This window comes from Kitasatospora sp. NPDC051702 (assembly GCF_040681575.1).
Classification (GTDB): Bacteria; Actinomycetota; Actinomycetes; order Streptomycetales; family Streptomycetaceae; genus Kitasatospora.
In genome coordinates this window covers 57,672-114,650 of the sequence record NZ_JBFAZB010000028.1, presented here as the reverse complement: position 1 = coordinate 114,650, position 56,979 = coordinate 57,672, and the positions used below count along the sequence as shown (strand labels likewise).

Below are 56,979 nucleotides of genomic sequence, written 5' to 3'. Positions count from 1 at the left end.
CGAGACGGGGTGTGACCCGGCCCAACCTGATTGAGGTCTAGTTCTTCATGCCCGCTTTCAAGCTCCGTATGCGTACGTCCGCCGCAATTCTTGCCACCGGCGGCTCAGGGCCTACCGGCGCCGCCGCCGGGGAGAGGAGCGCCACACGCCCACCGCGGCCGCCGCCGTGACCAGCAGCGCTGCCGCCGGCACCACGTCGCCGACCCGGTCGTACCAGGTCAGCGTCCCGGGCTCGGTGAGCGGCACCCGGACGGTCAGCGCACCGGTGCCGTCGGTGCCGAGCCGGGCGAGTTCCCGCCCCTGGGCGTCGAAGGCCGCCGACACGCCGGTCAGCGAGGCCTGCATGGCCGGCCGGCCGGTCTCGGCGGCCCGGATCGCCGCGAGGGAGACGTGCTGCTCGGGTGCCCAGGTGTCCTGGAAGGTCGAGGTCGAGGACTGGTAGACGAGCATCCGGGCGCCGTCCCGCGCGGCCGTGCGGGCCATGTCGGGGAAGGCGGACTCGAAGCAGATCAGCGCGCCGACCGGCAGTGGGGCGCCCGTCCGGTCGGTGGCGGGCAGCAGGTGGAAGGCGGTGCCGGGGGCCCGGTTCTCGCCGGCCGCGCGACTGACCCCGGCGATCCAGCCGAGCAGCGGCCGCAGCGGGATGTACTCGCCGAACGGCACCAGCCGGATCTTGCGGTAGCGGTCCACCACACCCGCCGGGGAGACCAGCACCGCGTCCTTGGAGATCCGCCCGTCCGCCTTGCGGGCGTCCTCCCCGGCGATGACCGGGGCGCCGGTGGCGGCGGCGAGGCCGCGCAGCCGGTCGAGGGCGGCCGGGTCGCGGTCGAGGTCGGCGGTGGTGCTGCTCTCGCCCCAGACGACGAGGTCCACCGGGTGGCCGCCGAGGGCCGCGGTGTCCCGGGCGCCGGCCTCGAAGCGGGCCTGCGGATCCTCCACGACGCCGGGCTGGATCAGTGCCACGGTGACGGCCCCGGTCCGGGCGGGGGCGTCGCGCAGCGCGAACAGCAGCGGTCCGGCGGCCAGCACCAGGACGGTGGCCAGCGCCGCCAGCGCGCGCGGGCGCCACTGCGCGGCGGTCAGCACGATCAGCACCCCGGTGTTGACGGCCGCCACCGCGGCGCTGACCAGCCAGATCCCGCCGGCCGAGGCCAGTCCGAGGATCGCCGGGTGCTGCCACTGGGTCGCGCCGAGCAGCGCCCACGGCCCGCCGAGGGCGTGCCAGGACCGCGCGTACTCGGTGGCCACCCACACCGCGGGGACGACGGCGAGGGCGAGCAGCGCCCGACGGGCGGTCAACGGTGGGTGCAGCAGCCGGTGCACGGCGTAGCCGACGGCGCCCTGCAGCGCCCCGACCAGCACGGCCAGCACCGGCAGTCCCGGCCCGATGGAGGGGATCAGCCAGTACATGGCCGTCAGGATGAACCCGGCCCCGAACCACCAGCCGCGCACCGCCGCCTCCCGTCCGTCGGGGGCCCGTTGCATCAGCAGCAGCCCGGGGACGAGCGCGATCCACGCCAGCCACGCCTGCCCGGGCGCGGGGAACGCCAGGACCGGCACCGCCCCGGCGGCCAGTGTGCCGAACCGGGCGCGGTAGCGGTGTGGTCTGCGAGGCCGCTCCGGGGCGTGCCGGTGGGCGCTGTGCCCGGGGTGCGGCGTGCGCGGGGCGGGGCTGGGGGGCGCGGGGCGGCGGGACATGCCCCGTATTGTCCGCTCGGACGGAGCGCGCCACCAGTATTCCTGTCACCCGAACGGGCTAATGGGACACCGGTGGCGCGGACTCCTGCCGTGCGAAGTCCGGTGGCGGGGAAGCCCGGTGGCGCGACGCCGGTCGGAAGTCCGCCAACCGTCCGCCAACCGTCCGCAGGCCGTCCGCAGGCCGGCCGGCCTGCGGACGGTCGCCGAAGGACGCCGGAGGTCCGCCGCCCGGTGGCCGCCCGCCCCGCCCCGGCCGACTCAGCCCTCGTCGCCCTCCAGGTCCCCCTCCGTCTCCAGGAACGCGGCCTGCAGCTGCTCGATCAGCTCCGGGTCCGGCTGCTCCCACAGCCCGCGGCTCGCCGCCTCCAGCAGCCGCTCGCTGATCCCGTGCAGCGCCCACGGGTTGGCGCCGGCCAGGAACTCCCGGTTGACCGGGTCGAGCACGTACTCCTGGGTGAGCTTCTCGTACATCCAGTCCGCGACCACGCCGGTGGTGGCGTCGTAGCCGAACAGGTAGTCCACGGTCGCGGCCATCTCGAACGCGCCCTTGTACCCGTGGCGGCGCATCGCCTCGATCCAGCGCGGGTTGACCACGCGGGCGCGGAAGACGCGGGCGGCCTCCTCGGTCAGCGTCCGGGTGCGGACCGTCTCCGGGCGGGTCGAGTCGCCGATGTAGGCGGTCGGCGCCTTGCCGGTGAGCGCCCGGACGGTGGCCACCATGCCGCCGTGGTACTGGAAGTAGTCGTCCGAGTCGGCGATGTCGTGCTCGCGGGTGTCGGTGTTCTTGGCGGCGACGGTGATCCGCTTGTAGGCGGTCTCCATCTCCTCGCGGGCGGGCCGGCCGTCCAGCCCGCGCCCGTACGCGTAGCCGCCCCAGACCGTGTACACCTCGGCGAGGTCGGCGTCGGTGCGCCAGTCCCGGCTGTCGATCAGCTGGAGCAGGCCGGCGCCGTAGGTGCCGGGGCGGGAGCCGAACACGCGGACGGTGGCCTTGCGCTCGTCGCCGTGCACGGCCACGTCCGCCTGGACGTGGGCGCGCACGAAGTTCTGCTCCGCGGGCTCCTCCTGGGCGGCGGCCAGGCGCACGGCGTCGTCCAGCAGGGCGACGACGTGCGGGAAGGCGTCGCGGAAGAAGCCGGAGATGCGCAGCGTCACGTCGATGCGCGGGCGGCCCAGCTCCTCCGGGGAGATCGGCTCCAGACCGGTGACCCGGCGCGAGGCGTCGTCCCAGACCGGCCGGACGCCGAGCAGGGCGAAGGCCTCGGCGATGTCGTCGCCGGCGGTGCGCATCGCGCTGGTGCCCCAGAGCGAGAGGCCGACGGAGGGCGGGTAGGCGCCGTCGTTGTCGGCGGTGTACCGCTCGACCAGCGAGGCGGCGAGCGCCTGCCCGGTCTCCCAGGCGAGCTTGCTGGGGACGGCCTTGGGGTCGACGGAGTAGAAGTTGCGGCCGGTCGGCAGCACGTTGACCAGGCCGCGCAGCGGGGAGCCGGACGGACCGGCGGGGACGAAGCCGCCCTGCAGCGCGTGCAGCACGGCGTCCAGTTCGTCGGTGGTGGCGGCCAGGCGCGGCACCACCTGGGTGGCGGCGAAGGTCAGCACCTCGCCGACGGCCTCCGGCAGCCCGGCGGCGACCTTCTCCACCGCCTCGACCGCCCAGTCCTGCTCCTCCATCGCCTCGACCAGCGCGCGGGCCTTGGCCTCGGCCGCGTCGGTGGCGCCGAGGGTCAGCGCGGCCTCGTCCAGGCCCAGCGCCTCGCGCAGACCGGGCAGCGCGCTGACACCGCCCCAGATCTGGCGGGCGCGGAGGATGGCGAGCACGATGTTGACCCGGTCGGTGCCGGCCGGCGCCTGACCGAGGACGTGCAGGCCGTCCCGGATCTGGGCGTCCTTGATCTCGCAGAGCCAGCCGTCGACGTGCAGCAGGAAGTCGTCGAAGCCGTCGTCCTCGGGGCGCTCGTCCAGGCCGAGGTCGTGGTCCAGCTTGGCGGCCTGGATGAGCGTCCAGATCTGGGCGCGGATCGCGGGCAGCTTGGCCGGGTCCATGGCGGCGATGTTGGAGTGCTCGTCGAGCAGCTGCTCCAGCCGGGCGATGTCGCCGTAGGAGTCGGCGCGGGCCATCGGCGGCACCAGGTGGTCGACGAGGGTGGCGTGGGCCCGGCGCTTGGCCTGGGTGCCCTCGCCCGGGTCGTTGACCAGGAACGGGTAGATCAGCGGCAGGTCGCCGAGGACGGAGTCCGGGCCGCACTCGGCGGACAGCGCGGCGGTCTTGCCGGGCAGCCACTCCAGGTTGCCGTGCTTGCCGAGGTGGATGACGGCGTGCGCGCCGAAGCCGCCGTCGGCCTGGGCGGCCTCGATCCAGCGGTAGGCGGCCAGGTAGTGGTGGCTCGGCGGCAGGTCCGGGTCGTGGTAGATGGCGACCGGGTTCTCGCCGAAGCCGCGCGGCGGCTGGATGAGCACCAGCAGGTTCCCGGAGCGGATCGCGGCCAGCACGATGTCGCCGTCCGGGTTCTGCGAGCGGTCGACGTACAGCTCGCCGGGGGCGGGGCCCCAGTGCTCCTCGACCTGCTCGCGCAGCGCCTGCGGCAGCGTGGCGTACCAGCGGCGGTAGTCGGCGGCCGGGATGCGCACCGGGTTGCGGGCCAGCTGGTCCTCGGTGAGCCAGTCCTGGTCGTAGCCGCCGGCCGCGATCAGGGCGTGGATGATCGCGTCGCCCTCGTGCCCCTCCTCGGCGCCGTCGTCCAGGCCGGGCAGCTCGTTCCCGAGGTCCATGCCCTCCTCGCGCAGCCGGTGCAGCAGTCGCACGGCGCTGGCCGGGGTGTCCAGGCCGACGGCGTTGCCGACCCGGGCGTGCTTGGTCGGGTACGCGGACAGCACCAGCGCCAGGCGGCGCTCGGCCGCCGGGACGTGCCGCAGCGCGGCGTGCCGGACGGCGGTGCCGGCCACCCGGGCGGCGCGCTCCGGGTCGGCGGCGTAGACGGTCAGGCCGTCCTCGTCCAGCTCCTTGAAGGAGAAGGGGACGCTGATCAGGCGGCCGTCGAACTCCGGCACCGCGATCTGGGTGGCGGTGTCCAGCGGGGAGAGGCCGTCGTCGCTGGCCTCCCACTGGGCGCGCGACCAGGTCAGGCAGAGCGCCTGCAGGATCGGGCGGTCCAGCGCGGCGAGCGCTCCGGCGTCCCAGGCCTCCTCGTCGCCGCCGGCCTGGGCGTCGGCCGGGCGGGTGCCGCCGGCGGCGAGCACGGTGGTGACGATCGCGTCGGCCTCGCCGAGCGCGGCCAGCAGCTCGGGCTCGGCGCCGCGCAGCGAGGCGCAGTAGTAGGCGCGCGCCCGGGCGCCGCGGTCCTCGATCGCCCGGCAGAGCGTCTCGACGAAGGCGGTGTTGCCGCTCATGTGGTGGGCCCGGTAGTAGAGCACGGCGACGGTCGGGCCGTCGCCGTCGCGGGCCTCGCGCTCCAGCGGGCCCCAGGCGGGCGCGGAGGCGGGCGGGGCGAAGCCGTGGCCGGTGAGCAGCACGGTGTCGGAGAGGAAGGCGCCGAGCTCGGCCAGGTTGCCGGCGCCGCCGTGGGCGAGGTAGGCGTGCGCCTCGGCGGCGATGCCGGCCGGGACGGTGGACAGCTCCATCAGCTGGGCGTCGGGCGCCTGTTCGCCGGTCAGCACGATGACCGGGCGGGGGCCGGCGAGCAGCGAGTCCAGGCCCTCCTGCCAGGCGCGGCGGCCGCCGAGCAGACGGACCACCACGAGGTCGGTGCCCTCCAGCAGGGCGGGCAGCTCCTCGGGGGTGAGCCGGGCCGGGTTGCCGAGCCGGAACGGAACGGGGCCCTCGCTGGCGCGGGCGCTGAGCAGGTCGGTGTCGGAGGTCGACAGCAGCAGGATCATGCGAAGGCCCTCCCGGCCTCGGAGCCGCCCCGAGCCGAAGGGCGCGCCGGCGTTGAAAGTGACGAGTGACAGGCGTGGCTGACGTGACGGGCGCGGCCGTCACGGAGGGTGCGGTGGGCCGGGCCGGCCCGGTGGGCGCGCCCGGGGTGACGGGCGGCGGGTGCCGTGGCGGGTACCGGAGTGCGGGGGCACCGCCCGGCGGGCGGGCCGGCGGCGGGCGTCGACCGCGGGTGCGGGTGCGGGTGCCCGGGGGCCGGCCGCGGGCCGGGTCGACGGAGGCCGCCCGGGGACGCGTGCGGGCGTGGACCGCCTGCCGACGCGTGCGCGGGCATGCGACAGCGCTGGTGCATTTCTGCCTTCCTCGGGGTCCGCGCCCCGGGCCGGTGGAGGACGGCAGGAGTTCCTGGCTCCCGCGGCGGCCCGGTGTCCCGGTGAACCGCGGTCACAGTGGCGGGACCGCACCGGGCTTGCACCGGTTTCCTCCCCTGCGCCGTCGCTGGCGTTCGGACGGCCCGCTGGGACCGCCCGCGAGCATCGTACGGGGTGCGGCTGACCTGGGGGAGGGGCGATCGGCGGCGGCCGTCCGGAGCGGCCGGGGTGTGATGCAACGGACGGAGGCAAGCGATCGGATCATCTGTATGCTCGCGGCCATGCCACCGACACCCGACGCCACCGCGCCGGGCGCCGCGGTGCCCGACCGGGGGCGCGCGGACGCCTGCCCAGGGGCCCTTCGTCTGCACCAGGCCGACGACGGCGCCCTGGCCCGGGTCCGTCTGCCCGGGGGCCTGCTGACGGATCGTCAGGTGCTGGCGCTGGCCGAGGCGGCCGAGGCGCTCGGCGACGGCGAACTGGAGACCACCTCCCGCGGCAACGTCCAACTCCGCGGCCTCGCTTCGCACTGCGGGGCGGAGCTCGCCGACCGGCTGCGCGCGGTCGGACTGCTGCCCTCGGACACCCACGAGCGGGTGCGCAACATCGTCGCCTCGCCGCTTGCCGGGCTCACCGGCCCCGCCGCGGACGGCACCGGCACCGGCGTCGGCACCGCCCCGGGCACCGCCCCCGGCGCCGACGTGCAGGCCTGGGTGCGGGAGCTGGACGCGCGGCTGTGCGCGAGCGACTGGGCGGCCGGGCTCTCCGGCAAGTTCCTCTTCGCGCTGGACGACGGGCGGGGGGACGTCGCCGCGCTCGACGCCGATGTGACATTGATCGCAGGCGGGCCCGGCACCGCCGGCGGCGCGGGCCCGGCCTCGGCTGCGCCGGCACTGCTGCGCCTCGGACGCGCCGACCACGGACACCCGGTACCGCGGGGGCAGGAGGTGGCGGCCGTGCTGGACGCGGCCCGCGCCTTCCTGGACGCGCTGCGGGCGAACGGGCGCCGGGCCTGGCACCTGCGCGAGGCGCCCGACCTGCTCCCGGCCGGCACGGTGCCGCTGCCCGCCCTCCCCGGGACTCCGCCCGCCGTGGGCGCGCTGCCCGGCGGGCTGTCCGTGGGGATGCGCTTCGGCCGGGCGGGCGCCGCCCAGTGGCGCGCGCTCGCCGCCGCCTGCGCCGGGGAGGTCCGGCTGACCCCCTGGCGCGGCGCGGTGCTGCCGGGTGCGTCCGCCGACCGGCTGTCCGCCCTGGCCTCGGTCGGGTTCAGGACCGCGCCCGGCTCGGCCTGGGAGCGGGCCACCGCCTGCACCGGGCTGCCGGGCTGCGCCAGGTCGCTCGCCGACGTCCGGGCCGAGGCGGCCCGGGCGCTGGACGCGGCCGACGGTGCCGACGGCGCCGAGGGTGCCGGCGCAGGACTTCCGGTGCTTCCGGTGCACTGGTCGGGGTGTGCACGGCGCTGCGGCCATCCGGCCGGGCGGTGGGTGGACGTGCTCGCCACGGGGCAGGGCTACCGGGTGACGGTGAACGGTCCGGCAGCCGCCGGGGCGGCCGTGGACGTGACGAACGAGGAGATGGCCGAGGCGGTCGCCGAGGCCAGGAGGACCACGAAGTGATCGAGTACGAGAAGGACGGCGCGTCCATCTACCGCCAGTCCTTTGCCACCATCCGCGCGGAGGCCGATCTGGCCGCCCTCCCGGCGGACGTCTCCCGGGTCGCGGTGCGGATGATCCACGCCTGCGGCATGGTCGACCTGGTCGAGGACCTGGTGTACTCGCCCGGCGTGGTCGCCTCCGCGCGCGCCGCGCTGAACGCCGGGGCGCCGATTCTGTGCGACGTCAACATGGTCGCCAGCGGCGTCACGCGCAAGCGCCTGCCCGCCGACAACGAGGTGGTCTGCACCCTCACCGACCCCTCGGTGCCCGAACTCGCCCGGAAGACGGGCAACACCCGCAGCGCCGCCGCCATGGAGCTGTGGCTGCCCCGGCTGGAGGGCGCGGTGGTGGCCGTCGGCAACGCGCCGACCTCGCTCTTCCGGCTGCTGGAGATGATCGAGGCGGGCGCCCCCCGCCCGGCCGCGGTGATCGGCGTCCCGGTCGGCTTCATCGGCGCCGCCGAGTCCAAGCAGGCCCTGGCCGAGCACCCGTCCGGACTGGAGCACCTGGTGGTGCGCGGCCGGCGCGGCGGCAGCGCGATGGCCGCCGCCGCCATCAACGCGATTGCGAGCGAAGAAGAGTGACGGATCGTCAGACCACCGGCAGCGGGCGGCTCTACGGCGTCGGGCTCGGCCCGGGGGACCCGTCGCTGGTCACCGTCCGCGCCGCCGAACTCATCGGCAAGGCCGACGTGGTGGCCTACCACAGCGCTCGGCACGGCCGCTCCATCGCCCGCTCCATCGCCGAGCGGTACCTGACGGGTGGTCAGATCGAGGAGAAGCTGGTCTACCCGATCACGGTCGAGACCACCGACCACCCCGGCGGCTACCGGGGCGCGCTGGACGACTTCTACGAGGAGGCCGCCGCGCGGCTGGCCGCCCACCTCGACGCCGGACGCGACGTCGTCGTCCTCGCCGAGGGCGACCCGCTGTTCTACGGCTCCTACCAGCACATGCACAAGCGCCTCGCGCACCGCTACCCGACCGAGGTGGTGCCCGGCGTCACCTCCGTCAGCGCCGCGGCCGCCCGCCTCGGGCAGCCCCTCACCGAGGCCGAGGAGACGCTCACCGTCATCCCCGGGACCCTGCCCGAGGAGGAGCTGACGGCCCGGATCGCCGCCGCCGACTCCGCAGTGATCATGAAGCTGGGCCGCACCTTCCCCGCCGTCCGCCGGGCGCTGGAGCGGGCCGGGCGACTGGCGGACGCCCAGTACGTCGAGCGCGCCTTCATGGAGGGGGAGCGCATCGCGCCGCTGGCCGAGGTCGAGGGCGAGACCGTCCCGTACTTCTCGGTGGCCGTGCTGCCCAGCAAGGTCGCGCCGCTCGGGACGTCCGCGACGCCCGAGCCGCTCGAGCCGGAGGCCCGGCGGGCGGACGGCCCGGGCGCGGTGACCGTCATCGGCACCGGGCCGGCCGGACCGCTCTGGCTCACCCCCGAGGCGCGCGGCGCCCTCGCCGAGGCCACCGACCTGGTCGGCTACACCACCTACCTGGACCGGGTGCCCGAGCGCCCGGGGCAGCGGCGGCACGGCTCGGACAACAAGGTGGAGTCCGAGCGCGCCGAGTACGCCCTCGAACTGGCCCGGCGCGGGCACCGGGTCGCGGTGGTCTCCTCGGGTGACCCGGGGGTGTTCGCGATGGCCACCGCCGTGCTCGAGGTCGCCTGCGAGGAGGCCTACCGGGACGTCCCGGTGCGCATCGTCCCCGGTATGACCGCGGCCCACGCGGCGGCCTCCCGGGCGGGCGCCCCGCTCGGGCACGACTACGCGGTCGTCTCGCTGTCGGACCGGCTCAAGCCCTGGGGGGTGGTGGCCGACCGGCTGCGCGCCGCCGCGGCGGCGGACCTGGTGCTCGCGCTCTACAACCCGGGCTCGAAGTCGCGGACCACGCAGGTCGGCCTCGCCCGGGACCTGCTGCTGGAGTACCGCGAGCCGGGGACGCCGGTGGTGATGGCGCGCGACGTCGGCGGCCCGACGGAGCGGGTCCGGATCGTCCGGCTCGGCGAGCTGGACCCGGCCCTGGTCGACATGCGGACCATCCTGCTGATCGGCTCCTCGCAGACCCGGGCGGTCGAGCGGGGCGGCGGTGTGGAGGTCGTCTGGACGCCCCGGCGCTATCCGGAGGCCTCGGAGGGCGCGGACGCCGACGACGCCGCGGAGGGGTGACGGCGAACGAATGACAGATGACAGCTGACAGATGATGAAATCTGTCAGCTGTCATCTGTTCGCCGTCTTCCGTCGCCGGTCGCCGGTCACACGTCGGCAGTCGGCGGGCGGCCTCGGCTGTTCGGCCGGCCGCCCGCCGACGGTCGTCACCGGGTCGGCTTGGTGATCAGCAGCTCGGTGTTGTGGTCCTCGCCCGAGCCCAGCAGCGAGGTGACCCGCCCGTTCGGGTCGTTGTAGGACAGCTCGCGGTACAGGGCGGCGAGGTTGCCGTCCGAGGTGCTGCCGAAGTCCGTCCCGTACGGTGCGGACGACTCGATCAGCGTCGTGAACAGCGAGAGCGTGCCGTCCCCGTTGTCTGCGATCTCGATGATGCGGCCGTGCTGCGGGTAGTCGATGTGCGAGGCGGTGTTGATCTCCCAGAACGCCCGCTCCGGCACGGCGTGGCCGTGCGGAGTGATCTTGTTCATGTGGGTGTGCCCGTTCACCCACGCGACCACGTTCGGGTAGCGCTGGATCAGCGCCACCAGCTCGTTGCCGTCGTGCCGCCGCTCGAAGATGTTGCGCGGGTCGGGCAGCAGGTTGCCCATGGTGGTGCTGGTGTGGTGGCTGAAGAGCAGGATCACGTCGTCCGTGCTGCCGCCCGCCACCCGGCGGCCGTCGGCGTCGTACCAGTGACCGCTGTGCGCCTTCAACTGCTGCTCCAGCCAGCGCAGTTGCGCAGTGCCGAGGGAGCCGTCGGCGAACCCGGCCTGGTTGGTGGTGTCCAGGCTGATGCCGACCACCTTCTCGGAGATCCGGAAGGTGTAGTAGAGCTTGCCGCTGCCCACCATGTCCGAGGTGAAGCCGTGGCCGTACGGGCCGGCGCCGGTGCGCGCCGGGTCCAGGTGGGCCTTGGCGAACTCCTTGAGCGTGAACGGCCGCCGGCGCTCGTCCGGGGTGATCCGGCGCACGGCGTCGCCGCTCGCGATCAGCTTGGCGAGCAGCAGCGCGGCACCCGCCGGGTCGCGCCGCAGCGAGTCCATCAGCTGGGCGGCGTCGGCGTCGTTGCAGCCCTCCAGCTTGTACTGGCCGGTGTAGACGTCGTTCAGCAGTCCGAGGTCGGGCAGCGTGCCCTCGAGGCTGTCGTCGTGGTTGCCCACCGTCGTGTACCAGGGCGTCCGCAGGCCCGGCGCGTCGAAGGGGCGTCCGGCGGCGTCGAGGAAGCCGGGTATCTGCGGGAACCCCTTCGCCTTGTAGCCGTCGCTGTAGGCGAGTTCGGGGTTCCAGTAGGCCGCGTTGCCGGAGTTCTGCACGCCCTCGTAGCGGTTGGGGTCACCGGTGCTCTGGGCCATCCGGCCGCCGCCCATGACGGTGAGGTACCAGTCGAGTTCGGCGTGCTCGTGGTTGTCGGTGTTGTCGCCGGTGGCCATCACCATGCTGAACGGCATCCCGGTGTAGGGGCCGCCGTCGAGCGCGTTGACCCGCTCGACGAGCGCGGAGACGCCGCGGGCGTTGAGGGTCTCCTGGGGCCGGTACGCGCTGCCGTTCCAGCGGGCCAGGTACTCGAAGCGGAACGGGGACTCGGTGTCCACCAGGTGCAGGTCGCTGAACTGGACGAAGCTGGCCAGGCCGGTCCGGCGGTCGTCGCGCCCGCCGCCCGGCGCCGCCAGGTCGCCGCGCACCATCAGGGGCCAGCCCGGGCCCGCCGTCAGTCTCTTGTACGCGCCGGTGCCGCTCGGCGTGGCCACCTGGTCGAGCGTGGTCCCGGTGACCTTGACGGCCCGCGCGGCGGTGGTCGCCAGTGCGCGCTCCCGCTCAGCCGCCGAGGCGAACTGTGCGCCGCCCAGCGACAAGGCCGTCCAGGCGGCGGCCACCGACGTACCGGTGAGGAACGTACGCCGATTCATCCCTGCCACAAAAACCCCCACATTCTGATGGCCCGGCCGGACTTCCGGCCGTCGGCCCCCGTGTCATGAACCCGCCTCTGGCGGACCGCCAGATTACTCACTGGTAGGGGCGGGGGGCGAGGGCCGTGCGGCGAACTCTTCGGGAACGCGCGGCGGTGCTCCTCCCCGGCGCCCCCGCAACCCGCCCGGACCCGCCCCGGCCCTCCCGTCGCCGGGCGCCCGCGACCCACCGTCCGGCGCCCCGCGACCCGCCTGCCGCCTCCCGGTGCCCGCCCGCCCCGCGGGCCGGGCGGAGGCGCCGCGAACACCGCCCCCGGCCCCGGTCGGGGCGTGACCAGGCGAATGGGGGAAAATCGGCACCGACGGCCGGTGCGGCCGCACGTCGACCCAGCCGGAAGCGAGACGCAGGTGGCCACAACGGGAGCCGGTACCGGGTCCGGACCGGGAAACGGAGCCGGATCGGGGGCCGGATCCGGCGCCGGGGCGGGCGGACGGGCCGGCCAGCTGAAGAGCAGCGGCCTGCGCCACGGCTGGACGACGGGGGCCTGCGCCACCGCCGCGACCAAGGCCGCCTACACCGCGCTGCTCACCGGCGAGTTCCCCGACCCGGTCGTCATCACCCTCCCCAAGGGCCAGCAGCCCGCCTTCGCCCTGGCGGCCGAGTCGCTGCTGACCGAGCCGGCGACGGGCTCCCGGGCGGTCGGCGCGCCGCCCCGGCCCCCGGCGGCGGCTCGCTCGACCGTCGGCGCCATGGCCGGGGTGGTCAAGGACGCCGGGGACGATCCCGACGTCACCCACGGCGCGCTGATCCGTTCGACGGTCCGCCCCGGCGAGCCCGGTGCCGGAGTGGTGTTCCGGGCTGGCCCCGGCGTCGGCACCGTCACCAAGGCCGGTCTGCCGCTGCCCGTCGGCGAGCCCGCGATCAACCCGGTGCCCCGGCAGATGATCCGCGACGCCGTGGCGGAGGTGGCCGCCGAGCACGGCGGCAGCGGGGACGTCGTGGTGGAGATCTCGGTGGACCACGGCGAGGAGATCGCCCGCTCCACCTGGAACCCCCGGCTCGGCATCCTCGGCGGCCTGTCCATCCTCGGCACCACCGGCATCGTCGTCCCCTACTCCTGCTCCGCGTGGATCGACTCGATCCGCCGCGGCGTGGACGTCGCCCGGGCGGCGGGGCGCACCCACGTGGCCGGGTGCACCGGCTCGACCTCCGAGAAGGTCGCGGTCGCCGTGCACGGGCTGCCGGAGGACGCCCTGCTCGACATGGGCGACTTCGCCGGCGCCGTCCTCAAGTACCTCAAGCGCCACCCGGTGCCCAGGCTGACCATCGCGGGGGGCTTCGCCAAGCTGTCCAAGCTGGCGGCGGGCCACCTCGACCTGCACTCGGCGCGCTCCCAGGTCGACAAGGGCTACCTGGCCGACCTGGCCCGGCGCGGTGGGGCGGACGAGGAGCTGGCCGGGGCGGTGGCGGCGGCCAACACGGGCCTGGAGGCGGTGCAGTTGTGCCGGGCGGCGGGCGTGCCGCTCGGCGACCTCGTCGCCGAGGCGGCGCGGGCGACGGCGCTCGGCGTGCTGGTCGGCTCGCCGGTGGCGGTGGACGTCATCTGCATCGACCGGGCCGGCACCATCGTCGGCCGGGCGGAGCCGCTCGGCCCGTGACACTGTCACAGAGATGCGACAACATCACCTGGTGATGTGAAGATCTGACGTCCATGCGAGGAAAGAAATGGACAAAAGGAGCGTCGCGCCCCGCCCTGGCGCTGGTGCCATCTCAACCATGAGATATGGTCTGGCGAGTGACAGGCGACTACCTCACCCGCATCGGCACCCTCATCCGCACCGCGCGTCAGCACCGCGGCTGGTCCCAGGCGCAGCTCGGCGAAGCCCTCGGCACCAGCCAGAGCGCCGTCAACCGCATCGAGCAGGGCAAGCAGAACGTCAGCCTTGAGATGATCGCCCGCATCGGCGAAGCCCTCGACAGCGAGATCGTCTCCCTCGGCTACTCCGGCCCGATGCACCTGCGGGTCGCCGGCGGCACCCGCCTCTCCGGCGCCATCGACGTCCGCAGCAGCAAGAACGCCTGCGTCGCGATCCTGTGCGCCTCGCTGCTGACGACCGGCCGCACCACCCTGCGCAGCGTCGCCCGGATCGAAGAGGTCTACCGCATCCTCGAGGTGCTCACCAGCATCGGCGTCAAGAGCCGCTGGATCAACGAGGGCCGCGACCTCGAGCTCACCCCGCCCGCCGAGCTCGACCTCGCCGCGATGGACGTCGAGGCGGCCCGCCGCACCCGCAGCGTGCTGATGTTCCTCGGCCCGCTGATGCACCGCGCCAGCCGCTTCGCCATCCCCTACGCGGGCGGCTGCGACCTCGGCACCCGCACCGTCGAGCCGCACCTGACCGCGCTGCGCCGCTTCGGCCTGGAGGTCGCCACCACCGGCGGCGCCTACCACGCCTCGGTCGAGCCCGGCGTCCCGCTGGACCGCCCGATCGTGCTGACCGAGCGCGGGGACACCGTCACCGAGAACGCCCTGCTGGCCGCCGCCCGGCACGACGGCGTCAGCGTCATCCGCAACGCCTCGCCCAACTACATGGTCCAGGACCTCTGCTTCTTCCTGGAGAAGCTGGGCGTGCGGATCGAGGGCGTCGGCACCACCACGCTCACCGTCCACGGCGTCCCGGAGATCACCTGCGACGTCGACTACACCCCGGCCGAGGACCCGGTGGAGGCGATGAGCCTGCTCGCCGCCGCCGTCGTCACCTCCTCCGAGCTGACGATCCGCCGGGTGCCGATCGAGTTCCTGGAGATCGAACTCGCGGTGCTGGAGGGCATGGGCCTCGACTACGACCGCACCGCCGAGTACCGGGCCCACAACGGTCACACCCGTCTGGTCGACCTCACCGTGCGCCCGTCCAAGCTGACCGCGCCGATCGACACCATCCACCCGATGCCGTTCCCCGGCATCAACATCGACAACGTGCCGTTCTTCGCCGCCATCGCCGCGGCCGCCCACGGCACCACGATGATCCACGACTGGGTGTACGACAACCGCGCGATCTACCTGACCGAGCTGACCCGCCTCGGCGCGGACGTCAAGCTCCTCGACCCGCACCGGGTCCTGGTCCAGGGCCCCACCCGCTGGCGCGCCGCCGAGATGATGTGCCCGCCGGCCCTGCGCCCGGCCGTGGTCATCCTCCTCGCCATGCTCGCCGCCCAGGGCACCTCCGTCCTGCGCAACGTGTACGTCATCAACCGCGGCTACGAGGACCTCGCCGAGCGCCTCAACTCCATCGGCGCCCAGATCGAGACCTTCCGCGACATCTGACGGATCGTCACATCACCGCTGCCGGTCGGCCTCACCCCTCGAGGCCGGCCAGCAGCATCGCCACGTCCAGCCCGGTGCCCAGGTACTCGACGAACACCGCGTTGTTCAGCGCCCACCCCGACCGCCGCCCCCGCACCACCCGAACCGCCCCACGGCGCCCGGCGTCCGCGGTGGGTGCCGGGTGCGGTGGGGCCAGCCTAGGGGAGCTGCTGCAGCCAGTGCGTCGCGGTCGGGACGTCCGGGGCGACGGGGACGCCGGCGGGCAGCGGTGGGCGTTCCACCACGACCACCGGCAGGCCGAGTTCGCGGGCCGCGGTGAGCTTGGGGGCGGTGGCGGCGCCACCGCTGTCCTTGGTGACCAGGACGTCGATCCGGTGCCCGCGCAGCAGCGCCCGTTCGCCGTCGAGGGTGAACGGGCCCCGGTCCAGGAGGACTTCGAGCGCGGTCGGCAGCGGCGGCTCGGGCGGGTCGACCGAGCGGGCCAGGAAGTGCAGGCCGTCGAGGTGGGCGAAGGTGCCGATGCCCTGCCGCCCGGTGGTGAGGAAGACCCGCCGCCCGAGCGCCGGCAGCAGCTCGGCCGCCGCGGCCAGCGACGGGACGGGGTGCCAGCGGTCCCCGTCGACGGCGGCCCAGCCGGGCCGCCGCAGGACCAGCAGCGGTACGCCGGTGGCGGCGGCCGCGAGGGCCGCGTTGCGGGACATCCCGGCGGCGAAGGGGTGGGTGGCGTCGACGACCGCGGCGACCCGCTCGGTGCGCAGCCAGGCGGCCAGGCCGTCCGGACCGCCGAACCCGCCGATCCTCACCTCCCCGGCGGGCAGCCGGGGTTCGGCGACGCGGCCGGCCAGCGAACTGGTCACCCGCAGGGACGGCAGCTCGGCCAGCGCGGCCGCCAGGGCCCGGCCCTCCGTGGTGCCGCCGAGGACCAGGACGTGTCGCATCAGGCCCCGCAGGGCTCGTGCGGGCGCTCGCGGTCCGCCGAGTAGAGGTGGCTGTCGCGGAACTGCTCGGCGGCCAGGGTCCGTCCGACGATGATCACCGCGGTGCGGACCACGCCCGCGACCTTGACCTGCTCCGCGATGTCGGCGAGGGTGCCGCGCAGCACCAGCTCGTCCGGCCGGCTGGCCATCGCGACGACGGCGGTCGGGCAGTCGGCGCCGTAGTGCGGGAGCAACTGCTCGACGACGTCGTCCACGTAGCCGGCTGCCAGGTGCAGCACCAGCAGGGCGCCGCTGCGGCCGAGGGTGGCCAGGTCCTCGCCCTCGGGCATCGGGGTGGCCCGCTTGGAGATCCGGGTGAGGATGACGGTCTGGCCGACGGTGGGCACGGTGAGTTCCCGCTTCAGCGCGGCGGCCGCGGCGGCGAAGGCGGGCACCCCGGGGACCACCTCGTACGGCACGCCCTCCGCGTCGAGGCGCCGCATCTGTTCGGCGACGGCGGAGAAGACGGACGGGTCGCCGGAGTGGAGGCGGGCCACGTCCTGTCCGGCCCGGTGCGCGCGGACCAGCTCGGCGACGATCTGGTCCAGGTTGAGCTGTGCGGTGTCGATCAGGCGGGCGCCCGGCGGGCACTCGTCGAGCAGCTCGCGCGGGACCAGGCTGCCGGCGTAGAGGCAGACCTCGGCGCGGGCCAGCAGGCGCTGCCCGCGCAGGGTGATCAGGTCGGCGGCGCCCGGGCCGGCTCCGATGAAGTAGACGGTCACGAGGCTTCCTCCTGGGGGGTGTTGGGCTTGACGGCGGACCACTGGGTGACCGGCATGGCCTGCCGCCACCCGGTGAAGCCACCCACCGGGACGGCGTGCGCGACGGCGAGCCGCAGCAGTTCGCCGCCGTGGCGCCGGTACCGGTCGGTGAGCAGCGCCTCGGACTCCAGGGTCACGGTGTTGGCGACCAGTCGGCCGCCCGGGCGCAGCGCCGCCCAGCAACTGTCCAGCAGGCCGGGGGCGGTGAGCCCGCCGCCGATGAACACGGCGTCGGGGGTGGGGAGTCCGGCGAGGGCGGCCGGGGCCGGGCCGGTCACCACGCGCAGTCGGGGGACGCCCAGCGTGCCGGCGTTGCGGCTGATCCGCTCAGCCCGCACCGGGTCGCGCTCGATGCTGATCGCCTGGCAGTCGCGGTGGGCGCGCAGCCACTCGACGGCGATCGAGCCGGAGCCGCCGCCGACGTCCCACAGCAGTTCACCGGGGGTGGGGGCGAGCGTGGCGAGGGTGGCCGCGCGGACGTGCCGCTTGGTGAGCTGGCCGTCGCTCTCGTACACCGCGTCGGGCAGTCCGGGGACGAGCGAGCCGCGGGGTCCGTCGCCGAGCTCGACCGCGATGACGTTCAGCGGATCGCCGGGCGGGTGCGGCCAGCCGTCCGCGGGGCCGTCGAGGCGGCGCTCGGCTGCGCCGCCCAGCTGTTCGAGGACGTGCAGCCGGGCGCTGCCGTGGCCGCGGGCGGTGAGCAGGGCGGCGACGGCGGCCGGGGTCGCGGCGTCGGCGCTGAGCACCAGCAGGCGGCGTCCCGGGTGCAGGGCGAGGGAGAGGGTTTCCAGGGGGCGCCCGACCAGGCTGACCACCTCGGTGGACTCCAGCGGCCAGCCGAGCCGGGCGCAGGCGTAGGAGACGGAGGAGGGGTGCGGCAGGATGCGCAGCCGGTCGGCGCCGACCGTCTCGGCGAGGGTGCGGCCGATGCCGTAGAACATCGGGTCGCCGCTGGCCAGGACGGCCACCCGGCGGTCGGCGTGGTCCGCGAGCAGGCCGGGTACGGCGGGGCGCAGCGGGGACGGCCAGGGGACGCGCCGGGCGGTGACCTCGTCCGGGGGGAGGAGGTCGAGCTGGCGGGGGCCGCCGACGACCACCTCGGCCGCCGCGAGTGCGGCCCGGGAGGCGGTGGCGAGGCCGGGCCAGCCGTCGGCCCCGATCCCGACGACGGTGATCGGGGGTGGCAGCTCGGGCACCGGGGGCTCCTCGTCGTTCGGCGGGGGCGGACGTCTGGTCGTGTGCGCGCCGACGGGCCGGAAAGCACGCGGCCGGGGCAGCCTACCTGGCGGTATCCGGCCGTCCGACGGCCGGAGGACCGCTGCGGGCCACGGTTGGCGGCCGGCAGCCGTGGCCCGCGGGCAGGTGACAGTCGACCGCCGACAGAGAACAGATGACAGAGGACAGATAACAGACTCTGAAATCTGAAATCTGAAAGTTGTCAGCTGTCACCCGTCAGTCGCCCGCCCCGTCCCCCCGCTCCGTCCAGTCGCCCGAGTCGATCAGCGCCGGCCGTGTCCGCAGCCTGGCCGCGACGGCCGGTCCGGCGAGGTACACCCAGGCCTCCCGCAGCTCACCCGGGCCCGCCCCCACCCTGCCGACTGCGCCCGCCCCGCCGACTTCTCCCACCGCGCCGGCCGTCGCCGCCCCTGCCCCGGCCTCCGTCCGCACCGTGAGCCGTCGCCGCACGTAGAGGCCCGTCCCGTCCGCCCGGCACCCCTCCAGCAGGTCGAGGGCGGTGAGCGCACCGGCGTACGCGCCCGGGCGGATCGTGACCAGCTCACCCACGATGCGGCGGCCGGGCGTCGCGTCCGGCACCGCGTACGGGTAGCCGGGTCCGTCGTGCAGCGCGGCTCCGTCCAGGACCGCCGGCCGGATGTCGGCGCAGCGGCCCGCGAGGTGGGCGGCGTGGTTGCAGCCGCCGCTGCGCAGGGTGCCGTAGACGAAGAACGGCAGGGCCTCGTCGGACGCGGACACGGGTTCGACCTCCTGGCTGCGGGGAGCGCCCACCGTACGTCCTCGCGCCCACTTCGTGATACCCACTGGCGGACTGGCCGCTGATGCGCTCTCATGGCAAGGTTCGGCCAGTACCGTCCTAGGGGGAGACACATGACAGCACCCACCGAGCCCAGGCCGGCCGAGGCCTCCGGGATCGAGGCTTCCGGGGTCGAGGCCTCCGGGTCCGGGACCTCGCTCACCAAGAGCCCGGCGGGCGGCGCGGTCGCCCCCGTCGAGGACGCCCGTCCGGCCTCCCGGCCGAGCGGCGGTGCGGTCTGGCTGGCGCTCGCCGTGGTGTACGTCGTGTGGGGTTCGACCTACCTGGCGATCCGGATCACCGTCGAGACGATGCCCTCCTTCCTCTCCGCGTCCGCACGCTTCCTCACCGCGGGTCTCCTGCTGGCGGGCTACCTGCTGGTGCGCCAGGGCCCGGCCGCGCTGCGGGTGAGCCCGCGCGAGTTCGGCTCCGCCGCCTTGGTGGGCGTGCTGCTGCTGACCGGGGGCAACGGACTGGTGGTGCTGGGGGAGACCTCCGTCCCGTCCGGCCTGGCCGCGCTGCTGGTGGCGGCGGTCCCGCTGTGGATGGTCCTCCTGACGGCGGCCGGCGGCGAGCGCCCCCGGCGCGCCGAGCTCGCCGGGGTGCTGCTCGGCCTGGTCGGCCTGGGGGTGCTCTCCGCCCCCGCGATCGGCGGGGACATCGCGCCCGCCGGCGTGGTCCTGATCGTCTGCGCCACGCTGTGCTGGGCGTCCGGCTCGTTCGCCAGCAAGCGGATCACCATGCCGCGCAACGTGCTCGCGGCGAGCGCCTACCAGATGCTCGCGGGCGGGCTCGCCGACCTGCTGATCGGGCTGGTGCGCGGGGAGCACCAGGGGCTGGACCTCGGGGCCGTCTCGGGCCGGTCCTGGCTGTCCCTCGCCTACCTGGTGCTGTTCGGTTCGCTGCTCGCCTTCACCGCGTACGCGTGGCTGTTGCGCTCCGCACCGCTGACCCTGGTCGCCACCTACGCGTACGTGAACCCGGTGGTGGCGGTGCTGCTGGGCTGGATGATCCTGGCCGAGCCGCTGACCGGGTCGACGCTCGCGGGTGGGGCGATCGTGGTGGCGGGGGTCTGCCTGGTGGTGAGCGTCAGTCGGAGCCCGGGGCGGTCCGGGCGTAGGTGAGGATGACGTTGCCGCGTTCGAAGACGCGGCAGTCGGCGAGCGTGAAGGCGTGCGGGGCGAAGTCCGCGCCGAACAGCGGGACGCCGGATCCGGCCACCACCGGGTACTGCTTGACGATCAGCTCGTCGATCTCGGGTAGCAGCCGGCCGGCCAGTTCGCCGCCGCCGCAGAGCCAGATGCCGAGACCGTCCTCCTGCTTGAGGCGGCGGACGAGGGTCAGCGGGTCCTCCGCGGTGACCTCGACGGCCGGGTCCGGGCTGGTGTCGAGGGTGCGGGAGAAGACGATCTGCCGCAGGTGGGCGTAGGGGTCGGTGAGGCCGATGTCCGCCCCCAGGCCGTAGGTGCTGCGGCCCATGAGCACGGTGTCGAAGCGCTTGTTGGGCGCGTCGGCGATGCCGTTCCCGGCGCGGCCGGGGGTGGGGATGGTCTCCGGGTACTCGGAGAAGAGCGTCGGTGCGAAGTCCTCGGTGACGTGCGCCATGAGGAAGTCGAAGCCGCCGTCCGGGTCGGCGATGAAGCCGTCGATGCTGGCGCCGACGAAGTAGCTGAGCTTGCGCATTCAGGTCCTCGGGGTAGGGGGATCGGCGGGTCGGGTGGCCCGTCCGGGTTAACCACTGCGGATATAGTACTCCGGCCGTAGTGGTTGGCAAGGGGTATGGTGCCGCCCCTCCCCGGCGCCCGGGCCTGCTCGCCTGTTTGCCGGCCTCGTCGCCCGCCCGCCGACCAGCCGACCCGCCCGCCCGCACCCGCCCGGCGCCGCGCAGCGCCCGAGGGGCACAATCGCCGCATGGTCCAGAATCCCGCCCGCCGTACCGCCCTCGCCGACGCCGCCATCGAGGTCCTCGCCCGGGAGGGCGCCCGCGGCCTCACCTTCCGTGCGGTCGACGTGCAGGCCGGCGTCCCGAACGGCACGGCCTCCAACTACTTCGCCAACCGCGACCACCTGCTCCACCAGACCGCCCGGCACATCCACCACCGGCTCACCCCCGACCCGGAGGTCGTCGCCGACCTGCTGCGCGCCCCGCGTGACCGCGCTTTGGTGACGGCCCTGATGCACGACCTGATCCGCCGCATCTCCGCCGACCGCGCGGGCTACCTCGCCATGCTCGAACTGCGCCTGGAGGCCACCCGCCGGCCCGAGTTGCGCGCCCAGCTCACCGGCACCGTCCGGGAGGAGCTGGAGGCCAACATCGCCTACCATCTCGACGGCGGGTTCCCCGGGGACCGCGAGACGGTGCTGGTCCTCTACCTGGCGATGACCGGGCTGATCGTCGAACACCTCACCCTTCCGGGGGTGTTGAGCGCCAAGGTGGCGGACTCGGAGACGGCGGACTCGGAGACGACGGACTTGGGAACGGCGGGCGCCGACGCGCTCGCCGCGCTGATCGACACCATCGTCGAGCGCATCGTCCCGGCGGGGTGACCGGGCCGACCGGGGCTGGCCGGGCCGCCGCCGCACGACCGACCCCTGGCGGGACGGGTCGTGCCGGGCGGCGGCCGCCCTCGCGGTTCCGGCGCGTGAGGGGTGCGGCCGCCCGGGCCGGGCCGGTGCCTCAGAAGGCGTGCGGCGGCTTGCCCGTCCACCAGTTGCCCGGGGCGTCCGGGTCGCGGCTGGTCCAGAACTCGATGATCGCGCTGGTGAACTCGGCCGCGGACAGCGTGCCGTCGCCGTCCCGGTCGAGGTGGCGGAAGGCCTCGTCGGAGTCGTCGCGGGAGAGGCCGACGAAGTGGCCGCGCTGGAAGACGAAGAACTCGCCGGCGTCGACGGTCCCGCTGCGGTCGGCGTCGGCGACGGCGAGGAAGGCCTCGGCGAGCGCGCCGATACTGGCCCGCGCGGCCTCCGGGTCGTCGGCGAGCGAGCCGGTGGAGGCGACGAACTGGGCCCGGGTGATCGCCTCGGTGCCGGTGGGCAGCCTGGCGAGGTGCAGGTCGTGCCAGATCGTCAGATAGGCGCGGACGATGACGGCCTCCGCCTCCGAGCCCTCCTGGTGTCCGAGCGACCGCGCCACCGAGTGGCCCATGAGGACGTGGTCCCGCTCGGTGAGGAGGCCGTCGCCGTCGGCGTCGAGGTGGTCGAATCCGTGGTTGATCTTTGCGATGAGCAGGTCGTCCGACAATGTGCCCCCTTGATTGGCGAGGTCGGTGGCCGGCGATCCCCACCACGCGACGCCAGCACGCTAACCCCTTGAGTCGCGCTCGCGCAGCCGAACGACCGGCGAACGGCCGGACGCCGGCCGCAGGTCGACCGCACGCCCCGTCCTCCCTGGTCGCACCCGCTAGCACCGGTACCCGGGCGGCCCCTGGTGCACCGCGGCCAGCAGCTCCCTGGTGTAGTCCGTGTGCGGGGCGTCGAACAGCCGGTCGCGGTCGGTGGACTCGACCAGCCGGCCGCGGTGCATCACGGCCACCCGGTCGCAGAAGTGCCGCACGACCGCGAGGTCGTGGGAGACGAACAGGAAGGCCACGCCCAGGCGTTCGCGCAGCTCCATGAGCAGGTTGAGCACCTGGGCCTGCACCGAGACGTCGAGTGCCGACACCGGCTCGTCGGCGATGATCAGGCGCGGCCGCGGGGCGAGGGCCCGGGCGATGCCGATCCGCTGGCGCTGGCCGCCGGAGAACTCGTGCGGGTAGCGGTCCAGGTGCGCGGCGGACAGTCCGACCTGCTCCAACAGTTCGGCCGAGCGCTCCCGCCGCTGCGCCGCGTCGAGCTCGGTGTGCAGGCGCAGCGGGGTGTCCAGGGTCCGGGCGACGGTGCGGCGCGGGTTGAGCGAGGCGTACGGGTCCTGGAAGACGAGCTGGACCTCCCGGCTGAGCCTGCGCCGCAGCTCCCGGTCCGGGCGGGTGGCGTCCTGGCCGTCGTAGCGGACCCGGCCCCCGGTGGGCCGCTGGAGGCCGGCCAGGACCCGTGCGGTCGTGGACTTGCCGGATCCGGACTCGCCCACCAGTCCGAGCGTCTCACCGGGGGCGATGCGCAGACCGACGCCCTCGACGGCCCGGACGGGCTCGGCGCGCAGCGAGCCGAGGCGGCGCCGGCCGGGGAAGCGGACGGCGAGGTCCGTCACCTCGATCAGCGGGTGCGCGGTTTGTGCGGGGTGCTCGACCGTGCGGGGGGCGAAGCGCCGCCCGACCGGTGACGGATCGCCAACTGTCGGGAGCAGGGCGCCCGGTACGGAGTCCAGGGTCAGCGCGGCGCCCACCAGGGCGCGGGTGTACGGTTCGCGCGGCGCGGCCAGCAGTGCGGCGGTCGGCGCGGACTCGACCTCGGCGCCGCCGCGCATCACCAGGGTGCGGTCCGTGGTGCCCGCGACGACACCGAGGTCGTGGCTGACCAGCAGCACCGCCGTCCCGTGCTCGCGCTGCAACTCGCCGAGCAGGTCGAGGACCTGCCGCTGGACGCGGGCGTCGAGGGCGGTGGTCGGCTCGTCGGCGATCAGCACCTGCGGATCGTTCATCAGGGCCATGGCGATCATCACGCGCTGGCGCATCCCGCCGGAGAACTGGTGAGGGTAGTCGCGCACCCGGGCGGCCGGGATGCCGACCCGGTCGAGCATCTTGGCGGCCCGGCGGCGGGCCCCGGCGCGGCCCGCGCCCGGGTGGTGCAGCCGGTACATCTCGGCGAGTTGGGCGCCCACGCCGTGGAAGGGGCTGAGCGAGGTGAGCGCGTCCTGGAAGACCAGCGAGGCCCGGCCGCCCCGGACGCCGCGCAGCACGGACTCCGGCGCGCCCACCAGTTCCGCTCCGCCCAGCCGGATCGAGCCGGTGACGGTGGTGGTGCGCGGGTCGTGCAGGCCGAGCACGGCCAGTCCGGTGGCGGACTTGCCGGAGCCCGACTCCCCGACCAGGCCGAGGACTTCACCGGGGGCGAGGTCGAAGGACAGCCCCCGAACGGCGGCCACCGGGGCACCGCCGCGCGGATCGGCGAAGGTGACGGTCAGGTCGCGGACGCTCAGCACCGGCTCCACCGCGGGCGGCGTACCGGGCCCGGCGGACCCACGGGACGGGACGGCCCCGGGCGGCCGGCCAGCCTCACGGGGCCGTACGGCCTCAAGGGAGCGGACGGCCTCAAGGGGCTGAACAGGCCCAAGGGGTTCAACAGGCCCAAGGGGTTCAAGGGGTTCAAGGGCGGACGTCATCGGAATCGACTCCAGTCAGCTCAGGCGGATACGCGGGTCGAGCCAGGCGACCACCAGGTCGGCCAGGGCGACGAACAGCACCACGAAGCAGGCGGCCAGCAGCACCGCCCCGACCACGGCGGGCAGGTCCTGGCCCGAGACCGCCTCGGCGGCGAACCGCCCGACGCCGTTCAGTCCGAAGACCGTCTCGGTGATCACCGCCCCGCCGAGCAGCACTCCGGCCTCCAGGCCGATCAGCTGCACCAGCGGTCCGGCGGCGCCGCGCGCGGTGTACTTGAGGTGGGCGCGCAGCCGGCCGAGGCCCTTGCCGCGGGCCGTGCGGACGTACTCCTCGTTCATCGTCTCCAGCAGCTGGGAGCGCGAGAGCCGGGCGAGCACCGCGGAGTTGACGAAGCCGAGGACGAGCCAGGGCAGCAGCATGCCGCCCGCCCAGGCGGCCGGGTCCTCGGCCGGCGGGGTGTAGGAGGGCAACGGCAGCAGCCCGGTGGAGTAGACCAGCGCCCACTGTGCGACGTACCCGAGGAAGTAGATCTGCACGCTGGCGCCGACGAGGGTGAACCCTGAGAGCAGCCGGTCCGTGCGGCCGCCGTGGCGCAGCGCGGAGACGAACCCGGTGCCCAGGCCGAGCGCCAGCAGGACGGCGAGCGCGCCCGCGGTGAGCGAGAAGGTGACCGGCAGGTGGTCGAGCAGCGCCTCGGTGACGGGCTGGTGCAGCCGGTAGGAGTAGCCGAGGCAGGGCGCGGTGCAGTGGATGACCGAGCCGTCCACGTCGCTGATGTCCCGCCCGGCGACGATCCCGGACAGGTAGTCGCCGTACTGGGTGAGCAGGGGCTGGTCGAGGCCCATGCTCTGGCGGACCGCCGTGACCTGGCCGCTGTCGCAGCGCGGTCCGCAGGCCGCGCGGGCCGGGTCGGCGGGGGCGGCGTAGAAGAGGGCGAAGGCGGCGGCGGAGACCGCGACCAGGACGGCGAGCGCCTGGAGGGCCCGTCGCAGGGCGAAGGAGAGCATGACCGGTCCGGGGTCGTCGGGAAGAGCGGGCGTCGGGAACAGCGGGTGTCGGAGAGAGCGGCCGTCGGAAACGGGGCCGTCGGGAACGGCGGGGGACCGCCGGGGAGAGGCGCCCGCCGGCCCGCCGGCCAGTCCCCGCCACCTCTCGCGACGGCAGCGGGGACGGGCCGGCGGTCGGCTCAGGACTTCAGGTACAGCCAGGCCAGGCTGACCGTGCCGTAGATCGGGTGGATGAACGCCCCGCCGACGTTGGAGCCGTGCAGCTGGTTGACCGTCGGGTAGGCGAACGGCAGCACCGGCACGTCCTTCATGACGGTCCGCTCCAGCGCGTACAGCTCCTTGGCCTTGGCGCGAGGCTCGCCGATCTGGTTGATCCGGTCGATCTCCTGGTCGACGGCCGGGTTGCGGTAGCGCGCGGAGTTGAGGTCGCTGCCGGCGCGCCCGTCGAAGGAGAACGGGATCAGCGTGGACGGGGTCGGCCAGTCGACGGAGCTGGTCTCCTCGAACAGGTCGTAGGGGGAGTCGGCGCGGTGCACCTCGTCCAGCAGCGCCTTGGGGTCGATCGGCTTGGGCACGACGGTGATGCCGGCCTTGGCGAAGCCGTCCACCAGCACCTGGGCGACGCGCTGCCCGACGGGCGTGTTGGCGTAGCCGTAGGTGAGCGGCGCGGGCGGCTGCTTGGCCGCGGCGAGGGCGGACTTGGCGGCCTCCGGGTCGCCCTCGGGCTTCACGGGGTCGAGGTCGTACTTCTCCCAGTCGAGGAGGGCGGGCGAGCTCAGGGTGGTGGCGAGCTCGCCGACCCGGGAGCCGCCCTGGACCTGCCGCGCCTGCTGGCGCGGGTAGGCGAGGTGCAGGGCCCTGCGGACGGCGACGTCCGGCACCCGCTCGTTGTTGATCACCAGCTGGGTGACGAAGGCGCCCTGGCGGCCGGAGACGACCAGCTCCCTGGCCTTCGGGTCGGTGTCGGCGGTCTGGTACAGCTCGGGGGAGAGGGCGGTGGAGACGGTGGTGGCGTCGGCGCCGCCGTCCCGGCCGGAGAGGATCTCCTGGTTGATGTTGAGCGCCTCCTTGCCGAAGGTGAAGACGAACTTCTCCGGGTACTGGCTGCGGATCGGGTCGGTCTCGGCCTTCCAGTACGGGTTGCGCTCCAGCACCAGCCGGGTGTTCTGGACGTGCTCGACGATCCGGTACGGGCCGCTGGCGAAGGGCTGGCGGTCGTAGTCGGTCCCCGTGTCCTTGTCCTTGCGGACCGGGGAGGAGGAGGACTGCGCGGCCATGTAGGGCACGTCGGCCTGCGGCTGCGGGAAGTGGAGGACGAGGGTGCGGTCGTCGGGGGTCTCGACGGCGGCGAGGTCGCCGTCCTGCGGCCCGGCGTACTTCTTGCGGGCGTCCTCGTAGCTGGCCTCGCCGGTGAGCCACTGCGGCCAGTAGGGCGGGCCGACCTCGTAGCCCTTGCCGAAGCTGCGCTCGATGCCGTACTTGACCTGCTGGGAGGTGATCGGCTGACCGTCCTCCCAGGCCACGCCCGGCTTGAGCCGGTACGTCCAGGTGCGGCCTCCGTCGGTGGAGATGCCGGTGTCGGTGGCCAGGTCGCCGACCAGCTTGGCCTTTCCGTCGACGACCTGGTACTGCGTCAGCTGCCGGCCCCAGAGCAGCGAGGCGTTGTAGGCGGCGCCCGCGTAGACCTTCTGCGGGTCGAGGTGGCGGAAGTCGGTGGCGTTGTAGACGTTGACGGTGCCGCCGGCCCGGGCGCCGGAGACGGCGGGGGCCGGGCCCGCGCTGTCCTTCTCGCTGCCGAGGGCGGCGGTCAGCGGGGCGGTCTCCTTGGCGGCCGCGCCGGCGGGGGCCGGGCCGGTGCCCGCACCGGCCGAGCAGGCGCTCGCCAGCAGGGCGGTGGCGACGACGGCGAGGGACGGTTTGGTCCAGCGCATGGCGAATCTCTCCTTGCCCCCTGACCGGGGGTGGACGCGGGGTGGACGTCGGACACGGGTGTCCGACGGGGGATGACGGGATGGCGGGAAGGCGGGCTGAGGGGAAGGCGGGCTGAGGGGCTGAGGGAATGACGGCAGGACGGTGGCCTGGTGATGTGTTGACCTGCCCGGCCTGGCAGACCTGCCCGGTCAGGCGGACCCGGCGGACCCGGCGGCCTCGTGGCCTCGCGGCCCCGCCGTGGGCCGTCCGGACTCAGCGCCCGGAGCGCGGGTCCAGCGCGTCGCGGACGGCGTCGCCGAGCAGGTTGAAGGCGAGCACGAAGACCAGCAGCGCCACACCGGGGAAGACCATGTAGGTCGGGTCGGCCTGGAAGACCTCGGAGCCGCGCGAGATCATCCGCCCCCAGTCGGGGACGGGTTCGGTGATGCCGACGCCGAGGAAGGACAGCACCGCCTCGGAGGCGACGAAGGCCGGCACCGCCATGGTGGCGTGCACCAGGAGTTGCGAGCGGACGTTCGGCAGCAGTTCGTGGACGACGACGTGGAAGCGGCTCGCGCCCTGGGCCCGTGCGGACTGCACGAAATCCCTTTCCCGGAGCGAACGGACGGTGGCCCGGAGGGAAAGTGCCAGCGGAATCCAGCCGAACGCGGAGAATACCAGGATCAGGACCAGGAACTGCATCCACTCCGGTTCCGCGGCGCCCGGGTCGACCAGTCGGGACTGAATGACCGGGCTGAGCGCGAGCAGCAGGAGCAGGGTCGGGAAAGCGAGCAGCACATTGGCCAGGAAACCGAACATCCGGTCGGCGGCCCCGCCCAGGTAGCCGATCGCGACCCCGGCCAGGACGCCGAGCGCGGTGGTCACGGCGGCGGAGGCGAAGGCGATCAGGAGCGAGGTGCGGATGCCGTAGAGCAGCTGGGTCAGCACGTCCCGGCCCAGGCCGGGCTCCAGACCGAACCAGAAGTCGCCGGAGATGCCGCCGTTCGGCAGTACCGGCAGGCCGCCGTCGCTGAGCAGGCCGGGAGTGTTCTGGCCGTAGTGCTCGACCGGGTTCCTCCCGTAGAGGGCGGCGATCAGCGGGGCGGCGAGCGCGAGCAGCAGGAACAGCAGGACGACGGCGAGCGCGGCGGCGCCGACCCGGTCCCGGCGGAGGCGGCCGAGCAGCCCCGGCGCGGCGGGTGCGGGGCGGGGCCCCGCGGGTGTTTCGACCACGGCCATGAGAGGCGTACTCCCCGAATTCTCCGCCGCCCTGTGGGTGAGGGTGCGCTGGTGTGCATTTCCTAAGGGGCCTCCGGGGGTTTCCCGTCGGCCTTCGAAAAGACATCAGATCGGATGCCGCGGGCGCTCCGCAAATCACCCGGACGGAAATTCCTGGGCACTGTTACGGGAAATGTGGCGGCTTCATTTCGCCGCAACACGGGCGTTGCACGAGAAAGGACATAGCCCGCCAAAACGGGCGGCTCGTTCCGCATTCTGAGACCTCCGCCACAGTCCGTCCGATGTTGATACGATCCCGGTGGGCTGCGACTGGCGCGTAGGGATGGAATCAACCATCGGGAAGCGGCTCCGTGGAGTGTCACGTCAAGTTGCCGAGCGCCTGGGCCGTCCGCATCCCCTTGAGGAGACAGCCTTGGCCACTCCGCACGCAGCCCGCCCCCACACCACCGCCGACGCCGCGGCCGACACCGCCTTCCGCAGCGCCCTCGACGTCGTCGCCGGCGTCGAGCCCCGGATCGCCGCCGCGATCGGGCAGGAGCTCGAGGACCAGCGCGCCTCGCTCAAGCTGATCGCCAGCGAGAACTACGCCTCCCCGGCCGTCCTGCTCGCCATGGGCAACTGGCTCAGCGACAAGTACGCCGAGGGCACCGCCGGCCGCCGCTTCTACGCGGGCTGCCGCAACGTCGACACCGTCGAGACCATCGCCGCCGAGCACGCGCGCGCCCTGTTCGGCGCCGACCACGCCTACGTCCAGCCGCACTCCGGCATCGACGCCAACCTCACCGCCTTCTGGGCGGTCCTCTCCCAGCGCGTCGAGAGCCCGGCGCTGGAACGGGCGAAGGTCCGCAACGTCAACGACCTCACCGAGCAGGACTGGGCCGAACTGCGCCAGGCGCTCGGCAACCAGCGGATGCTCGGCATGTCCCTGGACACCGGCGGCCACCTCACCCACGGCTTCCGCCCCAACATCTCGGGCAAGATGTTCGACCAGCGCAGCTACGGCACCGACCCGGTGACCGGCCTGATCGACTACGACGCGCTGCGCGAGACCGCCCGCGAGTTCCGCCCGCTGATCCTGGTGGCCGGCTACTCCGCGTACCCGCGGCTGGTCGACTTCCGCCGGATGCGCGAGATCGCGGACGAGGTCGGCGCGACCCTCATGGTCGACATGGCGCACTTCGCCGGCCTGGTCGCGGGCAAGGTGCTGACCGGCGACCACGACCCCGTCCGGCACGCCCACATCGTCACCACCACCACCCACAAGTCGCTGCGCGGCCCGCGCGGTGGCATGGTGCTCTCCACCGCCGAGCTGGCCGAGCACGTCGACCGCGGCTGCCCGCTGGTGCTCGGCGGCCCGCTCTCGCACGTCATGGCCGCCAAGGCCGTCGCCTTCGCCGAGGCCCGCCGCCCGGAGTTCCAGGCCTACGCCCGGGCCGTCGTCGACAACGCCAGGGCGCTCGCCGAGGGCCTGCTGCGCCGCGGCGGCAAGCTGGTCACCGGCGGCACCGACAACCACCTCGTGCTCGCCGACGTGACGGGCTACGGCCTGACCGGCCGCCAGGCCGAGGCGGCGCTGCTGGACTCGGGCGTCGTCACCAACCGCAACTCCGTCCCGCAGGACCCGAACGGTGCCTGGTACACCTCCGGCGTGCGCCTGGGCACCCCGGCGCTGACCACCCGCGGCCTCGGCACCGCCGAGATGGACGAGATCGCCGCGCTGATCGACACCGTCCTGCGTGCCACCACCCCGGCCACCGGCGCCGGCGGCGCCGCCTCCAAGGCCCAGTACCGGCTCGACGACGCGGTGCGCGACGGGATCGCCAAGCGCGCCGCGGACCTCCTCGCCCCCTTCCCCCTCTACCCGGGCGTCGACCTGGTCTGACCGGGCCGCGAGCGGGCCCGGGACCAGGCCCGGACCCAGGCCTGATCCCGGGCCCGCCAGTCCGTCCGTGCAGCTGCAGCCGCTCCCGGGCCCGCCCGCGCAACCGCGTGCGGGCCCGGGAGGATCCCCGCGGGGGCCTGTTCGGCCTAGAACTGAAGCGACTTGTACTGCAGGAACTCCTCCAGGCCGTGGCGGCCGAGCTCGCGGCCGAGCCCCGAGCTCTTGTAACCGCCGAACGGGGCGAGCGGGTTGAACCGGCCGCCGTTGAGGTCGACCTGGCCGGTGTCGAGGCGGCGGGCGAACGCGGCGGCGGTAGCGGTGTCCGCTGCCCAGACACCCCCGGCCAGGCCGTACTCGGTACCGTTGGCGAGTTCGACCGCGTGGTCCTCGTCCCGGTAGGGCAGGATCGCCAGGACGGGCCCGAAGACCTCCTCCTGAGCGATCGTCATGTCCGGTGTGACGTCCGCGAGTACGGTCGGCAGGACGTAGAAGCCGGTGGGAAGTCCGGGGACGGGCTCCGCGCCGCCGACGACCAGCCGGGCGCCCTCGGCGAGCGCCCCCTCGACGTGGCGGCGCACCCGGGCGAGCTGGGCGGCGCTGACCAGCGGGCCGATCCGGGTCCGCGGGTCGGCCGGATCGCCCGGGAGGTACTTGGCGGCGGCCTTGGCGGCCGTCGCGACCGCCTCCTCGTAGTGGTCCCGGTGCACCAGCAGACGGGTCCACGCGCTGCACGTCTGGCCGGAGTTGGCGAAGACGTTGGCGATGTTCACGTTGACCGCCCGGGCGAGGTCCGCCCCGGGCAGCACCACGTTGGCGGACTTGCCGCCGAGCTCCAGGGCGACCCTCTTGAGCCCCCGGCCGGCCGTCTCGGCGACCTGCCGGCCGACGGCGGTGGAACCGGTGAACGAGACCACGTCCACTCCGGGGTGGGCGGCGAGCGCCGCGCCGGCCACCGCTCCGGTACCGGTCACCAGGTTGAACACGCCTGCGGGCAGGCCCGCTTCGTGCACCAGGCGGGCGAACAGTCGGGCCACCAGCGGGGTGTCCTCGGCCGGCTTGAGGACGACCGGACAGCCGGCCGCGAGCGCCGGGACGACCTTGGCGACGATCTGGTGCAGCGGGTAGTTCCACGGCGTGATCGCGGCGACCACTCCGGCGGGTTCGGCGAGCACCAGCGAGTTGCCGATCCGCTCCTCGAAGGGGTGCTCGGCGAGCAGTGCCAGGTACGAGGTCGCGACGGTCAGGGGCAGCCCGGCGTGCACGGCGGCGGCGAAGCCGACCGGGGCGCCGAGCTCGGCGACCACCGTCGCGGTGATCTCCTCCTGGGCGGCGGCGATCCCGTCCCGCAGCGCGGTGAGCAGGGCGAGCCGGTCCTCGCGGGTGGTCGCCGCCCAGGCGGGGGCGGCCCGGCGGGCCGCGGTGACCGCGGCGTCGACGTCGGCGGTGCCGCCGGCCGGGACGGTGGCGAGCACCTGCTCGGTCGCCGGGTTCAGCACCGTGATCGTCCCGGCGTCGTCCCCGCAGGGCCGCCAGGCGCCGTCGATGTACTGGTCGCGGTACTCCGCGTACTGCTGCACCGAGTGTCCTCTCATCCGATCAGCCGATTAACTAACAGTGCTAGTAGGTAGGCCAGTCAAGGCGGCCGGAGCGGCCGCGCGCAAGAGTCAATCCGGTCCGGTGGACCAGCCGGTTACCTCGGTGCGAACCCCGTGCTGCACTCCCCGGACGGCTCGCCCCGCGCCCGGGCGCGCCATCGCGGGACCACCCCGGTCACCTGCGGCCAGACCCTCCGCCGCCGGGCCCACCGCCCCTCGCCCGGAACGGAGTTGACGGACGGGCTGCTGCACCGCCGGCCGATCGGACCGGGGCCCGGCGCCCGCGCCGACCGGCCGGGACCGCGCCGCGCGGACGAGGCCGGAGGGGCCGCCGCGGCGCGGTGGCCGAAGCCTCCCGAAGGCTCCGTGCTCACCCTCCGGAAGCGAACCGACCGATCACGAAACTCATCGCGCGAAAAGCTCCTCACGGTGGCGGGCGTCACTGTAGATTGCAGCGAACTCAGCCACGGGGCACTACTGTTGCCAGTGGTTCGTAGTGGTGTGCATGGCCGGGACACGCGTGTCCGGAGGAGCCGCCGGGATGCTGCCACCGGGCTGAGGTCTGGCTCAAATCCGCAGGTCATCCGTACCGCATAAGGAGCATCCCGTGACCGATGCCGCGTTGAAGGACGAGTCTCAGCGGCCTGTCGAGCCGGCTGTTCTGGACGACGTCCCGGGCTGGTTCTGGGACCACGACCGGCACTCGTTCGACTGGTTCATGGCGCGGCAGGAGAAGGCCGGGGTCACCGGCGACCTGCTGGAGATGGGTGCGTACCTGGGCCGCAGTGCGATCGTGATCGGCGAGCACCTCCAGCCCGGTGAGACGTTCACCGTCTGTGACCTCTTCGACTCGGACGCGCCGGACGACGAGAACGCCGCCGAGATGGACATCTCCTACCGCAAGTCGCTGACCCGCTCCGCCTTCGAGTCCAACTACCTCTCCTTCCACGAGCGGCTCCCGGAGATCATCCAGGCCCCGACCTCGGTCCTGGCCGGCGGGCGGATCCCCGCGGGCGCGTTCCGGTTCATCCACATCGACGCCTCGCACCTGTACGAGCACGTCGTCGGCGACCTCCAGGTCGCGCGCGTCGCGCTGCAGGACCAGGGCGTCGTGGTGCTGGACGACTACCGATCGCAGCACACCCCGGGCGTGGCCGCGGCCACCTGGGGAGCGGTCTTCAACCACGGGCTGAAGCCGATCATGCTCACCGAGTGCAAGTTCTACGGCACCTGGGGGGACCCGGAGCCGTTCCAGCGGGACCTGCTCGACCGGGTGGACCTGGCCGCGGGCTGCTACCTGAGCACCGAGACCCTGAACGGGCAGCAGGTGCTCCGGATGACCGGCAGCTCGGAGGGCATCGAGTCCTTCCGTCCGTCGCGGCACCAGCACCGGCTGGCCGCGGAGGCCGCCCGCCGCGAGGCCGAGGAGTCCCGCCGCGCTGTCCAGGAGGCGCAGGAGGAGGCGGCCCGCGACCTCGCCGCCCGCCGCGCCCGTGCCGCCGACCAGCGCCGCCCCGCCAACGTCGCCAAGCGCGCCGCCCGGGACCTGCTGCCCCCGGTCCTCACCTCGGCCATCCGCCGCGCCCGCCGGGGCTGACCGCGTCGGTCAGGACGAGCGGAGCAGCCGGAACGCCCGGAGCGCCGATGGCGACCGATGGTGGACGGCCGACAGCCGGCAGCTGACAGAATTCAACTGACAGATGTCAGCGAACAGAATATGAAATCTGTCATCTGAAATCTGTTCGCTGAAACCTGTCATCTGTTACTCGCCGCCTCCCCGCCTCCCTACCCCCACCCCCCAAGGCCCGCCCCGAGCCCGGGCCCCGCCAACGCCGAAGGGCCGGTCGGACAATCCGACCGGCCCCTCGACTCCTACAGGGATCAGGGATCAGACCTTCGACGGCTCCCGGCCGCTTCCGGCGCCCTCCACGGCGCCGGCGCCGGCCGCGCCCTCCGCGGTGGCCGCGGTCGCGGCCTCGGCGTCCAGCTCCCGCCGGACGGCGGCCAGCGACGGGTTGGCCCAGGCGCTGGCGACGCCCCAGTAGTAGAAGGCGAGGCCGATGGCGGCGACGACCAGGAGGTCCCAGCCCTCGGGCAGGTAGCCCTGGCCGCCGAAGTCGGTGCTGCCGGCCCAGGAGATACCCGCCATCACGAACAGGTAGGCGACCATCCAGGCGCCCGCCTTCAGGTTCGGCCGCAGCTCGGCCCACGGCTTGCGCAGCTCGTACCAGGCCCAGATCGGCAGGCCGGCGGCCATCAGCAGGATGACCTTGCCGGTGAGCGGCCAGCGGGCCCAGTAGAGGACCAGCGAGCCGAAGACCATCGCGACCGGGGCGATGACGGGCATGGCCCGCAGCCGGACCGGCCGGGGCAGGTCGGGGGCGAGGCGGCGCAGCGCCATCACGGCGACCGGGCCGGTGATGTAGGAGATCACGGTGGCCACCGAGACGATCTCGGCCAGCGAGCCCCAGCCGCGGAAGACGGCGAGGAAGAGGAACGCGACCACCAGGTTGAGGACCAGCGCGGGGCGCGGGATGCCGGTGCGCGCGTCGACCTTGCCGAAGACCTTCGGCAGGTGGCCGTTCTCCTGCACGCCGTGGATCATGCGCGAGGTGGTGGCGGCGTAGATCATGCCGGTGCCGCTGGGGGAGATGAACGCGTCCGCGTACAGCAGCAGGGCGAGCCAGTTGAGGCCCCAGGCGATCGAGAGGTCGGCCAGCGGCGAGGTGTAGCCGAGGCCGCTCCAGCCGTTCGAGAGGTCGGCGGCCGGGATGGCGCCGAGGAAGGCGACCTGCAGCGCGACGTAGATCACCAGCGCGATCAGGATCGAGCCGATGACGGCCTTCGGCAGCGACTTGCCGGGGTCGCGGGCCTCGCCGGCGAGGTTGAGCGGCGACTGGAAGCCGTTGAAGGCCCAGACGATGCCGGACACCGCGACGGCGGTGAACACCGCGCTCCAGCCGTTCGGCGCGAACCCGCCGTGGTCGGTGAAGTGGGCGGTGTCGAAGTGGGCGAACAGCAGGGCGCCGGCGGTCAGCGTCGGCACGACGACCTTGAAGACGGTGATCGCGGTGTTGGTCTTGGCGAACAGCGTGATCGCGAACCAGTTCAGGACGAAGTAGCCCACCAGCAGCACGCTGGCCAGCGCCACCCCGCTGAGGGTGAGCTCCTTGCCGTCGTACAGCCCCTTCGCCCAGTCGAAGTGCCAGGAGCTCATGTACTGGACGGAGGCGGTGGCCTCGCCGGGGATGACCGAGACGATGGCGATCCAGTTGGCCCAGGCGGCGAGGTACCCGGCGAGCGAGCCGTGCGAGTACTGGCCGTACCGGACCATGCCACCGGCCTTGGGGAACATCGAGCCCAGCTCGCTGTAGGTCAGGGCGATGGTCAGCGCGACCGCGGCCCCGATCACCCAGGCCAGGATCGACGCCGGGCCCGCCAGCCGGGCGGCGCGCTCGGCGCCGAACAGCCAGCCGGATCCGATGATCGACCCGAGCCCGACGGCGGTCAGGCTGATGGTGCCGAGCGATCGGCGGTAGTTGTGGTGTGATGCCGTCGGCGACTCTGGCTCACTCAACGTATCGGTCCTCTCGCTCGGGGTTCATCGGGTGGTGTCGGCGTATGTGCGGCTTTGCCTCGGTATTCCGGACAAACGGAAAGCAGCCTATGGGCCGAAATCGGGCGAATACCTCAGGGGAAGCTCAAACCGTCCGATCGTTGCCATCTCGTGTCCGGTTTTCGGTTGTGCCGGACACCTCGGAGGCTCTGCGAACCGGCCCGCCCAGCCCCCACCGGCCGACGCGGCCCGAACGGCCCGCCCAGGCCTCACCGGCCCCACGCAGCCCGAACAGCCCTGAAGATCCCCGGGGAAAACAAAAATTCCCTGTGGGTTCCTTTCGGATCCCACAGGGAATTCGGCTGTGTCCGAGGGGGGACTTGAACCCCCACGCCCGATAAAGGGCACTAGCACCTCAAGCTAGCGCGTCTGCCATTCCGCCACCCGGACAGGGTGTGTGCTTCGGGGTTTTTCTCGCCCCCTCGGCGACAGAGAGAACATTACCAGGGTTCTGGAGTGCTTCTCACCTGCGTTTCCCCGGTGCCGGTCGCGCGCCCGGGGCGCCCGGGCCGGTCGGGAGGTCCGACTGGCTGGGACGGGTCGCCAGGGCGCGCGAACCGCGGCCGAAGCGGTGCCGAGCGCGAAGGAAACGGTCTGCCCCGGTGGCGGGCGCGGTCGGATCCGGCCGGAAGCGGTCCGACACGGGCAAGTTGTCGACGGTGCCGTGGTGCCGCCGACGCCTCTCCTAGCCTCTGTGGACCGAGGGCGCCATGAGCGGAACGCCTGATTCCCGGGTCGCGGACATCCCCGGGTAGCGGACGAAGGGCGGCTGGACGTGGAGCAGATGAGCGGGGCGGCGAAGGCAGGTCCGAGACGCGGCGCCCCGGGCCGCGCTCCGGTGGCCCCCGTGGAGGGCGTGTGGCGCTTCCCGGTGCCGGCGGCCGAGTCCTCGGTGCCGCTCACCCGGCACGCGGTGCGCGACCGCCTGCTGGCGCAGGGGATGGCCGGGGTGCGCTACCAGGAGCTGGTGGACGACCTGCTGCTGATCGTCTCGGAGCTGGTGGGCAACGCGGTGACGCACGCCGCCGAGCTGTCCCCGGAGGTGACCACGGAGCTCTCGGTCCGCCGGGGCTGGGTGCGGGTGTCGGTCGAGGACGGCGACCCGTACCGGCCGAAGGCCCTGGAGAGCGACACCGGCCGCACCGGGGGCCGGGGTCTGCTGTTGGTGAAGAGCGTGACGCTGCAGGCCGGCGGGGTGTGCGACGTGGAACGGACCGGGGAGGGCGGCAAGGTCATCTGGGCCTCGCTGCCCATCCCCCCGGAGCTCGACGAGGACTGAGGCGGCGGCCCGCCCCCGGACCCGCCCCGCAACCGACCGGACCCGCGCCACAACGGACCGGGGCCCCGCCCCACAGCGGACCGGGGCCCCGACGAGCGGGTCCCGGCCGGCCACCAGTCCCCGGCCGGCTACCAGTCCCGACCGGCGATCTCCCGGATCCCCGGCAGCGCCCCCTCGAGGACGGTGTCGAACCAGACCGAGAAGGGCCGCTCGGCCCGCAGCTCCCGCAGCTCCTGCGCGGTCACGAAGGCGAAGTCCTCGACCTCGTCCGGGTTGGGCGTGACCGGAGCGGTGACGAGCCCCACGAACAGGTGGTTCCACTCCCGCTCGATCAGCCCGGAGGTCTCGTCCGGGAGGTCGTAGCGGACGGTCCCGGCCTCGCAGAGCAGCGCCGGTGCGACGCCGAGCTCCTCCGCGGTGCGGCGGGCGGCGGCGACGAACGGCGGTTCGTCGGGGTAGGGGTGGCCGCAGCAGGTGTTCGACCAGACACCGGGGGAGTGGTACTTGCCGAGTGCCCGCCGCTGGAGCAGCAGCCGCCCCTGGCGGTCGAAGAGGAAGACGGAGAAGGCGCGGTGCAGCCGGCCCGGCTGCTGGTGCGCCCAGTGCTTCTCGGCGGTGCCGATGGTGTTGCCCTCGTCGTCCACGAGCTCCAGCAGGATCTCGGTGCCGGTGGCGTCGCCGGTCCCGGCCGAGATCCCCCGGGCGACCGCCACGTCGGTCTCGACGTCCAGACCGGTGTCGATCTCGGAGTCGAAGTGGGTCGGGTTGGTCGGGTCGGTCGGCAGACTCTGGGGCATGAGGCCTCTTTCGGGAGCGGGAGCAACGGGGGCATCGGGTGCGTCCGGTACACCGGTTGCATCGGACGCAGCGGGGGCACCGGCGCCGGCGTCGGGCTCCAGTCTGCCGTATGGGTGGCGGTCGGTAGGGGTCCCACGCACAACCGGGCGGATCATGACCGCAGGGAGGCCGAATCCGGGCGGAGACGGGCACGGGCCGGCCCCGGAAGGGGCCCTGGAATAGCAGGACTGTTCGGTAGGCGTTCGAATTGCGTTCGATCGACGCTCCGCCATCCTCCCGTCACCTCCCGGCCCCCCGGCCGCGTTCGGGCTGGTCGCCCCGGTCGCCTACCATCACTTACGACACGGTGCCCGCATCTGCGACGGCACCGGCGCGCCGACTCGCGGCCCGGCCGGACGGGGGAGACCCGGACGGGGACGGGCCCGGGAGCCGGACGGGACCGGCGCGCCGGGCCCGGCCGGAGGGCCCCGGACGCAAGCCGGTGCCCCGGCACGCCCGCGCACCGCACGACGGATCAGGAGACCCCGCATGATCGGCCTCGTTCTGGCAGCCGGCGCCGGCCGGCGGCTGCGCCCGTACACCGACACCCTCCCCAAGGCGCTGGTGCCGGTCGACGGGGAGCGGACCGTGCTGGACCTCACCCTCGCGAACTTCGCCGAGGTCGGGCTGCGTGACGCGGCGATCGTCGTCGGCTACCGCAAGGAGGCGGTGTACGACCGCAAGGACGCCCTGGAGTCCCGTTACGGCGTCAAGCTCCACCTGGTCGAGAACGACAAGGCCGAGGAGTGGAACAACGCCTACTCGCTCTGGTGCGCCCGCGAGCTCTTCACCGAGGGCCTGCTGCTGGCCAACGGCGACACCGTGCACCCGGCCTCGGTCCAGCGCACGATGCTGGAGGGCAACGCCCGCCTCGTCGAGGCCGGCCGGGAGCCCGGCATCCTGCTCGCCCTCGACACGGTGAAGAAGCTCGCCGACGAGGAGATGAAGGTGGTCGTCGACCCGGCCGCCGGGATGCGCCGCATCACCAAGCTGATGGACCCGGCCGAGGCCACCGGCGAGTACATCGGCGTGACCGTGATCAACCCGGCCGCCGCCGCCGACCTCACCGACGCGCTGCGCGCCACCTACGAGCGCGACCCGCAGCTGTACTACGAGGACGGCTACCAGGAGATGGTCGACCGGGGCCTGCGGATCGACGTGCAGCCGATCGGCGAGGTGTCCTGGGTCGAGGTCGACAACCACGAGGACCTGGCGAAGGCGCGGGAGATCGCGTGCCAGTACTGACCCGGCTGGTCCCGTCGCCGCTGTTCGTCGAGGTCCGCCCGGGCGCGCTGGACGCGCTCGGCGGCATCCTCGCCGACCAGCGGCTGTCGGCCTCGGGCCGGATCGCCGTGGCGATCAGCAACGGCTCGGGCGCGGCGATGCGCCGCCGCCTGGAGCCGGCCCTGCCCGGCGCCGACTGGTACAACGTGGACGACGGCAGCCTGGACAGCGCGGTGCGGCTGGCCGAGGCGATGCGCGGCGGGCACTACGACGCGATGGTCGGGCTCGGCGGCGGCAAGATCATCGACGCCGCCAAGTACGCGGCCGCCCGGGTCGGGCTGCCGCTGGTCGCGGTCGCCACCAACCTGGCCCACGACGGCATCTGCTCGCCGGTGTCCACGCTCGACAACGACGCCGGGCGCGGCTCCTACGGGGTGCCCAGCCCGATCGGCATCGTCGTCGACCTGGACGTGATCCGGCAGGCGCCGCCGCGCTTCGTGGCGGCCGGGATCGGCGACGTGGTCTCCAACATCTCGGCCTGCGCGGACTGGGAGCTGTCCCACGCGGTCACCGGCGAGCCGGTGGACGGACTGGCGGTGGCGATGGCCCGTTCGGCGGGCGAGAACCTGCTGCGGCACCCAGGAAACATTCAGGATCAGGACCTGCTGACAGCCCTCGCGGAAGCCCTGGTACTGTCCGGCATCGCGATGAACATCGCTGGCAGCACCCGGCCCTCCTCGGGCGCCTGCCACGAGATCTCGCATGCCCTGGACGTGCTGTACCCCAAGCGTTCCGCCCAGCACGGCGAACAGGTCGGCCTCGGCGCCGCGTTCGCCAGCTTCCTGCGGGGCGAGCGCGAGCTGACCGGTCTGATCGTGGAGCGCCTGGCGCGGCACGGACTGCCGGTGACCGCGGCTCAGATCGGCTTCACCGAGGCGGAGTTCACCGATGCGGTGCACTACGCTCCGAACACCCGCCCGGGGCGCTTCACCATCCTTGAGCACCTCGACCTCTCCCCTTCCGCAATCAGGGACGCGTACGCCGACTATGTCCAAGCCCTCAACAGCTGACCCCTCCACCGCGGGCGCCGAGCGGCCCCCGGTGGACCTGAGCCGCCGGCCCTCGATCGAGGAGCTGCGCGCGGTGATCCACCCGGAGGGCATGCTCCAGCGCCGCAGCGCCGAGCACTGGGCCGGGCGCCTGTACATGCGGAAGATCTCGCTGCGGATCACCCGCGTGCTGTCCACGGTGACGGCGATCACGCCCAACGGCCTGACCTACCTGATGATGTTCACCGGCATCCTGGCCGGTGCCGCGCTGGTGGTCCCGGGCATCGTGGGCGCCGTCCTGGGCGCCCTGCTGATCCAGGTCTACCTGCTGCTGGACTGCGTGGACGGCGAGGTGGCCCGCTGGCGCCGGCAGACCTCGCTCACCGGCGTCTACCTGGACCGGGTCGGCCACTACATGTCCGAGGCGGCCCTGCTGACCGGTCTGGGCCTGCGCGCCACCGACCTGCTGCACCGCGAGGGCGGCGGCTCGCACTGGGAGTGGGCGTTCCTCGGCACGCTGGCCGCGCTCGGCGCGATCCTGATCAAGTCCGAGACGGACCTGGTGGACGTGGCCCGGGCCCGCAGCGGTCTGACGGCGGTCGAGGACAGCGCCTCGGTGCCGCGCTCGTCCTCGGTGGCCAGGGCCCGCCGGGCGGCCTCCTTCCTGAAGTTCCACCGCCTGGTCGGCGCGGTCGAGGCCTCGCTGTTCATCCTCGCGGCCGGGGTCGCCGACGCCGTCCACGGGGGGCTGTTCTTCACCCGGGTCGCGGTGGTCGTGCTGGCCGCGATCGCCATGCTGCAGACCGTGCTGCACCTGCTGAGCATCGTCCTGTCCAGCAGGCTGCGATGAGCGGGCCCGGCGAGTCCGTCCTGGAGGGGGCGCATGAGCGAGCAGAACGAGGTGACCGGGTGAACGCCGGGACGGGTGCCCAGGGGTTCCGCCTCGGCGCCGTGATCATCACCATGGGCAACCGCCCCGCGGAGCTGGCCGCCCTGATCGAGTCGGTCCGCGCCCAGGAGGGCCCGGCCGTCGAGCTGGCGGTGGTGGGCCAGGGCGCCAAGCTGCCGCCGCTGCCCGAGGGCGTGCGCAGCGTGGAGCTGCCGGAGAACCTGGGCATCCCGGGCGGGCGCAACGTCGGCATCGAGCTGTTCGGCCGGGACGGGAAGGACGTCGACGCCGTCCTCTTCCTGGACGACGACGGGCACCTGCCGCGCACCGACTCCGCCCGGCTGCTGCGGGAGGCCTTCACGGCCGATCCGGGGCTGGGCATCGTGTCCTTCCGGATCGCCGACCCCGACACCGGCGTGACCCAGCGCCGTCACGTCCCCCGGCTGCGCGCGCGCGACCCGCTGCGCTCCTCCCCGGTGACGACCTTCCTGGGCGGCGCGAGCGCCGTGCGCTGCACGGTGTTCGAGCAGGCCGGGCAGCTGCCCGCGGAGTTCTTCTACGCCCACGAGGAGACCGACCTCGCGTGGCGTGCGGCGGACGCGGGCTGGGGCATCGACTACCGGGCCGACGTGGTGCTGCACCACCCCGCGACGTCGCCCGCCCGGCACGCCGCCTACTTCCACAACATCGCCCGGAACAGGGTCTGGCTCGCGAGGCGGAACCTTCCGGGCCTGTTGGTGCCTCTCTATCTGGGAACCTGGTTCCTGCTCACCCTGGCCCGCCGCCCCTCCTCGGAGGCGCTGAAGGCCTGGTGGGGCGGGTTCCGGGCAGGCTGGCGCGAACCCTGCGGTCCGCGGCGGCCGATGCGATGGCGTACCGTTTGGCGACTGACCAGGCTGGGCCGGCCACCGGTCATCTGATCGAATGATCGATCGCTGCGGTCGGTGGTCACACACCGGCCGGACTTCCCCCGTGATCCCAGTGGATCCCCATCGGCGCAAGGCCGGCGGACCCCCGTCGACCGGCCGCCCCGACCGATCCCGCGTGAAGGACGAATGTGTCGACAGTGAGTGAACCCGTCAGCCTCTCAGCCCCCAGGGGGGCGGACGCGGGCCTGACCCCCAAGCAGCTTGCGGACAAGTACGGCCTGTCGGTCAGCGGCAGACGGCCCGGCCTGATCGCCTACACCAAGCAGCTCTGGGCCCGGCGCCACTTCATCTGGGCCTTCGCCACCGCCCGCCTGGTGGCGCAGTACACCGACGCCAAGCTGGGCCAGCTGTGGCAGGTCGTGACCCCGCTGCTGAACTGCGCGGTCTTCTACCTGGTGTTCGGTGTCATCCTGGCGAGCAAGGACAACTTCCCGCCGGACACCTACATCGCCTGGCTCTGCATCGGCGTCTTCGTCTTCCAGTTCACCCAGAACGCCGTGCAGTCCGGCACCCGGGCGATCTCGGACAACCTCGGGCTGATCCGGGCGCTGCACTTCCCGCGCGCCTCGCTGCCGATCGCCTTCACGGTGATCCAGCTCCAGCAGCTGCTGATCTCGATGGTGGTGCTGGTCGCCACCGTGCTGATCAGCGGCATCGAGCCGGGCCGGACCTGGCTGCTGATCGTCCCGGCGCTGCTGCTGCAGATGATGTTCAACACCGGCATCGCCCTGGTGATGGCCCGGATCGGCGCCAAGACCAGTGACATCTCCCAGCTCATCCCGTTCGTGATGCGGGCCTGGATGTTCCTGTCCGGCGTGATGTTCAGCATCCAGGACAAGATCAGCACCTGGCCGCACTCCATCCAGGTGCTGATGCAGGTGAACCCGGCGTCGGTCTACATGGACCTGCTCCGGCACGCCTTCGCGCCGATCATCTACAACAAGCACCAGCCCCAGCACCAGGACCTCCCGCCGCACCAGTGGGCCTACGGCATCGGCTGGGCGGTCGTGATGTTCGTGATCGGATACGTCTTCTTCTGGAAGGCCGAGGAGGAGTACGGCCGTGGCTGACATCGACCTGAGCAAGACGGCGACCGTCCGCGACACCGACGTCGCCCGTGAGCCCACCGTCGTCGTCGACGACGTGCACATCGTCTACCGGGTGCACGGCGCCGGTTCCGGCAAGGGCAGCGCCACCTCGGCGCTCAGCCGCATCGTCAGCCGCAAGCGCGGCTCGGGCGTGCGCGAGGTGCACGCGGTGCGCGGCATCAGCTTCACCGCCTACAAGGGCGAGGCGGTCGGCCTGATCGGGTCCAACGGGTCCGGCAAGTCGACGATGCTGGCGGCCATCGCCGGCCTGCTGCCGACCGAGAAGGGCGGCATCTACACCAACGGCCAGCCCTCGCTGCTGGGCGTGAACGCGGCGCTGATGAACGAGCTCACGGGTGAGCGCAACGTCATCCTCGGCTGCCTGGCGATGGGCATGCCGCCGGCCGAGGTCCGGCGCCGCTACCAGGACATCGTCGACTTCTCGGGCATCAACGAGAAGGGCGACTTCATCTCGCTGCCGATGCGCACGTACTCCTCCGGCATGGGCGCCCGGCTGCGGTTCTCCATCGCCGCCGCGAAGACCCACGACGTGCTGCTGATCGACGAGGCGCTGGCCACCGGCGACCAGGCGTTCCAGCAGCGCAGCAAGAAGCGGATCGAGGAGCTGCGCCAGTCGGCCGGTACGGTCTTCCTGGTCAGCCACGACAACAGCTCGATCCGCGAGGTCTGCGAGCGGACGATCTGGATCGAGCACGGCGAGCTGGTGATGGACGGCCCGACCGAGGAGGTCGTGGGCCGCTACGAGCGCGGCGAGCGCCCGTAGCACCGAACGGTCCGGGGGGCCGGTTCCGGGGGTTCCCGGGGCCGGCCCCCCGCGTCGTGCCCGCCGCCGGTAACCCGGGTGGCCCGCCGCCGGCGGGGTGAGCGCCCCGTGCGCCGGGCGGGGCGCCCTTCTCCGGCGCGGCCCGTGGTGTCAGGCTGTAGGCGCGGGGGCGGTGTGCCGGACGTGACGCCCCTGCTCGGACGCGTGTCCGAGTCGGGCCGGTGGTGCCGAGCGGTGTAGAACGGGGGAGTGACAGCAGTGTCGGCTTCGGCCCAGCCCAGAGATACGTCGGTGAACCGGTCCGCGGGCCGGACCCTGGACAAGGCGGCCGCGGAGAACTTCCCGGTCGCGCCGTTCTTCCTGCCCGCGGCGTGGCGGGGCGACCTGATGGCCGTCTACGGCTTCGCCCGGCTGGTCGACGACGCCGGCGACGGCGACCTGGCCGATCCGGCGGCCACCGCGGCCCTGCTCGGGGTCGACGGCGGGCCCGGCACCACCCCTTCGGCCCAGTCCGGCCCGCCGACCGCGCAGGAGACCGCCTTCCGCCTCGCCCTGCTGGACGGGCTGGAGCGCGACCTCGACCGGGTGTTCGAGACGGCCCTCCACCCGGGGACGGCCGACGGGCCCCGCCACCCGCTGATGCGCGGCCTCGTCCCGCTGGTCGACCGGCACGGGCTCACCCCGGAGCCGTTCCGCCGTCTGATCGAGGCCAACCGGGTGGACCAGACCACCACCCGCTACGCGAGCTACGACGACCTGATCGGCTACTGCACGCTGTCCGCCGACCCGGTCGGCCGCCTGGTGCTGGCCATCGCCGGCGTCTCCACCCCCGAGCGGATCGAGCTCTCCGACGCGGTCTGCAGCGCCCTCCAGGTGGTCGAGCACCTGCAGGACGTCGCCGAGGACCTCGCCCGCGGCCGGATCTACCTCCCGACCGAGGACCTCGACCGCTTCGGCGTCACCGAGGCCGACCTCGCCGCCCCCACCGCCTCCGGCCCGGTGCGCGAGCTGATCGCCTTCGAGGTGCACCGGGCCCGCACCCTGCTCGACCGCGGCGCGCCGTTGGTGGGTACGGTTCGGGGGAGGCTTCGACTGCTCCTGGCGGGATTCACCGCCGGCGGTTACGCGGCCCTGGCGGCCGTCGAGGACGCCGGGTACGACGTGCTCGCGCGACAGGCGAAGCCGGACAAGCGCCGCCTCGCAGCGAAGGCGGCGGCCATCTTCGCGAAGGGAAGGTGAACGCCCGCGTGGCGGCATCACCACTGGCGTCGGCCCAGGTCATGGCGGCGTACCGGTACTGCGAGGCAGTCACCGGACTGCAGGCGCGCAACTTCAGCTACGGCATCCGGCTGCTGCCGGAGTCCAAGCGGCTGGCCATGTCGGCCCTGTACGCCCTGGCCCGCCGGGTGGACGACATCGGCGACGGGGAGCTGCCGGCCGACCGCAAGGCGGAGGCGCTGCTGCGCACCCGGGAACTGGTGGACGAGGTCCGCGCCGGGGTGGTGGCCGACGACGACACCGACCCGATCAAGGTCGCCCTGGCCGACGCGGCCCGGCGCTTCCCGATCCCGCTGGGCGGCTTCGACGAGCTGATCGACGGCGTCGAGATGGACCTCAAGGGCGCCGAGTACCAGACGTACGAGGAGCTGAAGGTCTACTGCCGCTGCGTGGCCGGCGCGATCGGCCGGCTCTCCCTCGGCGTCTACGGCTGCGAGGACCCCGAGCGCGGGGCGCAGTACGCGGACACCCTGGGCCTGGCCCTGCAGCTCACCAACATCCTGCGCGACCTGCGCGAGGACGCCCTGAACGGCCGCACCTACCTGCCGAGCGAGGACCTCGCCCGGTACGGCTGCGAGGACGGCTTCGCGCTGCCCAGGCCGGCCGCGGGCGCCGACTTCGCCGGCCTGGTGGCCTTCGAGGCCGCCCGCGCCCAGGCCGCCTTCGAGGAGGGCCTGCGGCTGCTGCCCCTGCTCGACCGCCGCAGCCGGGCCTGCACCGCCGCGATGGCCGGGATCTACCACCGGCTGCTCGGCCGGATCGCCGCCGACCCCGAGTCGGTGCTGCGCGGCCGGGTCTCGCTGCCGGGCTGGGAGAAGGCGTACGTGGCGCTTTCCGGGCTCGCCGGGGGGCGTTCTTGATTCTCGTCCCAGTTCTGTCACGCTGTGTCAGCGGGGAATCACATGCGGGCCGAGCCGTGTCGACCGCGACCTGGCCGGCCGCGGTGACCGCCGCGGTGCGGTCCAGCGACGTCGAGGGGGAGGGCCGATGACCGGGCGAGCCGATGCCGCGCGCCCGGCCGCCGTCGTGGTCGGCGGCGGCCTGGCCGGGATCACCGCCGCGCTGCGGCTGGCCGAGGCCGGTCACCGGGTCACCCTCGCGGAGGGCCGCCCCCGGCTCGGCGGCCTCGCCTTCTCCTTCCAGCGCGGGGAGCTGGCCGTCGACAACGGCCAGCACGTGTACCTGCGCTGCTGCACCGCCTACCGCGGCCTGCTGGACCGGCTCGGCGCGACCCGGTTGGTCCACCTGCAGGAGCGGCTGGACGTCCCGGTGCTCTCCGTCTCCGGGTCCGAATCGGCCCCGGTGCGCACCCTCGGCCGGCTGCGCCGCTCCGGCCTGCCCGTGCCGCTGCACCTGGCCGGCAGCCTCGCCCGATACCCGCACCTCGGGCCGGCCGACCGCGCCCGGGTCGTCCGCGGCGCGCTCGCCCTGCAGGGCCTGGACCTCGCCGACCCCGCGCTGGACCGGATCTCCTTCGGCGAGTGGCTGCGCGGGAACGGGCAGAACACCGCCACCCTCGCCGCGCTCTGGGACCTCGTCGGGGTGGCCACCCTGAACGCCCGCGCCGACCAGGTTTCGCTGGCGCTGGCGGCGATGGTGTTCAAGACCGGCCTGCTCTCCGACCCCGGCGCCTCCGACATCGGCATGGCCGCCGTCCCGCTCGGCGTGATCCACCACGACCGGGCGCTCGCCGAACTGGAACGCGCCGGCGTGAAGGTGCTGCTGCGCACCCGTGTCGCCGGGCTCAAGCCGGCCGCGCCCCAGCACGCCGTCGTCCTGGAGGACGGCGAGCCGCTGGCCGCCGAGACGGTGGTGCTGGCCGGCGCCCAGGACACCGCGGCGGCCCTGCTGCCGCCGAACGCGATCCCCGGCCAGGACCGGCTGGACGGGTTCGGCACCGCGCCGATCCTCAACGTGCACGTGGTCTACGACCGCAAGGTGCTGCGCCGGCCGTTCTTCGCCGCGCTCGGCTCCCCGGTGCAGTGGGTCTTCGACCGCACCACCCACTCCGGCCTGGCCGGCACGGAGCTGGGGCGCAGCCACCCCGGAGCCCAGTACCTGGCGCTCTCGCAGTCCGCCGTCCAGGACGAGATCGACCTGCCGGTGGCCGAACTGCGCCGCCGCTACCTGCCGGAACTGGGCCGGCTGCTCCCGGCCGCCGAGGGCGCCGGGGTGCTGGACTTCTTCGTCACCCGCGAGCGCACCGCCACGTTCGACCCGGCACCCGGGAGCGCGGCGCTGCGCCCGTCGGCGGCGACGGGCGTCCCCGGCGTGCTGCTGGCCGGTGCGTGGACCGCCACCGGGTGGCCCGCGACCATGGAGGGCGCCGTGCGCAGCGGCCACGCCGCCGCCGACGCCGCCCTCGCCGCGGCCGGCGGCCGGATCCCGGCCGACCGGGGCGACGGGAGGTGGCCCCGGTGACGGCGGGCCCCGCCGCCGGAGAGCCCGCCAGAGCCGTTCGCTCCACCGTCGGCGGTACCGGCCGCCCCGGCCGTGGCGACAACGGCGACACTGGGACCAGCCCCACCGACACCGGCCCCACCGACACCACCCGCACCGACAGCGCACAGACCCGGCCGCCCCGTGCGGTCCGGCACCACGAGGGAGAGGGAACGCACGTGGAGTCACGCACCGGCATCGCCGTCGGAGGCACGGCGCACGCCGAACCGGTCTCGGTGCCGGAGCTGCTCGCCCGCAGCCGTACGCTCTGCACCCCGCCGCTGCGGGCCGCCGTCGCCCGTTTGGCCGCACCGATGGACACCGTCGCGGCCTACCACTTCGGCTGGATCGACCGCGACGGCACCGCCGTCAAGGGGGACGGCGGCAAGGCCGTGCGCCCGGCCCTGGCCCTGCTGTCCGCCCAGGCCACCGGAGCCCCGGCCGAGGCCGGCGTGCCGGGGGGCGTGGCCGTTGAACTGGTGCACAACTTCTCGCTGCTCCATGATGATCTGATGGACGGTGACGAGACCCGGCGGCACCGGGCCACCGCGTGGACGGTCTTCGGCCCGTCCCAGGCGATCCTGGTCGGCGACGCCCTGGCGACGCTCGGCACGGAGGTGCTGCTCGACGCCGCGGTGACCGGTGGCGCGAGCCCCGCCGACGCCGCGCGCGCCGTCCGGCTGCTCACCACGGCGACCCGCCGGCTGATCGACGGCCAGGCCATGGACGTCGCCTTCGAACAGCGCGACAGCGTGACCGTCGCCGAGTGCCTGGAGATGGAGGGCGGCAAGACCGCGGCCCTGCTGGCCGCCGCCTCGGCGATCGGCGCCGTCCTCGCCGGCGCCGACGACAAGGTCGCCGACGCCCTCCAGCGCTACGGCCACCACCTGGGCCTGGCCTTCCAGGCGGTGGACGACCTGCTCGGCATCTGGGGCGCCACCGAGGTCACCGGCAAGCCGCACTGGGGGGACCTGCGCCAGCGCAAGAAGTCCCTGCCGGTCGCCGCCGCGCTGGCCGAGGGCGGGGCCGCCTCGCGCCGGCTCGCCGGGCAACTGGCCGATCCGAAGGGCCGCGGCGAGGAGAGCGAGCCCGAGCTCGCCGCCCGGGCTGCCCTGATCGAGGAGGCCGGCGGCCGGGCCTGGACCCAGGAGGAGGCCCGCCGCCAGCACACGACTGCCCTCGCCGCCCTGGACGAGGTGCCCATGTCCGACGAGGTGCGCGAGCACTTCGTCGCACTCGCCGAATTCGTGGTGGTACGAGAGAGGTGACGTTACGTTGACAGCAACCGCGGACGGCCGGCTCGACCCTGAGTACGATCCCGAGCCGGTCGCGGTGGGCGACCGCCCCCCGGCGCTGTCGGGCGCCGGGCGGTGGCGGCCCGAGGACGGCGAGCAATCCGGGCCGGCCGACGGGGCGGGCCCCGTACCGGCCGACGCGCGGGAGGCCCTGGCCCGCGCCACCACCCACCTGCTCTCGCTGCAGAGCTCCGAGGGCTGGTGGAAGGGGGACCTGGAGACCAACGTCACCATGGACGCCGAGGACTTACTGCTCCGGCAGTTCCTCGGGATCCGGACCGAGGACCAGACCAAGGCCACCGCCGAGTGGATCCGTTCCCAGCAGCGGGAGGACGGCACCTGGGCCACCTTCCACGGCGGGCCGCCCGAACTGTCCACCACCGTCGAGGCGTACGTCGCCCTCAAACTGGCCGGCGACGACCCGGGCGCCCCGCACATGCAGGCCGCCGCGCGGTACGTGCGCTCCGCCGGCGGCATCGCGGCCGCCCGGGTCTTCACCCGGATCTGGCTCGCGCTCTTCGGCTGGTGGCCGTGGGAACGGCTGCCCGAGATGCCGCCCGAGATCATCTTCCTGCCCAGGTGGCTGCCGCTGAACATCTACGCCTTCGGCTGCTGGGCCCGCCAGACCATCGTCCCGCTCACCATCGTCTCGGCCCACCGCCCCGTCCGACCGGCGCCCTTCCCGCTGACCGAGCTGCACACCGACCCGGACGACCCCTACCCCCACCGGCCGCTCGCCCCCGCCACCAGCTGGGACGGCCTCTTCGAACGCCTCGACAAGGTCCTGCACGCCTACCACCGGCGGGCCGTGCGCCCGCTGCGCCGGCTCGCCGTCTCCCAGGCCTGCCGCTGGATCATCGAACGGCAGGAGGCCGACGGCTGCTGGGGCGGGATCCAGCCGCCCGCCGTCTACTCGCTGATCGCCCTGCACCTCGAGGGCTACGAGCTGGAACACCCGGTGATGCAGGCCGGACTCTCCTCCTTCGACCGCTTCACCGTGCACACCGAGGACGGCCGGCGCTGGCTGGAGGCCTGCCAGTCCCCGGTCTGGGACACCTGCCTGGCCACCATCGCCCTGGTCGACGCCGGACTGCCGGCCGACCACCCGGCGCTGGTCTCGGCCGTCGACTGGATGCTCCAGGAGGAGATCCGCAAGAACGGCGACTGGTCCGTCCAGCGGCCCTCGCTGGCCCCCGGCGGCTGGGCCTTCGAGTTCGAGAACGACACCTACCCCGACATCGACGACACCGCCGAGGTGGTCCTCGCGCTGCGCCGGGTCGCCCACCCCGACCCGGCCAAGGTCGAGGCCGCGGCGGAGCGCGGCGTGCTGTGGAACCTCGGGATGCAGTCCAAGAACGGCGCCTGGGGCGCCTTCGACGTCGACAACACCAGCACGCTGCCCAACAAGCTGCCGTTCTGCGACTTCGGCGAGGTGGTCGACCCGCCCTCGGCCGACGTCACCGCCCACGTGGTGGAGATGCTCGCCGAGACCGGCCGGGCCCGCGACCCCCGCACCCGGCGCGGCGTCGAGTGGCTGCTGCGCAACCAGGAGGCGGACGGCTCCTGGTTCGGCCGCTGGGGCACCAACTACATCTACGGCACCGGCTCGGTGCTGCCCGCGCTGGCCTCGGCCGGCGTCCCGGACGAGCACCCCGCCGTCCGCCGGGCCGTCCGCTGGCTGGAGGACCGGCAGAACACCGACGGCGGCTGGGGCGAGGACATGCGCTCCTACGAGGACCCGGCCCGCTGGGCCGGGCGCGGCGACTCCACCGCCTCGCAGACCGCGTGGGCGCTGATGGCGCTGCTCGCGGCCGGCGAGGGGCCGGACGGCCGGGCCAACCCGGCGGTGGAGCGCGGCGTGGACTGGCTCGTGCGCACCCAGCTGCCCGAGGGCACCTGGGACGAACCGCAGTTCACCGGCACCGGCTTCCCCTGGGACTTCTCCATCAACTACCACCTCTACCGGCTGGTCTTCCCGGTCACCGCACTCGGCCGCTACCTGCACGGCAACCCGGTGATCGGCCGGGGCGACGGCGGGGCCCCGGCGATCGGGGCGACGCGGTGACCACCGCACCCCTGCTGGTCCTCTGCGCGCTGGGCCCCGAGGTCTGGGCCCTGCGTGGCGGGGACTGGCGCGGAGCGGCGGGCGGGCCACCGGTGCTGGTGCGCACCGGCATGGGCCGGCGCCGCGCCGCGCTCGCCGTGCGCGGGCTGCTCGACTCCGCCCCGGGCGGGTACGGCGCGCTCGTGGTGGCCGGCTTCGGCGCCGCGGTCGGCCCCGGCGTGCTGCCGGGGGACGTCGTGGTCGCCGACGGCGTGCGCGACGCGGAGGGGCACCTGTACCCGGTCGACTCCGGTCCGGAGCTCGCCCGGGCCCTCAAGGAGCAGGGCCTGGCCGTGCACACCGGGGTGCACCACACCGCCGACCACGTGGTCCGCGGCCTGGAACGCCGGGCCCTGCACCTGCAGGGCGCGCTCGCCGTCGACATGGAGGCGGCCGCGGTGCTCGCCGCGCTGCGTGAGCGGCGGCCGGCCCTGCCCGCCGCCGTCCTGCGGGTCGTGGTGGACACCCCCGAGCGCGAGCTGCTGCGGCCCGGCACCCTCCCGGCCGGGGCGCGCGCCTGGCGGACCCTGCGGGCGACCGTCCCCGCCCTCGTCGACTGGTACCGGCAGGAGGCCCGGCCGGCCCCCGCCGAACCGAACCACCCCACATCCTCGACGCTCCCCCAGGAGGCGAGCTAGCCATGGCCATGCCGTTGCGCCAGACCGTGCGGGTCGGCACCTACCTCATGCAGCAGAGGCTGCTCAAACGGCGGGAGAAGTTCCCGCTGATCGTCGAGCTGGAGCCGCTGTTCGCCTGCAACCTCGCCTGCGAGGGCTGCGGCAAGATCCAGCACCCGGCGGGCGTCCTGAAGCAGCGGATGCCGGTCGCCCAGGCCGTCGGCGCGGTCCTCGAGTCGGGCGCGCCGATGGTCTCGATCGCCGGCGGCGAGCCGCTGATGCACCCGCAGATCGACGAGATCGTCCGACAGCTGGTGGAGCGCCGCAAGTACGTCTTCCTCTGCACCAACGCGCTGCTGCTGCGCAAGAAGATCGACAAGTTCCGGCCCTCGCCGTACTTCACCTGGGCCGTGCACATCGACGGCCTGCGCGAGCGGCACGACGAGTCGGTCGCCAAGGAGGGCACCTTCGACGAGGCGGTGGCGGCCATCAAGGAGGCCAAGCGGCGCGGCTTCCGGGTCACCACCAACAGCACCTTCTTCAACACCGACACCCCGCAGACCATCATCGAGGTGCTGGACTTCCTCAACGACGAGCTCAAGGTCGACGAGATGATGATCTCCCCGGCCTACGCCTACGAGAAGGCCCCCGACCAGGAGCACTTCCTCGGCGTCGACCAGACCAGGGACCTCTTCCGCAAGGCCTTCGCCGGCGGCAACCGGCGCCGCTGGCGGCTCAACCACAGCCCGCTCTTCCTCGACTTCCTGGAGGGCAAGGCCGACTTCGAGTGCACTCCCTGGGGCATCCCCAACTACTCGTTGTTCGGCTGGCAGCGGCCCTGCTACCTGATGGCCGACGGCTACGTGCCCACCTACCGCGAACTCGTCGAGAAGACCGACTGGACCAAGTACGGCCGCGGCAAGGACCCGCGCTGCGCCAACTGCATGGCGCACTGCGGCTACGAGCCGACCGCCGTCCTCGCCACCATGGGCTCGCTCAAGGAGTCGCTGCGCGCCATCACCGAGACCGTCGGCGCCGACCGAGGCCGCTGAACGGGCGGTCCGCGCACCCCGCGGACCGCCACCCGGCCCGGGCCCGCCGCCCGGGCCGGCCCCGCCCCCGCCGGGCGGCGGCACCACCGCACCACTCCGAGTCGTGAGGTGTACCCATGTCACTGCTCTCCAGCGTCACGTCCCCGGCCGAGCTGCGGAAGCTTCCGGCGGCCGAACTCCCGCTGCTCGCCGACGAGATCCGCGCCTTCCTGATCGACGCCGTCACCCGCACCGGCGGACACCTCGGACCCAACCTCGGCGTGGTGGAGCTGACCATCGCCCTGCACCGGGTCTTCGACTCCCCCTACGACCGGATCGTCTTCGACACCGGCCACCAGAGCTACGTCCACAAGCTGCTCACCGGCCGCCAGGACTTCTCCCGGCTGCGGATGAAGGGCGGCCTGTCCGGTTACCCCTCGCGCCGCGAGTCCGAACACGACCTGGTCGAGAACTCGCACGCCTCCACCGCCCTGTCCTACGCCGACGGCCTCGCCAAGGCCGCCCGACTGCTCGGCCAGCACGACCGGCACACCGTCGCGGTGATCGGCGACGGCGCGCTCACCGGCGGGCTCGCCTGGGAGGCGCTCAACAACATCGCCGAGGCCAGGGACCGGCCGATGGTCATCGTCGTCAACGACAACGAACGCTCCTACGCCCGCACCATCGGCGGCCTCGCCAACCACCTGGCCACCCTGCGCACCACCCAGGGCTACGAGCGCTTCCTCGCCCTCGGCAAGGGGGCGCTGCAGCGCACCCCGCTGGTCGGGCAGCCGATCTTCGACGCCCTGCACGGCGCCAAGAAGGGCTTCAAGGACGCCTTCGCCCCGCAGGGCATGTTCGAGGACCTCGGGCTGAAGTACCTCGGCCCGATCGACGGCCACGACGTCGGCGCCGTCGAACAGGCGCTGCGCCAGGCGCGCGGCTTCGGCGGGCCCGTCATCGTGCACTGCCTGACCGTCAAGGGGCGCGGCTACCGGCCCGCCGAACAGGACGAGGCCGACCGCTTCCACGCCGTCAACCCGATCGACCCCTACACCTGCCTGCCGATCAACCCCAGCAGCGGCGTCTCCTGGACCTCGGTCTTCGGCGACGAGCTGGTCGCGCTCGGCGCCGAGCGGCCGGACCTCGTCGCGATCACCGCCGCGATGCTCCAGCCGGTCGGCCTCGCCCGCTTCGCCAAGGCCCACCCGGAGCGTACCTTCGACGTCGGCATCGCCGAGCAGCACGCCGTCACCAGCGCCGCCGGCCTGGCCACCGGCGGCCTGCACCCGGTGGTCGCGGTCTACGCGACCTTCCTCAACCGGGCCTTCGACCAGGTCCTGATGGACGTCGCCCTGCACCGGCTCGGCGTGACCTTCGTCCTGGACCGGGCCGGGGTCACCGGCAGCGACGGCGCCTCCCACAACGGCATGTGGGACATGTCCGTCCTGCAGGTCGTCCCCGGACTGCGGCTGGCCGCCCCGCGCGACGCCGACCAGCTGCGCGCCCAGCTGCGCGAGGCCGTCGACGTGGCCGACGCCCCCACGGTCATCCGCTTCCCCAAGGGGAACATCGGCCCCGGCGTCCCCGTGGTCGAGCGGATCGGCGGCGTCGACGTCCTGCTGCGCACCGGGCCGGCACCGGAGATCCTGCTCGTCGCCGTCGGCACCACGGCCGCCGCCTGCCTGGACGCCGCCCGGCTGCTGCTCGCCGAGGGGTTCACCGCGACCGTGGTCGACCCGCGCTGGGTCAAGCCGGTCGACCCGGCACTGGCGCGGCTCGCCGCCGCCCATCGGCTGGTCGTCACCGTCGAGGACAACGGACGCACCGGCGGCGTCGGGGCCGCCACCGCCCAGGCGCTGCGCGACGCCGACGTGGACGTGCCGGTGCGGGTGCTCGGCCTGCCGCAGGAGTTCCTCGGCCACGCCGCCCGCGGGGAGATCCTGGAGGAGGCCGGCCTGACCGGCACCGGGGTCGCCGCCCAGACCGCCGTCTTCGCGAAGACCCTGCTGCCGAACCGAGGAGCGAACCAGCGCCATGCCGGCTGAACCCGACCGCCCCGCCTTCGACCTCGCCGCCCTGATCGCCGAACGCGGCGCCGAGCGCTACGAGCTGCACGGCCGCTACCTCAACCCGCAGCTGCCGCGGATGCTGCACACCATCGGCTTCGACAAGTACTACGAGCGCGCCGAGGGCCCGTACTTCTACGACGCCGAGGGCAACGAGTACCTCGACATGCTGGCCGGCTTCGGCATCTTCGCGCTCGGCCGCCACCACCCGGTGGTGCGCTCGGCGGTGCAGCAGGTGATGGACCTCGACCTGCCCGACCTGGTCCGGTTCGACTGCTCGCCGCTGCCCGGACTGCTCGCCGAGCGGCTCCTCTCGCACGCGCCCGGACTGGACCGGGTGTTCTTCGGGAACAGCGGCACCGAGGCGGTGGAGACCGCGCTCAAGTTCGCCCGGTACGCCACCGGCCGGCGCCGGATCCTCTACGCCGACCACGCCTTCCACGGTCTGACCGCCGGTTCGCTCTCGGTCAACGGCGAGAGCGGGTTCCGCAAGGGCTTCGACCCGCTGCTGCCGGACACCGCCATCCCGCTCGGCGACCTCGGCGCACTGGCCAAGGAGCTGAAGCGCGGGGACGTCGCGGCGCTGATCGTCGAACCGATCCAGGGCAAGGGCGTCCAGGCTCCGCCGCCCGGCTGGCTGGGCGCCGCGCAGGCCCTGCTGCACGAGCACAAGGCGCTGCTGATCTGCGACGAGGTGCAGACCGGCATCGGCCGCACCGGCGCGTTCTTCGCCTACCAGCACGAGGAGGGCGTGCTGCCCGACCTGGTCTGCGCGGCCAAGGCGCTGTCCGGCGGGTACGTGCCGGTGGGCGCGACGCTCGGCAAGGGCTGGATCTTCGAGAAGGTGTACTCCTCGATGGACCGGGTGCTGGTGCACTCGGCCAGCTTCGGCGCCAACGCCCAGGCGATGGCGGCCGGACTGGCGACCCTGGAGGTGATGCGCGAGGAGAAGGTGGTGGAGAACGCCCGCCAGGTCGGCGACCGCTTCCGGGAGCGGCTGGCCGAGCTGGTCGACCGGTACGAGCTGCTCGCCGAGGTCCGCGGCCGCGGGCTGATGATCGGCATCGAGTTCGGCCGGCCCAGGTCGCTCAAGCTGCGCACCGGGTGGACCGCCCTGCAGGCCGCGCGCAAGGGGTTGTTCGCCCAGATGGTGGTCGTCCCGCTGCTCCAGCGCCACCGGATCCTCACCCAGGTGTCCGGCGACCACCTGGAGGTGATCAAGCTGATCCCGCCGCTGATCATCACCGACCGGGACGTGGACCGGTTCGTGGCCGCGTTCACCGACGTCATGGACGACGCGCACCGGGGGACCGGTCTGATGTGGGACTTCGGGCGGACCCTGGTCAAGCAGGCGGTCGGCAACCGCTGAGCAGGACGCCTGGACCGGCGGGCGAGGTACGCGGAACGGGACACCGGGATCGGCGGGCGAGGTGCGCGGAGTGGGAAGTCGGGCGGGCCGACTTCCCACTCCGTGGGAGACACCGCGTCAGAGCTCGGTCCGGCGTCGCCGGATGACCACCACGAGATCGACGGCGGCGAACAGGGTGAGCAGCCCGCAGGCGATGGCGAAGCCGGTGAGCGTCCCCCGGCTGGGGGCGCCGTAGGCGGGGGAGGCCGCCGCCCAGACCGCGAAGCCCACCGTGGCCAGCGCGAACAGCGGAGTGAAGGTGAGCGAGAGCAGGTAGCGGAGCTTGAGGTCGCTGCGGGCGGTGGACGGTTCGGTGCCGCTGCGCCAGCGCCGCCGGGGCGTGGTGATGGTGGTGCGCATGCCCTTTCACCTCCGGACCGCGTGGGTGCGGGCTACGATTCCAGCGTACGTCCGAGGGGGGAACGGGGAGGCGTGATGACGGGGTCGGACACGGCGGGCACGGACGCCGAGGGCTACGCGGGCCTGCGGATCGAGCGGGCCAGGGAACTGGCCCGGCGGCACGGCTGGGCGTCGGTCCGGGTGCTCGAACCCGGGGCGATGACGACCATGGACCACCGCGAGGGGCGGCTCAACCTCGCGGTGCGCGACGGTCTGGTCGAGCGCAGCTGGGAAGGCTGACCGCCGGGTGGGGCCGGCCGCCCCGGCGCCGGGCGAGCCGTCGTTCGGCGGCGGTCACCAGGGGTTCCGCCAGGGGCAGCGAGAGCAGCACCAGTAGTCCGGCGGCCCAGCCGGCCAGGACGTCGGTGACCCAGTGGGTGCCGAGGTAGACCGTGGTCAGGCCGATCGAGCAGGCGGTGGCCGCGGCGAGCACGGCGCCGGTGCGCCGCCAGCGGACCGCGAGGTAGGCGAGCACGCCCCAGGTGACGACGGCGTTCGCGGTGTGACCGGACGGGAAGATGGTGCCGCCGGAGAACAGCTCGGGCGAGCCGACGTACTGGGCGTAGTGCGGGCCCAGCCGGCCGGTGACGATCTTGACCGCGCCGACCGTGACGTTCAGCAGGAGCAGGGCGACGGCCATCACCAGCAGCGGGCGCAGCCGCCCCAGCCGGTGGGCGCGCCAGGCGAGCCAGGCGAAGGCGGCGACGGCGGAGGGGCCGCGCTGGCCGGCGACCACCCAGGTGTCGAGCAGCGGTTCCAGGCTGGGCCAGTGCGCGTAGGGGCGGAACAGGCGCACGTCCCAGTCGAGGTCGACCAGGGCGGTGTTGAGCAGGACACCGGCCAGGACCAGCAGGTAGGCGCCGCAGGTGGCGGCCAGGAGGGCGGCCTGCCGGCGGCCCATCGGCGGCCAGCCGGGCTCGTCGCGGTTCGTCCGGCGGCGCAGGTCCGGGTGGGCGGTGAGCTGCTCCGGCCCCTGGTCCGGACGGGGCGCGGGGGTACTCGGGGCTTGCA

At 73.8% G+C, this 56,979-nt stretch carries 43 protein-coding genes, 1 tRNA gene, 1 pseudogene and 2 riboswitches; of the genes and pseudogenes, 26 read left to right on the top strand and 19 right to left on the bottom strand.

The features are described 5' to 3' along the window. Positions 1-111: 111 nt before the first annotated feature. Both lnt and cobN read right to left on the bottom strand, forming a co-directional pair. Complete coding sequence (gene lnt / locus AB0N04_RS23170; RefSeq protein WP_360210658.1) at positions 112-1,698, bottom strand: apolipoprotein N-acyltransferase; 1,587 nt, start codon at positions 1,696-1,698, stop codon at positions 112-114. 258 nt (positions 1,699-1,956) lie between these two features. After that, positions 1,957-5,571: a cobaltochelatase subunit CobN gene (cobN, locus tag AB0N04_RS23165; RefSeq protein ID WP_360210660.1), complete on the bottom strand. Its 3,615-nt coding sequence runs from the start codon at positions 5,569-5,571 to the stop codon at positions 1,957-1,959. 397 nt (positions 5,572-5,968) lie between these two features. Beyond that, positions 5,969-6,054, bottom strand: a riboswitch (cobalamin riboswitch). Positions 6,055-6,221: 167 nt separating this feature from the next. On the opposite strand from cobN, the gene AB0N04_RS23160 reads away from it, so the two are divergent. Genes AB0N04_RS23160 through AB0N04_RS23150 form a run of 3 tightly spaced genes read left to right on the top strand, consistent with a single transcriptional unit; the run spans position 6,222 to position 9,759 of the window. Further along, on the top strand, positions 6,222-7,556 hold the full coding sequence (locus AB0N04_RS23160) for a hypothetical protein (protein WP_360210662.1): 1,335 nt from the start codon (positions 6,222-6,224) through the stop codon (positions 7,554-7,556). Then, on the top strand, positions 7,553-8,179 hold the full coding sequence (locus AB0N04_RS23155) for a precorrin-8X methylmutase (protein ID WP_360210664.1): 627 nt from the start codon (positions 7,553-7,555) through the stop codon (positions 8,177-8,179). The genes AB0N04_RS23160 and AB0N04_RS23155 overlap by 4 nt, the downstream gene beginning before the upstream one ends. Continuing rightward, positions 8,176-9,759: a precorrin-2 C(20)-methyltransferase gene (locus AB0N04_RS23150; protein WP_360210666.1), complete on the top strand. Its 1,584-nt coding sequence runs from the start codon at positions 8,176-8,178 to the stop codon at positions 9,757-9,759. Before AB0N04_RS23155 ends, AB0N04_RS23150 begins: the two co-directional genes overlap by 4 nt. 146 nt (positions 9,760-9,905) lie before the next feature. Here the strand turns inward: AB0N04_RS23150 and AB0N04_RS23145 are convergent, their stop codons facing one another. Continuing rightward, positions 9,906-11,645: a TIGR03767 family metallophosphoesterase gene (locus AB0N04_RS23145; protein WP_360210668.1), complete on the bottom strand. Its 1,740-nt coding sequence runs from the start codon at positions 11,643-11,645 to the stop codon at positions 9,906-9,908. A gap of 504 nt (positions 11,646-12,149) precedes the next feature. Between AB0N04_RS23145 and AB0N04_RS23140 the strand changes: the two genes are divergently transcribed. Continuing rightward, entirely contained in the window at positions 12,150-13,304 is a 1,155-nt protein-coding gene (locus AB0N04_RS23140; protein WP_360210776.1) for a cobalt-precorrin-5B (C(1))-methyltransferase, read from the top strand. A gap of 137 nt (positions 13,305-13,441) precedes the next feature. Beyond that, complete coding sequence (locus AB0N04_RS23135) at positions 13,442-14,971, top strand: UDP-N-acetylglucosamine 1-carboxyvinyltransferase (RefSeq protein ID WP_360210670.1); 1,530 nt, start codon at positions 13,442-13,444, stop codon at positions 14,969-14,971. Between the two features lie 197 nt (positions 14,972-15,168). Here AB0N04_RS23135 and AB0N04_RS23130 read toward each other — a convergent pair whose 3' ends face one another. The 4 genes from AB0N04_RS23130 to AB0N04_RS23115 all read right to left on the bottom strand — a co-directional run bounded on the left by AB0N04_RS23130 (position 15,169) and on the right by AB0N04_RS23115 (position 18,683). After that, positions 15,169-15,909, bottom strand: a complete 741-nt coding sequence (locus AB0N04_RS23130; RefSeq protein WP_360210672.1) for a cobalt-precorrin-6A reductase — start codon at positions 15,907-15,909, stop codon at positions 15,169-15,171. Next, the gene (gene cobM, locus AB0N04_RS23125) at positions 15,909-16,670 is read right to left on the bottom strand and encodes a precorrin-4 C(11)-methyltransferase (protein WP_360210674.1); all 762 of its coding nucleotides are present in this window, start codon (positions 16,668-16,670) and stop codon (positions 15,909-15,911) included. The genes AB0N04_RS23130 and cobM overlap by 1 nt, the downstream gene beginning before the upstream one ends. Then, on the bottom strand, positions 16,667-17,905 hold the full coding sequence (gene cbiE, locus AB0N04_RS23120; protein ID WP_360210676.1) for a precorrin-6y C5,15-methyltransferase (decarboxylating) subunit CbiE: 1,239 nt from the start codon (positions 17,903-17,905) through the stop codon (positions 16,667-16,669). Before cbiE ends, cobM begins: the two co-directional genes overlap by 4 nt. 256 nt (positions 17,906-18,161) lie before the next feature. Beyond that, the gene (locus tag AB0N04_RS23115) at positions 18,162-18,683 is read right to left on the bottom strand and encodes a gamma-glutamylcyclotransferase family protein (RefSeq protein ID WP_360210678.1); all 522 of its coding nucleotides are present in this window, start codon (positions 18,681-18,683) and stop codon (positions 18,162-18,164) included. A 132-nt stretch (positions 18,684-18,815) separates the two neighbouring features. Between AB0N04_RS23115 and AB0N04_RS23110 the strand changes: the two genes are divergently transcribed. Continuing rightward, a complete protein-coding gene (locus AB0N04_RS23110; RefSeq protein ID WP_360210680.1) occupies positions 18,816-19,865 on the top strand; it encodes an EamA family transporter in 1,050 nt (349 codons plus the stop codon). On the opposite strand, the gene AB0N04_RS23105 is transcribed toward AB0N04_RS23110, so the two are convergent. Next, positions 19,831-20,424 (bottom strand): dihydrofolate reductase family protein, encoded by a 594-nt coding sequence (locus AB0N04_RS23105; RefSeq protein ID WP_360210682.1) that lies wholly within the window; start codon positions 20,422-20,424, stop codon positions 19,831-19,833. The genes AB0N04_RS23110 and AB0N04_RS23105 overlap by 35 nt on opposite strands. 228 nt (positions 20,425-20,652) lie before the next feature. Here AB0N04_RS23105 and AB0N04_RS23100 point away from each other — a divergent pair, with 228 nt between their 5' ends. Continuing rightward, a complete protein-coding gene (locus tag AB0N04_RS23100) occupies positions 20,653-21,288 on the top strand; it encodes a TetR family transcriptional regulator (protein ID WP_360210684.1) in 636 nt (211 codons plus the stop codon). Positions 21,289-21,418: 130 nt separating this feature from the next. On the opposite strand, the gene AB0N04_RS23095 is transcribed toward AB0N04_RS23100, so the two are convergent. The 5 genes from AB0N04_RS23095 to AB0N04_RS23075 all read right to left on the bottom strand — a co-directional run bounded on the left by AB0N04_RS23095 (position 21,419) and on the right by AB0N04_RS23075 (position 28,156). After that, positions 21,419-21,982 (bottom strand): EF-hand domain-containing protein, encoded by a 564-nt coding sequence (locus AB0N04_RS23095; protein ID WP_360210686.1) that lies wholly within the window; start codon positions 21,980-21,982, stop codon positions 21,419-21,421. 159 nt (positions 21,983-22,141) lie between these two features. Beyond that, entirely contained in the window at positions 22,142-23,827 is a 1,686-nt protein-coding gene (locus AB0N04_RS23090; protein WP_360210688.1) for an ABC transporter ATP-binding protein, read from the bottom strand. Between the two features lie 186 nt (positions 23,828-24,013). Beyond that, entirely contained in the window at positions 24,014-25,006 is a 993-nt protein-coding gene (locus AB0N04_RS23085; protein WP_360210690.1) for an ABC transporter permease, read from the bottom strand. A gap of 179 nt (positions 25,007-25,185) precedes the next feature. Continuing rightward, positions 25,186-26,937: an ABC transporter substrate-binding protein gene (locus tag AB0N04_RS23080; protein WP_360210692.1), complete on the bottom strand. Its 1,752-nt coding sequence runs from the start codon at positions 26,935-26,937 to the stop codon at positions 25,186-25,188. A 253-nt stretch (positions 26,938-27,190) separates the two neighbouring features. Beyond that, a complete protein-coding gene (locus AB0N04_RS23075) occupies positions 27,191-28,156 on the bottom strand; it encodes an ABC transporter permease (RefSeq protein ID WP_360210694.1) in 966 nt (321 codons plus the stop codon). A 295-nt stretch (positions 28,157-28,451) separates the two neighbouring features. After that, a riboswitch (ZMP/ZTP riboswitch) is annotated at positions 28,452-28,548 on the top strand. Between the two features lie 20 nt (positions 28,549-28,568). Between AB0N04_RS23075 and AB0N04_RS23070 the strand changes: the two genes are divergently transcribed. Further along, positions 28,569-30,038 carry a glycine hydroxymethyltransferase gene (locus AB0N04_RS23070; RefSeq protein WP_360210696.1) on the top strand — a complete coding sequence of 490 codons (1,470 nt, stop codon included), beginning with the start codon at positions 28,569-28,571 and terminating at the stop codon, positions 30,036-30,038. Between the two features lie 146 nt (positions 30,039-30,184). On the opposite strand, the gene AB0N04_RS23065 is transcribed toward AB0N04_RS23070, so the two are convergent. Further along, positions 30,185-31,630, bottom strand: coding sequence for an aldehyde dehydrogenase family protein (locus AB0N04_RS23065; RefSeq protein ID WP_360210698.1), 1,446 nt, complete (start codon positions 31,628-31,630; stop codon positions 30,185-30,187). A gap of 610 nt (positions 31,631-32,240) precedes the next feature. Here AB0N04_RS23065 and AB0N04_RS23060 point away from each other — a divergent pair. Then, positions 32,241-33,230: a class I SAM-dependent methyltransferase gene (locus tag AB0N04_RS23060; protein WP_360210700.1), complete on the top strand. Its 990-nt coding sequence runs from the start codon at positions 32,241-32,243 to the stop codon at positions 33,228-33,230. Between the two features lie 291 nt (positions 33,231-33,521). Here the strand turns inward: AB0N04_RS23060 and AB0N04_RS23055 are convergent, their stop codons facing one another. After that, positions 33,522-35,210, bottom strand: coding sequence for an APC family permease (locus AB0N04_RS23055; protein ID WP_360210702.1), 1,689 nt, complete (start codon positions 35,208-35,210; stop codon positions 33,522-33,524). Positions 35,211-35,554: 344 nt separating this feature from the next. Beyond that, positions 35,555-35,639: transfer RNA gene (locus tag AB0N04_RS23050), tRNA-Leu, on the bottom strand. Between the two features lie 394 nt (positions 35,640-36,033). Between AB0N04_RS23050 and AB0N04_RS23045 the strand changes: the two genes are divergently transcribed. Then, positions 36,034-36,528 carry an ATP-binding protein gene (locus AB0N04_RS23045; protein WP_360210778.1) on the top strand — a complete coding sequence of 165 codons (495 nt, stop codon included), beginning with the start codon at positions 36,034-36,036 and terminating at the stop codon, positions 36,526-36,528. Between the two features lie 128 nt (positions 36,529-36,656). Here the strand turns inward: AB0N04_RS23045 and idi are convergent, their stop codons facing one another. Beyond that, a complete protein-coding gene (gene idi / locus AB0N04_RS23040; RefSeq protein ID WP_360210704.1) occupies positions 36,657-37,325 on the bottom strand; it encodes an isopentenyl-diphosphate Delta-isomerase in 669 nt (222 codons plus the stop codon). 529 nt (positions 37,326-37,854) lie between these two features. Here idi and AB0N04_RS23035 point away from each other — a divergent pair. The 15 genes from AB0N04_RS23035 (at position 37,855) to AB0N04_RS22965 (ending at position 55,530) form a co-directional block, all read left to right on the top strand. Next, entirely contained in the window at positions 37,855-38,610 is a 756-nt protein-coding gene (locus AB0N04_RS23035; RefSeq protein WP_360210706.1) for a phosphocholine cytidylyltransferase family protein, read from the top strand. Next, positions 38,598-39,659: an iron-containing alcohol dehydrogenase family protein gene (locus AB0N04_RS23030; protein WP_360210708.1), complete on the top strand. Its 1,062-nt coding sequence runs from the start codon at positions 38,598-38,600 to the stop codon at positions 39,657-39,659. The genes AB0N04_RS23035 and AB0N04_RS23030 overlap by 13 nt, the downstream gene beginning before the upstream one ends. Before the next feature lie 91 nt (positions 39,660-39,750). Beyond that, complete coding sequence (locus AB0N04_RS23025) at positions 39,751-40,488, top strand: CDP-alcohol phosphatidyltransferase family protein (RefSeq protein ID WP_360210780.1); 738 nt, start codon at positions 39,751-39,753, stop codon at positions 40,486-40,488. Positions 40,489-40,601: 113 nt separating this feature from the next. Next, entirely contained in the window at positions 40,602-41,447 is an 846-nt protein-coding gene (locus tag AB0N04_RS23020) for a glycosyltransferase (protein ID WP_360210782.1), read from the top strand. A 137-nt stretch (positions 41,448-41,584) separates the two neighbouring features. Further along, positions 41,585-42,526 (top strand): ABC transporter permease, encoded by a 942-nt coding sequence (locus AB0N04_RS23015; RefSeq protein ID WP_360210710.1) that lies wholly within the window; start codon positions 41,585-41,587, stop codon positions 42,524-42,526. Beyond that, entirely contained in the window at positions 42,519-43,328 is an 810-nt protein-coding gene (locus AB0N04_RS23010; protein WP_360210712.1) for an ABC transporter ATP-binding protein, read from the top strand. The genes AB0N04_RS23015 and AB0N04_RS23010 overlap by 8 nt, the downstream gene beginning before the upstream one ends. 291 nt (positions 43,329-43,619) lie before the next feature. Next, positions 43,620-44,567: a squalene synthase HpnC gene (gene hpnC / locus AB0N04_RS23005; protein WP_360210714.1), complete on the top strand. Its 948-nt coding sequence runs from the start codon at positions 43,620-43,622 to the stop codon at positions 44,565-44,567. 41 nt (positions 44,568-44,608) lie between these two features. After that, complete coding sequence (hpnD, locus tag AB0N04_RS23000; protein WP_360210784.1) at positions 44,609-45,466, top strand: presqualene diphosphate synthase HpnD; 858 nt, start codon at positions 44,609-44,611, stop codon at positions 45,464-45,466. A gap of 127 nt (positions 45,467-45,593) precedes the next feature. Further along, positions 45,594-47,027 carry a hydroxysqualene dehydroxylase HpnE gene (hpnE, locus tag AB0N04_RS22995; protein WP_360210716.1) on the top strand — a complete coding sequence of 478 codons (1,434 nt, stop codon included), beginning with the start codon at positions 45,594-45,596 and terminating at the stop codon, positions 47,025-47,027. A gap of 215 nt (positions 47,028-47,242) precedes the next feature. Further along, positions 47,243-48,313 carry a polyprenyl synthetase family protein gene (locus tag AB0N04_RS22990; protein WP_360210786.1) on the top strand — a complete coding sequence of 357 codons (1,071 nt, stop codon included), beginning with the start codon at positions 47,243-47,245 and terminating at the stop codon, positions 48,311-48,313. Positions 48,314-48,320: 7 nt separating this feature from the next. Then, a complete protein-coding gene (shc, locus tag AB0N04_RS22985) occupies positions 48,321-50,405 on the top strand; it encodes a squalene--hopene cyclase (protein WP_360210718.1) in 2,085 nt (694 codons plus the stop codon). Beyond that, positions 50,402-51,082 (top strand): 1-hydroxy-2-methyl-2-butenyl 4-diphosphate reductase, encoded by a 681-nt coding sequence (locus tag AB0N04_RS22980; protein WP_360210720.1) that lies wholly within the window; start codon positions 50,402-50,404, stop codon positions 51,080-51,082. Before shc ends, AB0N04_RS22980 begins: the two co-directional genes overlap by 4 nt. A 2-nt stretch (positions 51,083-51,084) precedes the next feature. Further along, a complete protein-coding gene (gene hpnH / locus AB0N04_RS22975; protein WP_360210722.1) occupies positions 51,085-52,113 on the top strand; it encodes an adenosyl-hopene transferase HpnH in 1,029 nt (342 codons plus the stop codon). Positions 52,114-52,229: 116 nt separating this feature from the next. Next, positions 52,230-54,140 (top strand): 1-deoxy-D-xylulose-5-phosphate synthase, encoded by a 1,911-nt coding sequence (gene dxs / locus AB0N04_RS22970; RefSeq protein WP_360210724.1) that lies wholly within the window; start codon positions 52,230-52,232, stop codon positions 54,138-54,140. Continuing rightward, positions 54,130-55,530 carry an aspartate aminotransferase family protein gene (locus AB0N04_RS22965; RefSeq protein WP_360210726.1) on the top strand — a complete coding sequence of 467 codons (1,401 nt, stop codon included), beginning with the start codon at positions 54,130-54,132 and terminating at the stop codon, positions 55,528-55,530. The genes dxs and AB0N04_RS22965 overlap by 11 nt, the downstream gene beginning before the upstream one ends. A 117-nt stretch (positions 55,531-55,647) precedes the next feature. Here AB0N04_RS22965 and AB0N04_RS22960 read toward each other — a convergent pair whose 3' ends face one another. Further along, positions 55,648-55,929, bottom strand: a complete 282-nt coding sequence (locus tag AB0N04_RS22960) for a DUF6343 family protein (RefSeq protein WP_360210728.1) — start codon at positions 55,927-55,929, stop codon at positions 55,648-55,650. A 75-nt stretch (positions 55,930-56,004) separates the two neighbouring features. Between AB0N04_RS22960 and AB0N04_RS22955 the strand changes: the two genes are divergently transcribed. Further along, positions 56,005-56,208: an I78 family peptidase inhibitor gene (locus tag AB0N04_RS22955; RefSeq protein ID WP_360210730.1), complete on the top strand. Its 204-nt coding sequence runs from the start codon at positions 56,005-56,007 to the stop codon at positions 56,206-56,208. Positions 56,209-56,251: 43 nt separating this feature from the next. Here AB0N04_RS22955 and AB0N04_RS22950 read toward each other — a convergent pair. Further along, positions 56,252-56,824, bottom strand: a pseudogene (locus AB0N04_RS22950) (phosphatase PAP2 family protein); the annotation flags it as partial. Positions 56,825-56,979: the final 155 nt, after the last annotated feature.

What these genes read in the sequence shown, in the direction of transcription:
- AB0N04_RS23130 (WP_360210672.1), bottom strand. Translation starts at nt 15,909, where the DNA reads ATGCGACACGTCCTGGTCCTCGGCGGCACCACGGAGGGCCGGGCCCTG.
- AB0N04_RS22955 (WP_360210730.1), top strand. Translation starts at nt 56,005, where the DNA reads ATGACGGGGTCGGACACGGCGGGCACGGACGCCGAGGGCTACGCGGGC.
- AB0N04_RS22965 (WP_360210726.1), top strand. Translation starts at nt 54,130, where the DNA reads ATGCCGGCTGAACCCGACCGCCCCGCCTTCGACCTCGCCGCCCTGATC.
- AB0N04_RS23105 (WP_360210682.1), bottom strand. Translation starts at nt 20,424, where the DNA reads ATGCGCAAGCTCAGCTACTTCGTCGGCGCCAGCATCGACGGCTTCATC.
- dxs (WP_360210724.1), top strand. Translation starts at nt 52,230, where the DNA reads ATGTCACTGCTCTCCAGCGTCACGTCCCCGGCCGAGCTGCGGAAGCTT.
- lnt (WP_360210658.1), bottom strand. Translation starts at nt 1,698, where the DNA reads ATGTCCCGCCGCCCCGCGCCCCCCAGCCCCGCCCCGCGCACGCCGCAC.
- AB0N04_RS23035 (WP_360210706.1), top strand. Translation starts at nt 37,855, where the DNA reads ATGATCGGCCTCGTTCTGGCAGCCGGCGCCGGCCGGCGGCTGCGCCCG.
- hpnH (WP_360210722.1), top strand. Translation starts at nt 51,085, where the DNA reads ATGGCCATGCCGTTGCGCCAGACCGTGCGGGTCGGCACCTACCTCATG.
- AB0N04_RS23065 (WP_360210698.1), bottom strand. Translation starts at nt 31,630, where the DNA reads ATGAGAGGACACTCGGTGCAGCAGTACGCGGAGTACCGCGACCAGTAC.
- hpnD (WP_360210784.1), top strand. Translation starts at nt 44,609, where the DNA reads ATGGCGGCGTACCGGTACTGCGAGGCAGTCACCGGACTGCAGGCGCGC.
- AB0N04_RS23160 (WP_360210662.1), top strand. Translation starts at nt 6,222, where the DNA reads ATGCCACCGACACCCGACGCCACCGCGCCGGGCGCCGCGGTGCCCGAC.
- AB0N04_RS23080 (WP_360210692.1), bottom strand. Translation starts at nt 26,937, where the DNA reads ATGCGCTGGACCAAACCGTCCCTCGCCGTCGTCGCCACCGCCCTGCTG.
- AB0N04_RS23025 (WP_360210780.1), top strand. Translation starts at nt 39,751, where the DNA reads ATGCTCCAGCGCCGCAGCGCCGAGCACTGGGCCGGGCGCCTGTACATG.
- AB0N04_RS23085 (WP_360210690.1), bottom strand. Translation starts at nt 25,006, where the DNA reads ATGCTCTCCTTCGCCCTGCGACGGGCCCTCCAGGCGCTCGCCGTCCTG.
- AB0N04_RS23075 (WP_360210694.1), bottom strand. Translation starts at nt 28,156, where the DNA reads ATGGCCGTGGTCGAAACACCCGCGGGGCCCCGCCCCGCACCCGCCGCG.
- idi (WP_360210704.1), bottom strand. Translation starts at nt 37,325, where the DNA reads ATGCCCCAGAGTCTGCCGACCGACCCGACCAACCCGACCCACTTCGAC.
- hpnE (WP_360210716.1), top strand. Translation starts at nt 45,594, where the DNA reads ATGACCGGGCGAGCCGATGCCGCGCGCCCGGCCGCCGTCGTGGTCGGC.
- AB0N04_RS23045 (WP_360210778.1), top strand. Translation starts at nt 36,034, where the DNA reads ATGAGCGGGGCGGCGAAGGCAGGTCCGAGACGCGGCGCCCCGGGCCGC.
- AB0N04_RS23020 (WP_360210782.1), top strand. Translation starts at nt 40,602, where the DNA reads ATGGGCAACCGCCCCGCGGAGCTGGCCGCCCTGATCGAGTCGGTCCGC.
- AB0N04_RS22960 (WP_360210728.1), bottom strand. Translation starts at nt 55,929, where the DNA reads ATGCGCACCACCATCACCACGCCCCGGCGGCGCTGGCGCAGCGGCACC.
- AB0N04_RS23100 (WP_360210684.1), top strand. Translation starts at nt 20,653, where the DNA reads ATGGTCCAGAATCCCGCCCGCCGTACCGCCCTCGCCGACGCCGCCATC.
- AB0N04_RS23145 (WP_360210668.1), bottom strand. Translation starts at nt 11,645, where the DNA reads ATGAATCGGCGTACGTTCCTCACCGGTACGTCGGTGGCCGCCGCCTGG.
- cobN (WP_360210660.1), bottom strand. Translation starts at nt 5,571, where the DNA reads ATGATCCTGCTGCTGTCGACCTCCGACACCGACCTGCTCAGCGCCCGC.
- AB0N04_RS23110 (WP_360210680.1), top strand. Translation starts at nt 18,816, where the DNA reads ATGACAGCACCCACCGAGCCCAGGCCGGCCGAGGCCTCCGGGATCGAG.